The organism is Kitasatospora aureofaciens, assembly GCF_001188955.3.
Lineage (GTDB): Bacteria > Actinomycetota > Actinomycetes > Streptomycetales > Streptomycetaceae > Kitasatospora > Kitasatospora aureofaciens.
This window is the reverse complement of record NZ_JPRF03000097.1, coordinates 55,847-108,756: the sequence shown is the minus strand read 5'-3', so window position 1 is coordinate 108,756 and position 52,910 is coordinate 55,847. Positions and strand designations below refer to the sequence as shown.

General features: G+C 75.3%; 60 protein-coding genes and 2 pseudogenes (2 of these 62 running past the window's edge). 31 read left to right on the top strand and 31 right to left on the bottom strand.

All coding sequences use genetic code 11. The annotated features are described in order from the left end of the window. Positions 1-361: the 5' portion of a hemerythrin domain-containing protein gene (locus HS99_RS39370; protein WP_030289631.1), read on the bottom strand. It extends 140 nt beyond the left edge of the window; only the first 361 of its 501 coding nucleotides appear in the window; its start codon is at positions 359-361; the stop codon falls past the left edge of the window. Positions 362-572: 211 nt separating this feature from the next. Between HS99_RS39370 and HS99_RS39365 the strand changes: the two genes are divergently transcribed. Both HS99_RS39365 and HS99_RS39360 read left to right on the top strand, forming a co-directional pair. Next, positions 573-1,013 carry a DUF6098 family protein gene (locus HS99_RS39365; protein ID WP_030553809.1) on the top strand — a complete coding sequence of 147 codons (441 nt, stop codon included), beginning with the start codon at positions 573-575 and terminating at the stop codon, positions 1,011-1,013. Between the two features lie 149 nt (positions 1,014-1,162). After that, positions 1,163-1,747: a hemerythrin domain-containing protein gene (locus HS99_RS39360; RefSeq protein WP_030553808.1), complete on the top strand. Its 585-nt coding sequence runs from the start codon at positions 1,163-1,165 to the stop codon at positions 1,745-1,747. Positions 1,748-1,890: 143 nt separating this feature from the next. Here the strand turns inward: HS99_RS39360 and HS99_RS39355 are convergent, their stop codons facing one another. Beyond that, positions 1,891-2,457, bottom strand: a complete 567-nt coding sequence (locus tag HS99_RS39355; protein WP_030553807.1) for a type 1 glutamine amidotransferase domain-containing protein — start codon at positions 2,455-2,457, stop codon at positions 1,891-1,893. 167 nt (positions 2,458-2,624) lie between these two features. Here HS99_RS39355 and HS99_RS39350 point away from each other — a divergent pair, with 167 nt between their 5' ends. Continuing rightward, a complete protein-coding gene (locus HS99_RS39350) occupies positions 2,625-2,840 on the top strand; it encodes a hypothetical protein (RefSeq protein ID WP_141763907.1) in 216 nt (71 codons plus the stop codon). Between the two features lie 136 nt (positions 2,841-2,976). Here the strand turns inward: HS99_RS39350 and HS99_RS39345 are convergent, their stop codons facing one another. Beyond that, positions 2,977-3,189 (bottom strand): DUF6296 family protein, encoded by a 213-nt coding sequence (locus HS99_RS39345; RefSeq protein WP_030289635.1) that lies wholly within the window; start codon positions 3,187-3,189, stop codon positions 2,977-2,979. 40 nt (positions 3,190-3,229) lie between these two features. Then, positions 3,230-3,679 (bottom strand): hypothetical protein, encoded by a 450-nt coding sequence (locus HS99_RS39340; protein ID WP_046385985.1) that lies wholly within the window; start codon positions 3,677-3,679, stop codon positions 3,230-3,232. A gap of 114 nt (positions 3,680-3,793) precedes the next feature. Here HS99_RS39340 and HS99_RS47490 point away from each other — a divergent pair, with 114 nt between their 5' ends. After that, complete coding sequence (locus HS99_RS47490; RefSeq protein WP_063738034.1) at positions 3,794-4,666, top strand: hypothetical protein; 873 nt, start codon at positions 3,794-3,796, stop codon at positions 4,664-4,666. A gap of 78 nt (positions 4,667-4,744) precedes the next feature. Here HS99_RS47490 and HS99_RS39330 read toward each other — a convergent pair whose 3' ends face one another. Then, positions 4,745-5,206, bottom strand: coding sequence for an SRPBCC family protein (locus HS99_RS39330; protein ID WP_030289638.1), 462 nt, complete (start codon positions 5,204-5,206; stop codon positions 4,745-4,747). 130 nt (positions 5,207-5,336) lie between these two features. Between HS99_RS39330 and HS99_RS39325 the strand changes: the two genes are divergently transcribed. Further along, entirely contained in the window at positions 5,337-5,591 is a 255-nt protein-coding gene (locus HS99_RS39325; protein ID WP_030289639.1) for a hypothetical protein, read from the top strand. A gap of 28 nt (positions 5,592-5,619) precedes the next feature. Here HS99_RS39325 and HS99_RS39320 read toward each other — a convergent pair whose 3' ends face one another. Further along, a complete protein-coding gene (locus HS99_RS39320; RefSeq protein ID WP_030553804.1) occupies positions 5,620-5,844 on the bottom strand; it encodes a DUF6480 family protein in 225 nt (74 codons plus the stop codon). Between the two features lie 634 nt (positions 5,845-6,478). Between HS99_RS39320 and HS99_RS39315 the strand changes: the two genes are divergently transcribed. From HS99_RS39315 to HS99_RS39300, 4 genes are all read left to right on the top strand, one after another. After that, positions 6,479-8,107 (top strand): M48 family metalloprotease, encoded by a 1,629-nt coding sequence (locus HS99_RS39315; RefSeq protein WP_030289640.1) that lies wholly within the window; start codon positions 6,479-6,481, stop codon positions 8,105-8,107. Between the two features lie 36 nt (positions 8,108-8,143). After that, positions 8,144-9,277: a hypothetical protein gene (locus tag HS99_RS39310; RefSeq protein WP_050367085.1), complete on the top strand. Its 1,134-nt coding sequence runs from the start codon at positions 8,144-8,146 to the stop codon at positions 9,275-9,277. A gap of 116 nt (positions 9,278-9,393) precedes the next feature. Then, positions 9,394-10,281: a Rieske (2Fe-2S) protein gene (locus HS99_RS39305; RefSeq protein WP_030553802.1), complete on the top strand. Its 888-nt coding sequence runs from the start codon at positions 9,394-9,396 to the stop codon at positions 10,279-10,281. 128 nt (positions 10,282-10,409) lie between these two features. After that, positions 10,410-11,048, top strand: coding sequence for an endonuclease (locus HS99_RS39300; protein WP_030553801.1), 639 nt, complete (start codon positions 10,410-10,412; stop codon positions 11,046-11,048). Positions 11,049-11,070: 22 nt separating this feature from the next. On the opposite strand, the gene pqqB is transcribed toward HS99_RS39300, so the two are convergent. From pqqB to pqqA, 4 genes and pseudogenes are all read right to left on the bottom strand, one after another. After that, complete coding sequence (gene pqqB, locus HS99_RS39295; RefSeq protein WP_030553800.1) at positions 11,071-11,967, bottom strand: pyrroloquinoline quinone biosynthesis protein PqqB; 897 nt, start codon at positions 11,965-11,967, stop codon at positions 11,071-11,073. Positions 11,968-12,001: 34 nt separating this feature from the next. Further along, positions 12,002-13,105 (bottom strand): pyrroloquinoline quinone biosynthesis protein PqqE, encoded by a 1,104-nt coding sequence (gene pqqE, locus HS99_RS42065; RefSeq protein ID WP_046385988.1) that lies wholly within the window; start codon positions 13,103-13,105, stop codon positions 12,002-12,004. A gap of 39 nt (positions 13,106-13,144) precedes the next feature. Continuing rightward, a pseudogene (gene pqqD / locus HS99_RS48650) lies at positions 13,145-13,411 on the bottom strand (pyrroloquinoline quinone biosynthesis peptide chaperone PqqD); the annotation flags it as partial. A gap of 241 nt (positions 13,412-13,652) precedes the next feature. After that, on the bottom strand, positions 13,653-13,823 hold the full coding sequence (gene pqqA / locus HS99_RS47485; RefSeq protein WP_063738033.1) for a pyrroloquinoline quinone precursor peptide PqqA: 171 nt from the start codon (positions 13,821-13,823) through the stop codon (positions 13,653-13,655). A 370-nt stretch (positions 13,824-14,193) separates the two neighbouring features. On the opposite strand from pqqA, the gene HS99_RS39275 reads away from it, so the two are divergent. From HS99_RS39275 to HS99_RS39255, 5 genes are all read left to right on the top strand, one after another. Next, positions 14,194-14,562, top strand: coding sequence for an antibiotic biosynthesis monooxygenase family protein (locus HS99_RS39275; protein ID WP_030553795.1), 369 nt, complete (start codon positions 14,194-14,196; stop codon positions 14,560-14,562). 125 nt (positions 14,563-14,687) lie between these two features. Then, positions 14,688-14,891 (top strand): hypothetical protein, encoded by a 204-nt coding sequence (locus HS99_RS39270; protein ID WP_030553794.1) that lies wholly within the window; start codon positions 14,688-14,690, stop codon positions 14,889-14,891. A 37-nt stretch (positions 14,892-14,928) separates the two neighbouring features. After that, on the top strand, positions 14,929-16,083 hold the full coding sequence (locus HS99_RS39265) for an FAD-dependent oxidoreductase (protein WP_094742968.1): 1,155 nt from the start codon (positions 14,929-14,931) through the stop codon (positions 16,081-16,083). Positions 16,084-16,372: 289 nt separating this feature from the next. Next, on the top strand, positions 16,373-17,329 hold the full coding sequence (locus tag HS99_RS39260) for a TIGR03557 family F420-dependent LLM class oxidoreductase (protein WP_030289650.1): 957 nt from the start codon (positions 16,373-16,375) through the stop codon (positions 17,327-17,329). An 11-nt stretch (positions 17,330-17,340) separates the two neighbouring features. Continuing rightward, positions 17,341-19,092, top strand: coding sequence for a glycoside hydrolase family 15 protein (locus HS99_RS39255; RefSeq protein ID WP_063738032.1), 1,752 nt, complete (start codon positions 17,341-17,343; stop codon positions 19,090-19,092). An 8-nt stretch (positions 19,093-19,100) separates the two neighbouring features. On the opposite strand, the gene HS99_RS39250 is transcribed toward HS99_RS39255, so the two are convergent. From HS99_RS39250 to HS99_RS39215, 8 genes are all read right to left on the bottom strand, one after another. Then, entirely contained in the window at positions 19,101-19,832 is a 732-nt protein-coding gene (locus HS99_RS39250) for a metallophosphoesterase family protein (RefSeq protein ID WP_030289652.1), read from the bottom strand. Further along, positions 19,829-20,098 carry a BON domain-containing protein gene (locus HS99_RS39245; protein WP_030289653.1) on the bottom strand — a complete coding sequence of 90 codons (270 nt, stop codon included), beginning with the start codon at positions 20,096-20,098 and terminating at the stop codon, positions 19,829-19,831. Before HS99_RS39245 ends, HS99_RS39250 begins: the two co-directional genes overlap by 4 nt. Further along, positions 20,095-20,754, bottom strand: a complete 660-nt coding sequence (locus HS99_RS39240) for a nucleotidyltransferase family protein (RefSeq protein WP_030553788.1) — start codon at positions 20,752-20,754, stop codon at positions 20,095-20,097. Before HS99_RS39240 ends, HS99_RS39245 begins: the two co-directional genes overlap by 4 nt. A gap of 85 nt (positions 20,755-20,839) precedes the next feature. Then, positions 20,840-21,514: an HAD family hydrolase gene (locus HS99_RS39235; protein WP_030553787.1), complete on the bottom strand. Its 675-nt coding sequence runs from the start codon at positions 21,512-21,514 to the stop codon at positions 20,840-20,842. Between the two features lie 67 nt (positions 21,515-21,581). Continuing rightward, on the bottom strand, positions 21,582-23,906 hold the full coding sequence (locus tag HS99_RS48075) for a GMC family oxidoreductase (RefSeq protein WP_078968648.1): 2,325 nt from the start codon (positions 23,904-23,906) through the stop codon (positions 21,582-21,584). Beyond that, positions 23,899-24,357: a hypothetical protein gene (locus tag HS99_RS39225; protein WP_030289819.1), complete on the bottom strand. Its 459-nt coding sequence runs from the start codon at positions 24,355-24,357 to the stop codon at positions 23,899-23,901. Before HS99_RS39225 ends, HS99_RS48075 begins: the two co-directional genes overlap by 8 nt. Then, positions 24,344-26,149 (bottom strand): thiamine pyrophosphate-requiring protein, encoded by a 1,806-nt coding sequence (locus tag HS99_RS39220; protein WP_030553783.1) that lies wholly within the window; start codon positions 26,147-26,149, stop codon positions 24,344-24,346. Before HS99_RS39220 ends, HS99_RS39225 begins: the two co-directional genes overlap by 14 nt. An 89-nt stretch (positions 26,150-26,238) precedes the next feature. Beyond that, complete coding sequence (locus HS99_RS39215; RefSeq protein ID WP_232790747.1) at positions 26,239-27,156, bottom strand: SigB/SigF/SigG family RNA polymerase sigma factor; 918 nt, start codon at positions 27,154-27,156, stop codon at positions 26,239-26,241. Between the two features lie 273 nt (positions 27,157-27,429). Here HS99_RS39215 and HS99_RS39210 point away from each other — a divergent pair, with 273 nt between their 5' ends. Beyond that, a complete protein-coding gene (locus HS99_RS39210; protein ID WP_030289826.1) occupies positions 27,430-27,753 on the top strand; it encodes a hypothetical protein in 324 nt (107 codons plus the stop codon). A gap of 224 nt (positions 27,754-27,977) precedes the next feature. Here HS99_RS39210 and HS99_RS39205 read toward each other — a convergent pair whose 3' ends face one another. Together HS99_RS39205 and HS99_RS39200 are read right to left on the bottom strand one after the other, a co-directional pair. Then, positions 27,978-28,457 (bottom strand): ATP-binding protein, encoded by a 480-nt coding sequence (locus HS99_RS39205; RefSeq protein WP_046385808.1) that lies wholly within the window; start codon positions 28,455-28,457, stop codon positions 27,978-27,980. Between the two features lie 10 nt (positions 28,458-28,467). Further along, on the bottom strand, positions 28,468-29,100 hold the full coding sequence (locus HS99_RS39200; protein ID WP_063738031.1) for an STAS domain-containing protein: 633 nt from the start codon (positions 29,098-29,100) through the stop codon (positions 28,468-28,470). 65 nt (positions 29,101-29,165) lie between these two features. Here HS99_RS39200 and HS99_RS39195 point away from each other — a divergent pair, with 65 nt between their 5' ends. The 15 genes and pseudogenes from HS99_RS39195 to HS99_RS47470 all read left to right on the top strand — a co-directional run. Then, a complete protein-coding gene (locus tag HS99_RS39195) occupies positions 29,166-29,750 on the top strand; it encodes a DUF6328 family protein (RefSeq protein ID WP_046385810.1) in 585 nt (194 codons plus the stop codon). Between the two features lie 53 nt (positions 29,751-29,803). Continuing rightward, complete coding sequence (locus tag HS99_RS39190) at positions 29,804-30,820, top strand: SDR family oxidoreductase (protein WP_030553776.1); 1,017 nt, start codon at positions 29,804-29,806, stop codon at positions 30,818-30,820. A 27-nt stretch (positions 30,821-30,847) separates the two neighbouring features. Next, the gene (locus tag HS99_RS39185) at positions 30,848-31,849 is read left to right on the top strand and encodes a PHP domain-containing protein (RefSeq protein WP_030289836.1); all 1,002 of its coding nucleotides are present in this window, start codon (positions 30,848-30,850) and stop codon (positions 31,847-31,849) included. A 278-nt stretch (positions 31,850-32,127) separates the two neighbouring features. After that, the gene (locus tag HS99_RS39180; RefSeq protein ID WP_037831225.1) at positions 32,128-33,084 is read left to right on the top strand and encodes an SDR family NAD(P)-dependent oxidoreductase; all 957 of its coding nucleotides are present in this window, start codon (positions 32,128-32,130) and stop codon (positions 33,082-33,084) included. A gap of 123 nt (positions 33,085-33,207) precedes the next feature. After that, complete coding sequence (locus HS99_RS42060) at positions 33,208-33,381, top strand: CsbD family protein (protein ID WP_072656091.1); 174 nt, start codon at positions 33,208-33,210, stop codon at positions 33,379-33,381. A 59-nt stretch (positions 33,382-33,440) separates the two neighbouring features. Beyond that, entirely contained in the window at positions 33,441-34,625 is a 1,185-nt protein-coding gene (locus HS99_RS39175) for an alcohol dehydrogenase catalytic domain-containing protein (RefSeq protein ID WP_030553774.1), read from the top strand. A gap of 37 nt (positions 34,626-34,662) precedes the next feature. Beyond that, a complete protein-coding gene (locus HS99_RS45595) occupies positions 34,663-34,836 on the top strand; it encodes a hypothetical protein (protein WP_157881794.1) in 174 nt (57 codons plus the stop codon). A gap of 201 nt (positions 34,837-35,037) precedes the next feature. After that, positions 35,038-35,487 carry a Na+/H+ antiporter subunit E gene (locus tag HS99_RS39170; RefSeq protein WP_157881795.1) on the top strand — a complete coding sequence of 150 codons (450 nt, stop codon included), beginning with the start codon at positions 35,038-35,040 and terminating at the stop codon, positions 35,485-35,487. Next, the gene (locus tag HS99_RS43820; RefSeq protein WP_030289842.1) at positions 35,484-35,741 is read left to right on the top strand and encodes a monovalent cation/H+ antiporter complex subunit F; all 258 of its coding nucleotides are present in this window, start codon (positions 35,484-35,486) and stop codon (positions 35,739-35,741) included. The genes HS99_RS39170 and HS99_RS43820 overlap by 4 nt, the downstream gene beginning before the upstream one ends. Beyond that, the gene (locus HS99_RS43815) at positions 35,738-36,034 is read left to right on the top strand and encodes a cation:proton antiporter (RefSeq protein WP_030289843.1); all 297 of its coding nucleotides are present in this window, start codon (positions 35,738-35,740) and stop codon (positions 36,032-36,034) included. The genes HS99_RS43820 and HS99_RS43815 overlap by 4 nt, the downstream gene beginning before the upstream one ends. Continuing rightward, the gene (locus HS99_RS39160; protein ID WP_030289844.1) at positions 36,031-36,300 is read left to right on the top strand and encodes a Na(+)/H(+) antiporter subunit B; all 270 of its coding nucleotides are present in this window, start codon (positions 36,031-36,033) and stop codon (positions 36,298-36,300) included. Before HS99_RS43815 ends, HS99_RS39160 begins: the two co-directional genes overlap by 4 nt. Then, positions 36,297-37,037, top strand: a complete 741-nt coding sequence (locus tag HS99_RS39155) for an MnhB domain-containing protein (protein WP_030289845.1) — start codon at positions 36,297-36,299, stop codon at positions 37,035-37,037. Before HS99_RS39160 ends, HS99_RS39155 begins: the two co-directional genes overlap by 4 nt. A gap of 73 nt (positions 37,038-37,110) precedes the next feature. Further along, the gene (locus tag HS99_RS39150; protein ID WP_030289846.1) at positions 37,111-37,455 is read left to right on the top strand and encodes a sodium:proton antiporter; all 345 of its coding nucleotides are present in this window, start codon (positions 37,111-37,113) and stop codon (positions 37,453-37,455) included. A 7-nt stretch (positions 37,456-37,462) separates the two neighbouring features. Continuing rightward, a complete protein-coding gene (locus HS99_RS39145) occupies positions 37,463-39,307 on the top strand; it encodes a complex I subunit 5 family protein (protein ID WP_030553773.1) in 1,845 nt (614 codons plus the stop codon). Positions 39,308-39,524: 217 nt separating this feature from the next. Further along, positions 39,525-40,127: pseudogene (locus tag HS99_RS47470) on the top strand (glycosyltransferase family 2 protein); the annotation flags it as partial. On the opposite strand, the gene HS99_RS39140 reads toward HS99_RS47470, so the two are convergent. From HS99_RS39140 to HS99_RS39095, 10 genes are all read right to left on the bottom strand, one after another. Beyond that, positions 40,118-41,077 carry a glycosyltransferase family 9 protein gene (locus tag HS99_RS39140; protein WP_063738029.1) on the bottom strand — a complete coding sequence of 320 codons (960 nt, stop codon included), beginning with the start codon at positions 41,075-41,077 and terminating at the stop codon, positions 40,118-40,120. The pseudogene HS99_RS47470 and the gene HS99_RS39140 overlap by 10 nt on opposite strands. Beyond that, on the bottom strand, positions 41,074-42,456 hold the full coding sequence (gene rfaE2 / locus HS99_RS39135) for a D-glycero-beta-D-manno-heptose 1-phosphate adenylyltransferase (RefSeq protein WP_030289849.1): 1,383 nt from the start codon (positions 42,454-42,456) through the stop codon (positions 41,074-41,076). Before rfaE2 ends, HS99_RS39140 begins: the two co-directional genes overlap by 4 nt. Then, positions 42,453-43,121 carry a D-sedoheptulose-7-phosphate isomerase gene (locus tag HS99_RS39130; RefSeq protein ID WP_078867659.1) on the bottom strand — a complete coding sequence of 223 codons (669 nt, stop codon included), beginning with the start codon at positions 43,119-43,121 and terminating at the stop codon, positions 42,453-42,455. Before HS99_RS39130 ends, rfaE2 begins: the two co-directional genes overlap by 4 nt. Then, positions 43,118-44,380, bottom strand: coding sequence for a glycosyltransferase (locus HS99_RS39125; protein ID WP_046385481.1), 1,263 nt, complete (start codon positions 44,378-44,380; stop codon positions 43,118-43,120). The genes HS99_RS39130 and HS99_RS39125 overlap by 4 nt, the downstream gene beginning before the upstream one ends. Continuing rightward, a complete protein-coding gene (locus HS99_RS39120) occupies positions 44,377-45,339 on the bottom strand; it encodes a glycosyltransferase (RefSeq protein ID WP_030289852.1) in 963 nt (320 codons plus the stop codon). Before HS99_RS39120 ends, HS99_RS39125 begins: the two co-directional genes overlap by 4 nt. A 4-nt stretch (positions 45,340-45,343) precedes the next feature. Beyond that, positions 45,344-46,375 (bottom strand): glycosyltransferase family 9 protein, encoded by a 1,032-nt coding sequence (locus HS99_RS39115; protein ID WP_046385482.1) that lies wholly within the window; start codon positions 46,373-46,375, stop codon positions 45,344-45,346. After that, the gene (locus tag HS99_RS39110; RefSeq protein WP_030553767.1) at positions 46,372-46,899 is read right to left on the bottom strand and encodes a D-glycero-alpha-D-manno-heptose-1,7-bisphosphate 7-phosphatase; all 528 of its coding nucleotides are present in this window, start codon (positions 46,897-46,899) and stop codon (positions 46,372-46,374) included. The genes HS99_RS39115 and HS99_RS39110 overlap by 4 nt, the downstream gene beginning before the upstream one ends. A 113-nt stretch (positions 46,900-47,012) precedes the next feature. After that, positions 47,013-48,083 carry a glycosyltransferase family 2 protein gene (locus tag HS99_RS39105; protein ID WP_078867660.1) on the bottom strand — a complete coding sequence of 357 codons (1,071 nt, stop codon included), beginning with the start codon at positions 48,081-48,083 and terminating at the stop codon, positions 47,013-47,015. After that, the gene (locus HS99_RS47465; protein WP_030553765.1) at positions 48,080-49,753 is read right to left on the bottom strand and encodes a carbamoyltransferase family protein; all 1,674 of its coding nucleotides are present in this window, start codon (positions 49,751-49,753) and stop codon (positions 48,080-48,082) included. Before HS99_RS47465 ends, HS99_RS39105 begins: the two co-directional genes overlap by 4 nt. 59 nt (positions 49,754-49,812) lie before the next feature. Continuing rightward, a complete protein-coding gene (locus tag HS99_RS39095; protein ID WP_030553763.1) occupies positions 49,813-50,772 on the bottom strand; it encodes a UDP-glucuronic acid decarboxylase family protein in 960 nt (319 codons plus the stop codon). Between the two features lie 474 nt (positions 50,773-51,246). Here HS99_RS39095 and HS99_RS39090 point away from each other — a divergent pair, with 474 nt between their 5' ends. Then, entirely contained in the window at positions 51,247-52,638 is a 1,392-nt protein-coding gene (locus HS99_RS39090; protein ID WP_370863339.1) for an MFS transporter, read from the top strand. Between the two features lie 22 nt (positions 52,639-52,660). On the opposite strand, the gene HS99_RS42050 is transcribed toward HS99_RS39090, so the two are convergent. Then, positions 52,661-52,910, bottom strand: partial view of a fumarylacetoacetate hydrolase family protein gene (locus tag HS99_RS42050; protein WP_234344544.1) — the 3' portion only. Its footprint extends 383 nt past the window's final position; the window shows 250 of its 633 coding nt (coding positions 384-633); its start codon lies beyond the right edge, outside the window; its stop codon occupies positions 52,661-52,663.

Sequence of the window (52,910 nt, the reverse complement as noted above, 5' to 3'; positions counted from 1 at the left end):
ACACCTCGCTCTCCTCGTGTTCGATGTGCCGCTCGACGGCGTCGATCAGGACGGCGGTCTTGGCGTCGTAGCCGTTGTCGTCGGGGGACATCCCGTGGAGCTCCTCGCAGAGCAGGTCGGCGACGTGGTGCTCCTGCTCGGCGCGGTCCATCTCCTCGGCGAGGCCGGGCAGTTCCTGGCGGATCCTGGGGTAGACCAGTTCGTCCTCCAGGTAGGTGTGGACGGTCAGCTCCTCGACGATCCGTTGGACCGTCCTGCGGCGCGCCCCGTCGTCGCCGTCGGCGAGCCCCTGGTACTCGCGGAACAGGCGGCGGACCTCCTTGTGGTCCTCCCGCAGCAGGACGATGGCATCGTTCGACATCGCGGGTCTCCTCCTCGACAATCGCCCCCGACGGTCGGGCGTGTCCCCGGGCGGCCCGGGGACAAACCCGGCCCGCCGCACGACCCCCGGGAACGCCGCCTACGCCGCTGACGTCGGCAGTTTCGCCGCCGTCCGGTCCGGGCAGCCGCCAGGTACGTCCCGGCTCCGGACCGACGACCGGGACGACCGACGTCAGCGAGGCCGGCGGGAGATGCACAGCACGAGCGGCGAGGACGGCATGGGCCTGATCGACGATCTGGCCCTGCTGACCTCGCTCGCCACCGGCGACCTGGACGTCTACCTGCGGTACTCCGAGGGCCCCGACGGGGACGGCGGCGCCCTCAGCCGCGACTACGAGGCGGACGTGCCCCTGCCCGGGCTGTCGGTGACCCCGCTGCGCCCCGAGCCGTGGTGGCCGCGGCCCGCCGCTGACTGGGTCGCCCGCCGGGTGATGAAGTACGCGGAACTGGCGGAGAGTTGCCCGCAGCGCCGACCGTGGGTGCTGACCGGTCGGGTGGTCGGCGCGGGGCCGGACCACGAACCGCTGATCGCCGACCCACTGCCGCTCGCCTGGCTGGGCCGGAACGTCCTGGACGAGGCGGTGCGCCGGTATCAGGAGCGCTTCACCCCCGGTCGGGACTCCACCGGCTGAGCCGACCCGTCCCCGGCCGCCACCCCCGAGCAGCGGGATGACGACTCCCTGGCCGGTCGGGCCGCGGCGCGGTTGTCCGGGGCCCGACCGGGCAGGCGCGTTCGTTCAAGTCCGTTCAAGCACTCTCCCGCCGTCGAACGGAGGTCCCCATGAAGGCTGCCGAAGGGTTCCCGAGCGGGCTGTGCGCCCAGCACCGGGCCATCGAGGCGCTGCTGCGACAGCTGGACGGCGTCCGAACCCGCGGCGGAACCAGCGACGAGGAGGACCTGCGGCTGCTCGCCGCCCTGCGCCGCCTCCTCCTGCCCCATCTGGCGGCCGAGGAGGAGCACCTCTACCCGCTGGCGCGCCGGTATCTGCCGGTCGGACGGGCGCTCGCGGACGCCGCCGGGTGTACCCACGCGTCGATCCGCCGGCTGCTCGACCGGGCGGACGACTGCCGGCTGTCCGTCACCGGGCGGCGCCGGGCCACCGCCGTCCTGCTCCTGGTGCTCCGCACCCACCTGCGCGGTGAGGAGGAGCAGCTCTTCCCCGCCCTCCGGGCCCGGGCCCGGCCGGATGAGCTGCGTCGGTGCGAGCGCCGGCTGCGCGAGCCCCGGGCGGGTCCACCGGGCGCTACGGGTCCAGCGGGTCCGGCAGGTCCGGCAGTCCGGGGGCTTCCGCCGGGCGCCGGGGCGATCACCGCCCTGCGCGACCGTCTCACCGGGCACGACAACAGCGGGCAGCACTCGCCCTGAGCCCGAGCGGAGCCGAACCGGCCCGAACCGGCGCGGAGCGAAGGCCCGTACGGAGGCCGCCAGGTGCGGCACCGTACGGGCCTTCGCCGGTCGCGCTCCGGGCCGGGCTCCGTGACGGGCCCGGGCAGGCGTGGCCCCGGCGGTCAGGCGGTGGCCCCGGTGCGGGCGCTCAGGGCGGAGTCGATGCCCCGCAGGAAGTCGTCCAGGTCACCCGGGTTGCGGGAGGTGATCAGCCGCCAGCCGTTGGCGTCGTCGGTGACCAGCGATTCGTCGGCCCAGGTCGCGCCGGCGTTGGCGAGGTCGGTGCGCAGGGACGGGTAGGAGGTGAGCCGCTTGCCGTAGGCGACGCCCGCCTCGGCCAGCATCCACGGGCCGTGGCAGATGGCGGCGACGGGCCGGCCGGAGGTGGTGAAGGCGAGCACCAGGGCGACCGCCTCCTGGCGCAGCCGCAGGGTGTCCGCGTTGATCGTGCCACCGGGGATGAGCAGCAGGTCGTAGCCGGAGGGCTCGATCTCGCCGAGGGTGTGGGTCGGGCGCACGATCTCGCCCGGGTCCTTGTCGTTGACCAGGGTGCGGATGTCGTCCCGGTCCGGGGCGGCGATGTCGACCTGCGTGCCGTTCTCGCGCAGGTGCCGTACGGGGACGAGCAGTTCGTCCTGTTCGACGCCGTAGTTCGTCACGATCGCCAGGACCTTGGTGGTGTGCGTCATCGCTCCTCCTTGGCAGCGTTGGCCGGCCTCGGGCGCGGCGGCCGCGCCCCCGGACGTCGGCGGCTACCCGGCATCGGCGCGGCCATGCCGGATTCGTGGGTTCCGATCCGGGTAGTCGCGCGGCACCGGCGGGACGAAGACACCCGCACCGAACGGTGGAGGCAGTGGTGAGCATCAGACGACGCTCCTGGGCGGTGGCGACGCGCGGTCGTGCCGGCCACCGGCACGGCGGCCCGGAGGAGGCCGAGCGGTCCCCGGCCGACGGAAGCCGGCCGCCGCGCCCCCGTCCCCCGGACCCCGACGCACCCGCGGCGGGCCTGGAGGAGGACGAGGAGCAGCCCGACCACCCGGAGCCCCCGGCGACGGATCCGGACGCGCCGTGAGGCGCGGGCCGCCGGCGTCGCACGACCGTCGGCGCAACCGACGTCGGCCCGATAGCTGTCGGCACAGCCGTCACCGGCTGGTCCCGGGCGCGACCTCGGGATCAGCCGGCGGCTCGTCCGACCGTCGGGGCGGCGGTCAGTCCAGCGGCTCCGCGCGGACCGGCCGGCCCAGCGGGAGGGCGGTGGTGATGGTCCGCACCTCGCCGTCGCCGTCGATCTCGGCGCGGACGGCTCCGGACTCGTCCACGTACACCTGGGTGCCCTCGCTGCCCATCGCCCCGGTGGCGGTGAGCACGAACTCCCGGTACGGGTCGGCGGCGACCAGGCGGTAGCGCTTGGCGGTGCTCATGGTTCGTCATCCTCCGTGGTCGGTCGCCGTGCCGTCGGGTTCACGGCTCGTCCTCGTCCTCGTCGGCGGCCGCGGCGGCCGCGTCGTCGCCGTAGCGGGCCTGCCATTCGCGGGCGCGGGCGTTGTGCCACTCCACGCCCTGCGCCGCCTGCTGCACGGACAGCCCGCTCATCCGGGCGACCAGGCTGAGCGGGACGGCATCCTCCTGCTCGGCCAGCGCCCGGCAGACCTTGCCGGCCCACTGCTCCTCGAGGACGAAGGGGCGGTCGCGGTAGTACTCCACCAGCTCGGCCAAATGCTCCACCGTGCAGGCGGTGAGCACCCGTCTGCCGTCCAGCTCCGGATCGCTCGGGTGCAGCGCGGAGGAGTCCGGGACCAGCGCACTGAGCAGGTCCGCGGCGGCGACGACCCGGCCGCAGTGGTCGCACAGGTCGAACACTTCCCTGTCGTCGGCGGCCGAGTCGTCCGCCGGGGTTCCGAAGTCCTCCATGCCGCGCGCCTACCCCGCATCGGTCGGGCAAACCGGCCGGTACGGGCGGCGGCGGGCGGGTAGGCGCGTCATCGGGCCCCGTCGACCGGGCCGCACACGGCAGGGAGGAACACCATGAACGGATCGTCACACGAACGGCCGCTGCACGACATGGGCGGCGCGATCGGCCCGGCGGACACCGCCGGGACCGAGCCCGTTGAGGAGCGGGACGAGGGTCCGGAGCGCCGTCCGTCGCCGATCGGCAAGGGCGGGACGCCGAACGTGGCCGGGAGTGCCGAGCAGCAACCGGAGATCGCCGAGGGGCCGGTGCCCGGCGTCCAGCCGGACGAGGACTACGCGGGACCGGTGCACCAGCCGCCGACCTCGGTCGATCCGCCGCCGTCGGCCGGTGCGCCCTCCGGAACGAGCCGGACCGGCCCGGGTGGGGCCGGGGAGCCGGTGCCGGAGACGGACGAACCGCTGCCGGAGCCCGAGCGGGGCCATCACGACCCGGGCGCCGAGCCGGAGGACGAGGGGATCCCCGACCTCCAGGACGGCTCCCCGGCCCGCGAGTGGTCGGAGGACCCGCAGATCGCCGCCGTCCCCGGGGACACCCCGGTGGCCGCCGAGTCCCACGGCACGACCGGGGCCGAGCAGGCCGAGGGGGAGTCCCTGGACGCCCGGCTCGCCCAGGAGGAGCCGGAGACCGACGAGCGGACGGCCGTGGCCGACGTGCCGGAGGACGCCGCCGGCCGGCTCGGCCTCCCGGACCGGCACACCGACCTCCAGGGCGAGGCCACCGGCGACACCGCGGGCCTGTCGGCCGAGGAGGAGGCGGTGCGGATCCGCTCCGACGGCGGAGCGGACGAGCCGGAACCGGCCGACCCGGACACCCGCGCGGGGCGGACGGAGGACCGTACGGGCCGGCGGGGCATCGAGACACCGGAGTCCGTCGAAGGCGCGACCGGCGTCGAGGACGCTGAGGGCGAGCAGCCGACCGAGAGCTGACGCCCGGGGACGGCGCAGCCACGGGTGCGGCCCCGCTCCCCGGAGATCCGGGGAGCGGGGCCGCACCGACGTGTGGGGTCAGCTCGGCGTGATCCGGCCGCGCCACCCGCCCTCCGCCCGGCCGCGCTCCTCGATGAACTCCTTGAACCGCCTCAGGTCACCCTTCACCCGCCGGTCCACCACGCCCAGGACGTCGGCGGTCTTCTCGGCCATGCCCTCGGGCCGGAAGTCGATGGCCATGTTGACCCGGGTGTGGAGGTCGTCCAGCTTCTGGAAGGTGACCACGCCCTTCTGGTCCACGTCGCCGCCGTCCATGGTCCGCCAGGCGATCCGCTCGTCGGGCAGCTGGTCGACGATCTCGGTGTCGAACTCCCGGCTGACCCCTCCGATGCTGGTGCGCCAGTGGTTGTGGCGGTCGTCGAGCTGGGTGACCGCGTCGACGCCCTCCATGAAGCGGGGGAACTCCTCGAACAGCGTCCACTGGTTGTAGGCGGCGTGCAGCGGGACGTCGACGTCCACGGACTCCTTCACCATGCTCATGCTGGGGCCTCCTCGTGTCTCCCGGCCGGGTCCGTCCCGGCCGACCGCGCGTGTGCCCGCCCCGGAGCGGTGTAACCATCCCACCGGGCCCGGCCCGGTGGCCGACCCGGGTGTCCCGGGTTTGCATGGGGTGACCGAGCCCCGAGACCCGGAGGTCGCCGTGTACGAGATGTGGGCCGAGCACGACCCGGCGGTGTCGCCGCCCGCCGTGGTGTGGCACGTGGTGGCGAAGGACGACGCGACGGCGTCACTGTGCGGGCGGTTCCTCGAACCGTCCCAGCGGGTGGTTCCGGCAGCCGACGGCACCGGCGCGGAGGTGCCGGACCGGTACTGCGACCCCTGCCTGGTGACCGTCCGTGAGGCACTCGCGGCGGGCAATCGCTGACCCGGGGCCGGACGGCCCGGAGGGCACGTCAGGTCAGCACGAAGATCATCGCGACCAGCATGACGGAGACCGCCAGCGCCAGCAGCACGATCACGACGGCGGGCCAGGGCCCCCAGGCCCGCCGCACTTCCACGGGCTCCGGATGGGAGATGCCGGAGATTCCCCCTTCGGCCGGCGGCGTGTCCCCGCCGGGTAGTGCGCCGTGTTCGTCCAGCGCGGGGGTGTAGTCGGGATCAGGATCGGGTGTGGTCATGATGTCGTCCCAGGTGGCAGCGGCTCGGACACCCGGCGGCTGCCCGGGGGCGGCGGTCGGAAACACCGCCCGTCCCGGCAACCCGGCTGCCCGCCGCCACGTCGTACCCGGCGACCCGTCGGCTGAGCGCCGTCACATCGACCAGGGGCATGGGGACCCTCTGGACGCGTCCTGACCGCAACCCGATCAACGCGGGGAACCAGGCCCCTGCCGGTCAGTTCGCCGGCCTTCCGTATCGCGCCGCCGTTCGGGCGGGGCCCGGGGGTCCTGGTGGTCGCTGCGCGCCGCAGCATGATCCGCGGTATAGGTGTCCCGGGCAGAACGGGCCGGGGACGCGTCGGTCGGCGGTGCGCCCCCGGCCACCGTCGTGCGCGTGTGCGAAATCGTTACTCTCGGCTACTACGGCCGAACCCGGCAAAAGAATCCCCGCAAGCCTGCACGAATCGGAAATCACGACGAACCCGCAGGTCGGAGCCGCGCCCGGGGACCGGAAACTCCGGTGTGCGGGCGCTCCGGCGACCGCTACGATCTTCACTCGTCGTACACCTGTTCACCATGCAGACACCGCGCGCCGCCCTGCCGTCGCGCCCAGGGGGAGGACCATCGCATGGGCGCGCCCCGGCGTTCCACTGCCATGAGCACATCAGGCCGAGCCGTCACGGCCGTGGCCCTGCTCGCCGGCTTCTACCTGCTCGCCCTCGGCATCCTCGCGGGCCTGCTGGCCCTCGACGTCGCCCTGTTCCAGGAGCTGGGCCACTTCAGCCCGGGGCTGGTCAAGATCTGGGCGCTCAGCGCCGCGATCGGCTACCCCGTGGTCCGGGTCGTGTTCCTGACCCGCCGCCGCAAGGACGACGGCGAGATGCCCGGCGTGGTCCTCACCCGCGAGCGGCAGCCCGCCGTGTGGGCCGTGGTCGACCGGATCGCCGAGCGGACGGGCGTCCGCGGACCGGCCGAGATCCGGCTGGTGCCCCAGGTCAACGCGGGCGTGTTCGAGGAGACCAGGCTGCTCGGCCTGATCCCCGGCAAGCGCCACCTCGTCATCGGCGCCCCGCTGCTGCTGGGCCTCACCGAAGGCGAGCTGGAGTCCGTCCTGGCGCACGAGTTCGGCCACTACAGCAACCGGGACGTCAAGCTGGCCGCCGTCACCGTCGCCGGCCGCCGCGCCCTGCTGCACACCGTCGGCGGGCTGCACCAGCGCGCCGACCAGCACCAGGCCGAGGAGGCCGCCAAGCTCGCCGCCAAGGCCGAGAAGCGGCTCGCCAAGGGCCGCAAGCCGTCCGGCGAGCAGGCGGGCGGCGGCGTCGACCGGGCCCTCGCCAAGCTCTTCGCGCTCTACGCCAGGCTCTACTTCCGGGTCTCCGAGGCGGTCGGGCGCCGCCAGGAGTACGCGGCCGACCAGGTCGCCGCCCAGCTCGCCGGGCGGGACGCCACCGCCTCGGCACTGCGCAAGCTGCCGAGCCTGGACGCCGCCCAGGACTTCTACCTCAGCCGCTACGCCACCATCGGCTGGGACGCCGGGCTGCTCCCGCCGCCCGGCCAGGTCTACGGCGGGCTGCTCCACCTGCTGAGCGACCCCGAGCGCCGGGCGGAACTCGCCGAGCACGCGCTGGACCTGCCCGAGGAGGATCCCGACCCGTTCGACTCGCACCCGCCGATCCGCCTGCGGGTCGCCGCGATCGAGGGCCTGCCCGACGACGGGCGCGGCCCCGGCGCCGCCGGCCCCGCCCTCGCGCTGCTGCAGGACGCGGAACGGGTGCTCGCCGAGCTGGAGGTCGTCACGCTGGTCCCCGAGGCGGCCCGCAAGCAGCGGGTGGAGTGGCCCGAGCTGGTCCGCACGGCGATGCTGAGCCGGGCCCGCGAGGCGTCCGCGCCCGCCCACCGGGCGCTGGCCGGGCTCGGCCTGCCCGCCACCGTGCACGGGCTGCTCGACGCCGTCGACGCCGGCCGGGCCTGGGAGTTCACCGACCGGCTGCCGAAGAGCGAGCAGGCCGCCGCCGCGACCGGCCGGGCCGCCCGCGAGTTCGCCCGCCCGGTGCTGCGCGAGGAACTGGCGCACGCCGTCGTCACCGCACTGGCCGAGGCAGGCCTGGCCGCCTGGGAGCTCTCCTGGTCCGGGCCCGCCGAGCTCCGCCTGCCGGAGGGCTTCGAGGACGGCTTCGACACGGCCCTGAACGCCGCCTGCGCCGACACCCCGGACACCGCGCCGCTGCGCGCGCTGCTCACCGGGGCCGGCCTCCCCGCGCCCAGCGCCCCCGCCGTCTGACGGCCCGGCGGACCGAACCCCACGGAAGGAACACCCTTGATCGGCATCATCGTGCTGGCCGTCGTCGGCCTCGTCCTGCTGTTCCCGGTCGTCATGACCCGGCTCGCGAAGCGCAAGCTGGCCCAGCTGGAGCGGGCCAAGGCCACCATCGCCGGTCACGAGGCGCGGCTCGCCGCGGAGGGCCGGGCGAAGAACACCATCGTCCCGGCCGAGCACGGGCTGCTGCCCGCCGGCGACATGGTCCTGGACGGCGAGCCCGACCCCGAGGAGACCGCCGCGCTCGCCGCCGCGAAGGCCGGCGACTGGCGGCCGGCCGCCGCCTACCTCACCGCGGAGGCCACCGCCGACCTGCGCTGGCTGCGGCAGCGCGAGCTGGCCCGGCTCGCCGCCGAGGACGACGGGTGGCTGCGCGCCTGGCGCGCGGAGCGGCCGCAGGACCCCACCGCCGCCCTGCTGCACGCGGACGCCCTGGTCTACCTGGCCTGGAACATCCGCACCGGCGCCCGCGCCGACCAGGTCACCCGCGAACAGTTCGAGGCCTTCCACCGGGTCCTGCTGGAGGCCGAGGAGGCCGCGCTGGCCGCCGTCGCGCTCGCCCCCGACGACGACCCCAACCCGTGGGTCGTGCAGACCTCCATCGCGATGGGCCTCAACTGGTCCAACGACCGCTTCCGGGAGCTCTGGGCCGAACTCGTCGAGCGCGACCCGCACCACTGGTCGGCGCACAGCCGGGCGCTGCAGTACTGGTGCGACAAGTGGCACGGCAGCCACGAGCTGATGCACGGATTCATCGACGGTGCGATCGACGCCGCCCCGGCCGGCAGCCTGCTCGCCCCGATCAAGCTGGAGGCCTACTTCGAGCAGTTCGGGCAGGACGGGGAGAAGCTCACCGCCTGGAAGCGGCCGGAGGTCGGTGCCGCCCTGGACGCGGCCCGCGCCGACCTCGCGGCCGCCGACCCCGACCACCCCCGGGCCGGGTACGCCCGCGGCTGGCTCGCCTACGCCCTGACCCGGGCCGGGCGCCCGACCGAGGCGCTGGAGCAGTACCGCGCGCTCGGCCGGGTCATCCCCCAGCCGTTCACCAACTTCAAGGACGCCCGGCAGGCGTTCGTGGACCTGCGGGTCGCCGCCGTCCAGGGCGCGGTCGCGGAGGCAAGGAAGAAGGCCTGACCCGGCAGGACCCCGTGGCCCCCACTCCCGTGCGGAGTGGGGGCCGCCGTCCGTTCCGCCGCCGAGGTGCGCGTCAGGGCGGGTTTGGCCGGGCCGGGTTCGGCTAGCCGCCCGATATGGACACCTCAGCTCTGCACACCCACCGCTGGTCCCGTCGACTGCGCCGCGCCCTGGAGGCACCCGCGCACTGGGAGGTGCTGGACACCCCGGCCCAGCCGCTCGCCGACGCGTTCCAGTCCCTCCCGCTGGGCCCGTACCGCGACGCCCTGCACGGGGTCTGGCTGGGCCATCCGCTGCACCCCGCGCTGGTCCAGCTGCCGATCGGCTGCTGGACGTCGGCCGGACTGCTCGACCTGGCGCCCGGCCGGCGCCGTTCGGCCGACGTCCTGGTGGCGGCGGGCCTGCTGGCCGCCGGGCCCGCCGCGCTGGCGGGCTGGGTGGACTGGTCCCGGCTCGACGCGCCGAGGCGGCGCACCGGGCTGGTGCACGCGCTCGCCAACACCGGCGGTGTGCTGCTGTACACCGGTTCGCTACTGGCCCGCTGCCGTGGGCACCGCGGGCGCGGCCGGCTGCTCGGCTGGGCCGGGATGACCGCCGTGGCGGTCGGCGGCGTGCTCGGCGGACACCTGGCCTACCGGCAGGCCGCCGGCCCCGACCGGGCCGCCGCGGTGCCCCGGCTGGCGCCGCCGGACTGGGCCACGCTGGGCCCGGTCGAGGACTTCCCCGTCGGGCAGCCGGTCCGCCGCCGGGTCGGCGAACTCGCCGTGGTCGTGGTCCGCGACGGCGAGCGCTGCCACGTGCTCGCGGAGCGCTGCGCCCACCTCTCCGGCCCGCTCTCGGAGGGCAGCGTCGTCGACGGCTGCCTGCGCTGCCCCTGGCACGGCAGCAAGTTCCGGCTGCGGGACGGCGAGGTGGCCGGCGGCCCCGCCACCGCGCCGCAGCCGGTGCTGGAGACCCGGGTGCTCTCCGGACACCTGGAGGTACGGCTCCCCGGCGCAGGCTGACCGGCCGTCACCGCCCGGGTCTCGCCCGGGGCGCCCGCCGAGCGCCAGTGGCCGGCGAGGTGCCACCGCGGCACCCACCGGGCGCTGCTCGCCCGCTCCTGACGGACACCCACTCGCTGGAGAGCACGATGAGCGTCGACACGATCACCTCCCGGCTGCTCGCCGAACACGGCCGGACGTACGCCGAGGAGGCCGGCATCACGCTGCGGGACAAGCCCTCCCCGCTGTACCGGCTGCTGGTCATGACCGTCCTGTGCTCGATCCGGATCAGCGCCGAGACCGCCATCGGGGCCGCCCGGGAGCTGTCCGCCGCCGGGTACCGCACGCCGCGCGCGATGGCCGACTCCCGCTGGCAGGACCGGGTGGACGCGCTGGGCCGCGCCCACTACGTCCGGTACGACGAGAGCACCGCAACCGCGCTCGGCGAAGGGGCGCAGCTGGTGCTCGACCGCTGGCACGGCGACCTGCGCCGACTGGGCGACGAGGCCGACGGCGATCCGGACGCCCTGCGGGAGCTGCTCCAGGAGGTGCCCCGGATCGGCCCGGTCGGCGCGGACATCTTCTGCCGAGAGGTCCAGACAGTGTGGCCGTGGCTGCGCCCGTTCTTCGACGAGCGGGCGTGTGCGGCGGCCGCGGACCTCGGCCTGCCGCACACACCCGGCGGTCTGGGCGGCCTCGTCCCGCCCGACGAGCACGCCCGGCTCGCCGCCGCGCTGGTGCGGGTCAGCCTGTCGAAGGGCGCGACGGCGGAACTGCGGGCCGCATGAGCGGCGGGCCCGCCCGTCGCCGTCAGAGCTCGATCAGCAGGCCGTCCTCGGCGACCGCCGCGCCCGCCGCCGCCAGCTCCGCCGCCCCGGGCGGGTCGGGACGGGCGAGCGGATTGGTGTTGTTGAGGTGGGTGTAGAGGTAGCGGGGGCCGGGTCGGCGGGCGAGGTGCGGGAGCGAGTCCCGCACGGCGAGGTGGCCCATGCCGGGCGAGCGGCGGGCGCCGCCGGTCCGCTCGGCGAGTTCGTCGGCCGTGCTGAAGGTGCCGTCGAGCAGGACCACATCCGCCCCGGCCACCGCGCGCTCCACGGCCGGGGTCCAGTCGGCCAGCCCCGGGGCGTACACGACGCGGGCAGCGCCACCCTCCTCGGTGAACCGGTAGCCGGTCACCCAGTCCGTACGGTCGCCCTCCCCCTCGCCGGGCAGGTCGGCGGCGTACCGGGGGCGCTTGCCGCCGAGCGCGAAGGCTTCCGCGCGCAGGCCGCCGGCGAGCTCCACGGGCTCACCGGGGGTGACGGTGAGCCAGTCGGCCTCGGTGTAGCAGGAGAGCAGCGGGCCGACGGGGAAGGCCCGGTGGAGCGCGCGGCGCACCGGCGCGGTGGCGTACACGGCCAGCCGGGCGGCCTCGCGCAGGGTCAACAGGCCCAGGGTGTGGTCGAGTTCGCCGCTGGTGAGCAGGACGCCGCGCAGCGGGGTGTCCCGAGTGCCCGGGGCGGGGGCGAGCTCGGGTGCCGCGAGCAGCTGGGACCGCAGGTCCGGGGAGGCGTTGACCAGGTACCAGGCGCGGCCGTCGCCGCTGACCGCCAGGCAGTCCTGGCTCCGGGCGGCGCCGGTGCGGCGGGCGCAGCCGCACTCGGCGCAGCCGCAGTTCCACTGCGGCAGGCCGCCGCCCGCGGCGGTCCCGAGGACCCTGATCTTCACGGCGTGCTCCTTCTCCCGGCGCTCCGGCTCGCCTTCACCGGAAGCGCCGGGGCACCGGGGCCGCCGTCTCGGCCGGGACCGGGTCGGTGACCAGGTGGTGGTGCGGCGAGAGCCGGCACGCCGGGTCGGTCGCCGCCGGGTCGCCCGTGAACTGGTAGGCCTGGCAGCGGCAGCCGCCGTGGTCCAGCTCGCGCAGGGCGCAGCCGCGGCAGGGCTCCGGCATCCAGTCGGTGCCGCGGAACCGGTTGAACGCGGTCGAGTCGTGCCAGCTCGCCGCCAGCCCGTCGGTGACCGCGTTGGGCACCTCCAGACCGGGCAGCTGTGCGGCGGCGAGGCAGGGCAGGACGCCGCCGGTGGGGGTGACCGCCAACTGCTCCCGCCCCCAGCCGTTCATGCAGGGCTTGACCGTGCCGCCGTGCAGGTCGGCGGGGACGTACACGATCTCGGCCCGCCCTCGGTGGCGCTGTCGGGCGGCGGCGACGTCCCGTTCGGCTTGCCGGACCTGCTCCTCGCCGGGGGCGAGGTGGGCGCGGTTGCGCCGGGCCCAGCCGTAGTACTGGACGTGGGCGAGTTCGACGCGGTCGGCGCCGAGTTCGACCGCCCGGTCGGTGAGGGCGCCGAGCCGGGCCAGATTGCCCCGGTGCAGCACGGCGTTGACGGTCAGCGGCAGGCCGGCCGAGGTGAACTGCCGCGCCGCGGCGAGCTTCCGGTCGTGGGCGGCGATCCCTGCGACGGCGTCGGCGGGACGCGGCTCGGCGTCCTGGAGCGAGAGCTGCACGTGGTCCAGGCCCGCCGCGGCGAGTTCGCGGGCGCGCCCGGCGGCCAGCGGGACGCCACTGGTGATCAGGTTGGTGTAGAGGCCCGACTCGGCGGCGCGCGCGATCAGTTGCGTGACGTCGCGGCGCAGCAGCGGTTCGCCGCCGGTCAGGTGGAGCTGGAGCACGCCGAGCCCGCGGGCCTGGTCGATGACGGCCAGCCACTGGTCGGTGTCCAGCTCCGCGCGGTAGCGGGCGAGTTCGACCGGGTTGGCGCAGTAGGTGCACTGGAGCGGGCAGCGGTAGGTGAGTTCGGCGATCAGTCCGAGCGGGGCGGGTGTGCGGACGGCACCGCCGGGCGGTGCGGCGGCCGTCGCCGGCAGGACGGGGGCGCCCGTCCCGTCCAGGGTGAGCAGCCGGCGCTCGGCGAGGTCGGTGAGCAGGGCGTCGACCTGGGCGCCGTCCACCCCGTCGTACTCCTCGGCGAGCCCGGCGGTGACCGAGCGCGCGTCGCGGTGCCCGTCGCAGTGCCGTAGGACGGCGGCGGCGGTGTCGTTGAGCAGCAGCACGCCCTCGGGGTGGAGCAGCGCGGACCGGCCGCGCACCGGGTCGTGCACCAGCCGGACGCCCGGGCGGAGGCCGGGGACGGGGACGTCCGGGGCGGTCGGGACGGCCCGGGCGGTGCTCACCGGTCGGTCCCGTGGTCGACGGCGTCCGGCATGGCCCGCAGGACCTCGCACTTTAAGGCCGGCGCGTCCGCGGCGGCCTGCTGCTGGGTCCCGGTGACGCAGTGGTCCAGGACGAGTTCCGGGGTGCGGCGCCGCAGCTCCAGTGGCGTGCAGCCACCGGAGTGCGGGCGCAGGTGGGACTGGTTGGTGTCCCGGTGCCGTCCGCGCAGGTCGTGCGGCCTCGCCGCGAACCGCTCGCGGCTCAGCGGTCGGGCCACTGCGGGGCCCGTCGTCCGGCGTACGCGGTGACCTCGGCGCCGGTGCGGTGGCACTCCACCGCGGGTGCGGACCAGGCGGGCCTGGCGCCCTTCGGCCGGGCCGTGGGTGCGGCGGTGGCCTTCGGCGGCGGTGACGGGGTACGGGCGGCATCCATGGCTGCCTCCTCGGTTCGGGGTCCGGTTCGGGAGTCCGGTTCCGGTGCCCGGCTCGGGGGCCGAACCGGGGCCGGCGAGGGCTCTCGGGCCCTCGGGCGGGACGCTACGAGCCCGGGCGGCCGGGCGCCGGTCGAGAACCGCGCGGGCGGGGTCTGCGGGACCGCCGACGGCGGCCTCCGGCCGGGGCGGGCCCGGTCGGGGCCGGGTTCCGGAGGGCCTGCCGGCGGCTCACCCGGTCGGGTGACGCCCGAGCCCTTGCCGGGCGATCCCGCACCCGCTGTCCCGCCGGGCCCTGTCCCTCGTCCCCGGTGCGTCCCGTTTCGGGCGGGACGCTGGATCACCGCGCGCGGGCCGCCCTACGGTGGCGCCATGAGCGATCACCCGGAAGCACCTGCCGTGCCCGTCGAGGCCTTCGAACCTCCCTACTACGTCGCCGTGTTCACCGCGGTGCGGACTCCGGACCAGAGCGGCTACAGCGAGACCGACGCGCGCATGAAGGAGCTGGTCCGGGACATCCCCGGGTACCTGGGGATGGACTACGCGCAGTCGCCCGGCGGGCTGGCCATCACCGTCGGGTACTTCCGCGACGCCGAGGCCCTCGCCGCGTGGCGGACCGACGTGGAGCACCGCGCGGCGCAGCAGCGCGGGCGGGCCGAGTGGTACCAGCGCTACTCGCTGCACGTGGCGAAGGTGGAGCGCAGCCACGGGTTCGTCCGGACGGAGGCGCCGCAGGACTGACAGCGGTCAGGGCGCCGGAGGTGACAGCTGTCATCTCCGATCGGTGACGAAGCGTCCTGCCGCCCGGGGGCCGGGATCGGCGAAGCTGACGGTGCATCAATCGAACGCACGCACGGGAGAGCGCCATGGCGAAGCGGATCCTGGCCCTGGTCAACAAGCACCCGGAGCACGCCCAGCCGTTCCGCCTCTCCCTGCCCGGCGACTACCGGGTGCGGCACGCCCTGTCCTGGCACGACGGCGACGGGGCGCCGACGGTCCGGCACGGCTCGGCGCCGGGCTCGCTCGCGCCGTACTCGGCCGCCGTCGTCCTGCTCGACCCGCGCGACTGACACCCGAACGACGGGACGACGGGACGACGACTCCCCGATGACGAGGAACGAGGAGAAGAGCATGAAGGTGCTGGTGGCCGGGGCCGGGATCGGCGGCCTCTGTCTGGCGCAGGGACTGGTCCGGGCCGGGATCGACGTCCGGGTCTTCGAGCGCGAACCCGCCGCGGACAGCCGCTACCAGGGCTTCCGGATCGGCCTGGACGGGCCGGGGATCGCCGCGCTGCGGGAGTGCCTGCCGCCCCGGCTGCACCCCCTGCTGGAGGCCGTCACCGGCCCGCTTGCGGGCGCACGGCGGCTGGTGGACCGGCAGTTGAACGAGTTGCGGCACCTCAGCGCGACGGTCGACGGCACGGCCGCCGACCGGCACGTGCTGCGGCAGCTGCTGCTCGCCGGGCTGGGCGACCGCGTCGAGTTCGGCCGGGCCGTGACCGGCTACCGGGAGCGGGCGGACGGACGGGCCGAGGCCCGGCTCGCGGACGGCGGCAGCGCGGTGGGCGACCTCCTGGTCGGGGCGGACGGCGTGGGTTCGGCGGTCCGCCGGCAGTTGCTGCCCGGGGCCGAGGTCGTGGACGTCCCCGGCAACGCACTGCTCGGCCGCACGCCGCTGACCGAGCGCCTCGCCGCGCTGGTGCCGGGCTCCGGCACCCTGGTGCACGGCTCCGGCCTGAACCTGCTGGTCGGCCGGATGGAGTTCCGGCGCCCACCTCGGCTCGCCGCGGCCGAACTGGCACCGGAGGTGGAACTGCCGGACGCCGAGAGCTACTTGCGCTGGGTGGCGATGCTCCCCGAGCCGCTCGGCCCCGAGCCCGGGGAATGGGCGCAGGTGCGCGACCGGCTGCTCGGCCTGCTCGACGGCTGGCACCCCGACCTGGTCGAGCTCGTCCGGCAGTCCGACACCGGCAACAGCTCGCCGCTGACGATCCGCTACGCCGAGCCGGTATCCCACTGGGGCACCGGGCCGGTCACCCTGCTCGGCGACGCGATCCACGCCATGCCGCCGAGCGCCGGCCAGGGCGCCAACACGGCGTTCCGCGACGCCGCGCTGCTCTGCCGCTCACTCGCCGCCGTCCACCGCGGCGAGGCCGAACTCACCGACGCTGTCGAGGACTACGAGCTGCAGATGCTCGACCGCGGCTTCGCAGCGGTCGCCATGGGCCTGGACCGGCTCTCGGAGTTCACCCCGGCGCGCTGAAGCGGTCGCACCGCTACGCGCGGCAGCCTCCGGCCCGGGCCGGGTAGCGGACGCCCTCGGCAGGACCGCCTCGCGCGCCTCCGTGGGTGGTCACCTTCGCCGAGGTCCCCGCGCGCCCGGGGACCTCGGCGACTACCCGGTGCCGCGGGCCGCAAACGGCGGGCGCCCGGCAGGCGGACGGCCCGGCGCGTGGGGCAGCGGGCGGACGACGCCGACGTTTCACCGCGCCCGCCCGGGTTAGCCGCTCCCCGGAGGAAACCCGAGGAGCCCACCGAGGAACGAGGCCGTCATGACCACCGCGTTCGGTTACTTCCTGTCCTGCGAGGAGTTCACCCCCGCCCAGCTGGTCGAGCAGGCCGAGCTGGCCGAGCGGGCCGGCTTCACCCGGCTCGCGATCTCCGACCACTTCCACCCGTGGAACGACGCCCAGGGCAGCAGCCCGTTCGTCTGGGGCGTGATCGGCGCACTCTCCCAGGTCACCCGCCTGCCGGTGACCACCCTGGTCACCTGCCCGACCGTACGGCTCCACCCCGCGGTCACGGCCCAGGCGGCGGCCACCGCCGACGTGCAGCTGGCCGGCGGCCTGCGGCTGGGCGTGGGCACCGGGGAGGCGCTCAACGAGCACGTCCTCGGCGACCGCTGGCCGCCGTTCGACGTACGGACGGAGATGCTGGAGGAAGCCGTCTCGGTGATGCGCGAGCTGTTCACCGGCAGCCTCGTCTCGCACCGCGGCACCCACTACACCGTCGAGAACGCCCGGCTCTACACCCCGCCGAAGGAGGGCCGCCTGCCCGTGTACGTCTCGGCGTTCGGCCCCAAGGCGGCCGAGGCCGCGGCGGAGTACGCGGACGGACTGGTCACCATGTCCCCCGACACCGAGCTGATCGGGCGTTACCGGGCGGCGGGCGGCAACGGACCGGTGATCGGCGGGGTGAAGGTGTGCTGGTCGACCGACCGCGAACGGGCGGTCAAGACCGTCCACCGGCTCTGGCCGAGCGAGCTGCTGCCCGGCGAACTCGCCCAAGTGCTCCCCACTCCCCGGCACTTCGAGCAGGCGACCGAACTGGTGACGGAGGAGATGGTGGCCAAGGCGGTCACCTGCGGCGACGACCCCCAGGAGCACCTGGACCGGCTGCGCGGCTACGTCGACGCGGGCTTCGACGAGGTCTACGTCGGCCAGATCGGCCCGGACCAGGAGGGCTTCTTCGACTTCTACCGCGAACACGTCCTGCCCCGAACCGCCTGAGGGAGACTCACTTGACGGCCTTCCCGCCCCGCAGCCTGCGCGAGTACGCCCTGCTCGCCGACGGCGAACGCGGCGCCCTGGTCGGACCGTCCGGCGAGGTCGCCTGGCTCTGCGCGCCCCGCTGGGACTCCGAACCGGTCTTCGCGGGACTGGTCGGCGGCACCGGCGAGTACGCGGTGACCCCGGTCGGCCGGTTCGTCCCCGGCGGCTACTACGAGGACCGCGGGCTGGTCCGGCGCGGCCGGTGGATCACCGAGCAGGGCATGGTGGTCTGCCGGGAGGCCCTCGCCCTGCCCGCCGACCCGCACCGGCTGGTGCTGCTGCGCCGCGTCGAGGCCGACTACGGCCCGGTCCGCCTGCGGCTGCGGCTGGCGGCCGGCACCGGCTTCGGCACGGACCGCCCGCACCCTCCCCAGCGGACGGCGAACGGCTGGACGATCCGCGCCGGGCGGCTGCGGCTGCGCTGGACGGGCGCCGCGGCGGCCCGCCCCGGACCGGACGGATGCCTCGCCACGGAGGTCGCCCTCGCCCCGGGTGAGCGGCTGGACCTGGTCCTGGAGGTCTCCGACCACGGCCTGGACGGGCCGCCGCCGGACCCCGAACGGTGCTGGCGGGCCACCGAGCACGCCTGGCACGCCGCCGTGCCGGACCTGCGGCACACCTACGACGAGCGCGACGCCCGCTTCTCGTACGCCGTGCTGCTCGGCCTCACCTCCCCCGCCACCGGCGGCATGGTGGCCGCGGCCACCACCAGCCTGCCCGAACGCGCCGAGGAGGGCCGCAACTACGACTACCGCTACGTCTGGATCCGCGACCAGTGCCTGGCCGGCCAGGCCGTCGCCGCCTGCGGGCCCGACCGGCTCCTGGACGACGCCGTACGGTTCACCACCGCGCGGCTGGAGGAGGACGGGCCGCGCCTCGCCCCCGCCTACACCGTGACCGGCGGGAAGGTGCCGGACCAGCACACCGTCGACCTGCCCGGGTACCCGGGCGGCCACGACCAGGTCGGCAACCAGATCACCCGGCAGTTCCAGCTGGACGCCTTCGGCGAGGCCCTGCTGCTGTTCGCGGCCGCCGCCCGGCACGGCCGGCTCGATCCGGAGTCCCGCCGGGCGGCCCGTACGGCGACCGCGGCCATCGCCGCCCGCTGGCGCGAACCCGACGCCGGCATCTGGGAGTTGGAACCCCGCCTGTGGACCCACAGCAGGCTGATCTGCGCTGCCGGGCTGCGCGCGATCAGCCGCCCCGAGGTGGCCGGGCCAGCCGGGCTCTCGGACGGGCTCGCGGCCGAGTGGAGCGCGCTGGCCGACCGGCTGTCCGCCCGTGCCGCCCGCCGCGCCCTGCACCCGTCCGGCCGCTGGCAGCGCTCCCCCAACGACCCGGCGGCCGACATGTGCCTGCTGCTACCGCCGGTGCGCGGCTGGCCGCCCCCCGACGACCCGCGCACCGTCGCCACCCTGCGGGCCTGCCGCGAGCAGCTCACCGACGGGCACTACGCCTACCGCTTCCGGCACGACGAACGCCCGCTCGCCGAGGCCGAGGGCGCGTTCGTGCTCTGCGGCTTCCTGATGGCCCTCGCCGAGCACCAGCAGGGCGACGCCGTCGAGGCCGCCCGCTGGTTCGAGACCACCCGCGGCCTCTGCGGCTCGGCAGGCCTGTTCTCCGAGGAGTACGACATCGCCCAGCGCCAGCAGCGCGGCAACCTGCCTCAGGCGTTCGTGCACGCCATGCTGCTGGAGTCCGCGGCCCGGCTGGCCCAGTAGGGCGGGCGTCAGCCGACCGGCGGGTGCAGCCGGTAGACGGCGAAGGCACGGCCGATGACGGGCTGGGCCACGTTGCGCACCCGCACCCCGCAGGCGGTCAGGCCGCGTTCGGTGCCCAGGTGCGCGTGGCCGTGCAGGGCAAGGTCGGCGCCGGCCCCGTCGATCGCCTCGGCGAGCAGGTAGCTGCCCAGGAACGGGTGGATCTCCGTCGGCTCCCCGGCCAGGGTGTCGGGGACGGGGGCGAAGTGGGTCAGGGCGATCCGCAGGTCGCAGCCCTCGGCCGCGAGCCGGTCGAGGGCGGTGCGCAGCCCGTCGGCGCACTCGCGGCTGTGCCGGACGAAGGCCTTCATCTCGGGTTCGCCGAACTCGCCGGCGCTGCGGCCCGCGAAACCGCCGCCGAAGCCCTTGGTGCCGGCCACGCCGACCAGCGTGCCGTCCACCCGGACGGCGGTCGAGCTGCGTTCCAGCACCTGGACGCCGTGCGAGGCCAGGATCCGGGTGACCTCCTCCGGCCGGCCGGCGTCGTAGTCGTGGTTGCCGAGTACGGCGATCACCGGCACGGGCAGTCCGCCGACCTCCTCCCCCACCACCGCGGCCTCCTCGGGGGTGCCGTGCCGGGTGAGGTCACCGGCCAGCAGGAGCACGTCCGCCAGCTCGTCCAGGGTGGCGAAGGCGGGCCGCAGCAGACCCCGGCTGTCCGGGCCGAGGTGGATGTCCCCGACCGCGGCGACCCGGATCACGGCAGGTCCTCCGCCCAGGTCGGCGGCCGGTCGTCGGCCAGCACGATGTCGGTGTGCACCTTCAGTCCGTCCATGACCTCGGCGACGATGCGCTCGACGGCGGCGCGCCGCTCCTCGCTCGGCACGGTGCCGCGTACCGTGACGTGGCTGCCGTGCAGTTCGATCCGCAGGCCCAACTCGCCGACCTCGTCGTCGGCGAGGCGGTCGCGCAGATGGGCGAGCCGGTACTCGGCCTCGTCGGATCCGGTGGCGTCGGCGGCGGTCATACGGCGGCCTCCTCGGGCTCGATCACCTGGAGCCGTTCCAGGAGGTACAGGAAGGCGGCGGGCATCGGCTGCTCGCCGCGCTCCGCCCGCAGCCGCCGCCAGTCGATCTTCTCCCGCAGCGGCCGTACCACCGAGAGCGCCGCCCCGAAGTCGCAGTGGTGCTCGGAGAAGGCGGCGAGCAGGCCGCTGACCAGGTCGGTGGCGGAGAGCACCGGCATGCGCACGGAGTCCACCGGCAGCACCTCGGCGCGGTCCAGCAGCTCCGAGGTGACCGGCCGCTTGGCGAGTTCCAGGATCAGGTCGACGTCCTGGCCCAGGCAACGGGCCTTGATCAGCCAGTCCTCCGGGGGCAGGAAGACCTGGAGCCCGGCCTCGCGCAGGGTGTGGGTGACGGCCTCGGCGTCCTCGCGGCGGATGCAGAAGTCGGCGTCGTGCTGGAGCCGGACGTCGGCACCGTGGGCGTAGGCGGCCACCCCGCCCGCCAGCGCGAACGGGTGGTCCTTGGCCTTCAGCAGCGAGCCGATCCGCTTCGCCGCCTCCAGGATCGCCTGCGCCCGGTCGGGCGGCAGACGGCCCCCGGGCTCGTCCAGCGGCCAGCCGTCCGGCTCCGTCCGGGCCGTGCGAGGCAGATCGGGGTGTTCGGCGTGCCGGTCCATCGCGGCCTCCTCCGTGGGATCCGTTCGGGACGCTCCCACGGGTACCCCGCCCAGGGGAGTTCACTCCGCCCCGGTTCGGGGCGGCTCAGGCCGGTGGGCGGCCCAGCAGGCTGCGGTCGAGGTCGGCCAGCAGTTCGGCGGTGTCCCGGTGGACCTCGGCGGCGCCCGCGCCGAGGAGTTCCCGGGTGTCGAAGCCGCCGCTCTCCACCGCGACGCACGGGACCCGGGCGCGGCCGGCCGCGGTCACGTCCCACACCGTGTCGCCGATGAAGACGGCGTGCTCGGGCTCGGCACCCGCACGGTCGAGGGCGGCGCGCACCAGGTCGGGGGCGGGCTTGGTGGCCTCCACGTCGTCGGCGGAGGTGACCGCGGTGATCGCCTCGTCGGCGTCGAGCGCGCGGCGCAGCACCGCGAGTTCCCGCTCGGACGCGGAGCTGGCGAGGACGACCGCCCAGCCGCGGTCGGCGCAGGCGCGCAACAGGTCGGCGGCGCCCGGCAGTGGCTGGATGTGGGGCCAGAACCGGGCGTAGAGGGCGGCGTGGGCGGCGGTGATGCCCTCGTCGTCGCCGTGGTCCCGCTCGGTGCCGAGCAGGTGGTCGAGGAGTTGGTCGGAGCCCATGCCGATGGCCCGGTGCACCCGGGCGACGGGCAGGGTGCGGTCGTACTGCCACAGGGCCTCCCACCAGGCGAGGGCGTGGAAGTACGTGGTGTCGAGCAGGGTGCCGTCGACGTCGAAGAGCGCCGCCGCGGTGGTCGTCATGGTCTTCAGTCCTTTCCCTTGCGCCGGAGCCGGAGCGGAAGCCGGGGCCGGAGCCGGCGCCGGGGCATCACGAAGGTGCCCGCAGTCCGGAGCGTTCGCCCGCCGCCAGCAGCCCGGCGGCCCGGTCGACCAGGGCCATGATGGTCAGCGCCGGGTTGGCGCTGCCCTGGGTGGGCAGCACGCTGCCGTCGGTGATCAGCAGGTTGGGCACGGCGAAGGTGCGCAGCCGGTGGTCGACGACCCCGGCGCGCGGGTTGTCCGCCATCCGGCAGCCGCCGACCAGGTGGGCGTAGCGGTCGATGGTGATGACCTCGCTGGCGCCGGCGGCGCGCAGGATGGACTCCATCACCCCGCGGGCGGCCTTGATCAGCATCCGGTCGTTGTCGCACTGGGAGAAGGCGAAGTTGGCGACCGGCAGTCCGTAGCGGTCGGTCTGCTCGGCGAGGGTGATCCGGTTGTCCGGCTGGGGCAGCAGTTCGGCCATGGCGCCGAGGGTGGCCCAGTGGACGTAGTCGGAGAGGTACCTGCGCAGGTCGGCGCCCCAGTGGCCCTGGGCGACGACGTGCTCGGCCCAGGTGATGGGCAGCGGGGAGATGTTCTGGATGGTGAAGCCGCGCTTGTACGGCTTGTCGGGGTCGGTCTCGTAGTACTGCTCGGTGGAGACCTCGGGCGGCGGGGCCTTGTGGGCGCGGATCTCCTCCTCGAAGCGGCCGGAGGTCTGCGGGGCGCCCTGCACCATGACGTAGCGGCCGACCAGGTCGTGGTCGTTGCACAGGCCGTCGGGGAAGCGCGGGCAGGCGGAGTTGAGCAGCAGCCGCGGGGTCTCGATGGCGTAGCCGGCGACGGCGACGGTACGGGCGAGCTGGAGGTGCTCGCGACCGTTGTGGAAGTAGCGGACGCCGCGGGCGAGTCCGTCGGGGCCGAGTTCGACGGCGGCGGCCATGCAGTCGGCGCGGATCTCGGCGCCGTGGGCGAGGGCGTCGGGGACGTGGGTGATCAGCGGGGAGGCCTTGGCGTTGACCTTGCAGCCCTGGAGGCAGAAGCCCCGGTAGATGCAGTGCGGGCGGCGGCCGAAGCGGCCGTTGGTGATGGCGACCGGGCCGACCCGGGCCTGGATGCCGAGGGCGGCGGCGCCGCGCAGGAAGATCTCGCCGTTGCCGCCGACGGGGTGTGGCGGGTGCGGGTAGGGGTGGGGGTCGCCCCAGGGCCAGTACTGGCCGGCGACGGGGAGTTCGTACTCGACGCGGCGGTAGGAGTCGCGCAGGTCGTCGTAGTCGACCGGCCAGTCGGCGCCGACGCCGTCGAGGCTGTGGGTGCGGAAGTCGGAGGGGTGGAAGCGGGGCGCGTAGCCGGCGAAGTGGACCATCGAACCGCCCACGCCGCGGCCTGAGTTGTTGGAGCCGAGCGGTACCGGGTCGCTGCCCGAGATGAGTCGGGGCTCGGTCCAGTACAGGTGGTGGGAGGCGGCCTCGTCGCTGACCCAGTCGGTGAGCGGGTCCCAGAACGGGCCGGCCTCCAGCACCACGACGCTCCAGCCCCGGCGGGCCATCCGCTGGGCCAGCGTGGAGCCGCCCGCGCCGCAGCCGACGATCAGCAGGTCGACCTCGTCGGAGTCCGCGTAGCGCCGCATGTCGCGCCGCAGGGTGTGGTCGAAGCCCTGGCCGTCCTCGGGCAGCAGCCAGGCGGAGGCGTTGGTGCGGCGGACCTCGCGCTGGGCGGCGGCGTTGGCCCGTACGGTTCCCGCGGCGGCACGCAGCCGGGAGTGCCGACCGGGGTCGGTGGCGGGGGGCACGGGGTGGGGCGGCTCGTCGTCGGGGGGCCGGGGCGGGCTGGAGTGGGCGTCGGCGACCTCCCAGGGTTCGCGCTGGTCCGTGCCGAGGCGCAGGTAGCCGCGCGGGTGGGCGGGGCCGCCGAAGCCGATCTCGTTCCAGGCGGTGGGGTGGGAGTAGTACGCGGTGCAGGCGTACCTGGTCCACAGGCTCCAGACGTGCTTGGCGGGCATGCCGTGCCAGTGCTCGCCGGTGAGTTCCTGGACCCGCCCGATCAGGGCCCGCTGCTGGACCTCGCTGAGCGCGGCGAAGGGGCCGTCGGCCTCCTCGTCGAGGGCGTGCAGTGAGCGGCGCCAGGCCTCGTCGTCCATCGGCATGTCGGCGTAGTGCCAGCCGTCGGTCTCCAGTTCGGCGAGCCGGGCGTCGATCGCCGGCAGCAGCGGGACGTCGGGGTGGTCGAGCAGCTGGTCGAGCAGGGCGCGGGCGGTGGCCTCCTCGGCGGGGGTGAAGAACCTGAGCGGTGGCTGGGGGCCGGTGCGGGCGACCACGACGGCCGTCGTCTCGCGGTCCCAGTACCGGGCCTGGGAGAGCACGTCGAAACCGGGGAAGCGGGGCTCAGGCATCGGGCGACTCCCGGCGCAGTACGGCGGCCACCAGGCCCATCCCTCCGACGAAGCTCATCAGCAGCGGCGCGAACAGCGGCGGGCCCATCTCGACGTTGTAGCGGGCCATTTCCCAGCCGCCGGGCTTCTCGGCGATGCCGCGCACGTGCAGCCAGGTGCCCTGCAGGCCGTTGGCGACTATGGACGCGGAGGCGACCGGCAGCAGGGTGCGCGCGGCCCGGGGGCTGAGCGCCCCGGCCACCCCGGCGACGGCGCCGACCGGGCCGAGCCAGACCGGCCACCACATGACGCGGTTGCCGAAGCCGGCCCGGTCGTGCTCCAGGTAGATCTCGGCGGCGGTGATCACCGAGCCGACGCCGGTCGCGAGGGCGAGCGAGCGCTGGAAGCGCCCGGTGCGGACGTTGCGCAGCACCAGGCCGGTGCCCCGGCGGAGCGGGTCAGTGATGGCCATGCCGGCCTCCGAAGGACGGCAGCAGCTCCTGGAGCTTCGCCTTGAACCCCTGGCGGACCATCGCCGTGCGGTCGGCGTCGCCGCGCAGCACGGACGCCGCGGCGGCCTGGATCTGGTCCCAGGTGGCGTGCGGCGGGATCGGCGGGACGGCCGGGTCGGTGCGCAGTTCCAGGACGAACGGGCGGTCCGCGGTGAGCGCGTGCTGCCAGCCGCTGGGGACGTCGCCCGGCGAGAGGGCGCGTTCGGCGCCCAGGCCGAGGGTACGCGCGAAGCCCGCGTAGTCGATGTCGGGCAGCTGCTGGGAGGGCAGGAAGCTCGGGGCGCCCTCCATGGCCCGCATCTCCCAGGTGACCTGGTTGAGGTCGCGGTTGTTGAGCACCGCCACCACCAGCCGCGGGTCCTCCCACTGCTGCCAGTACTTGGCGATGGTGATCAGCTCGGCGAGGCCGTTCATCTGCATCGCGCCGTCGCCGACGATGGCGATGGCGGGCCGGTCGGGGTGGGCGAACTTGGCGCCGATCGCGTACGGGACACCGGGGCCCATGGTGGCCAGGGTGCCGGACAGCGAGCCGCGCATCCGGCCGCGGAAGCGCAGGTGGCGGGCGTACCAGTTGGCGGCGGAGCCGGAGTCGGCGCTGACCATGACGTCGTCGGGCAGCAGGTGGTCGAGGGCGTGGATCGCGTACTCGGGGTTGATCGGGTCGGCCTCGACCCCGGCGCGCCGCTCCATCACCTCCCACCAGCGCTCGGTGTTGTCGCAGATGGTGCGGTACCAGTCCCGGTCCTCCTTGCGGACCAACAGCGGCAGCAGCCGGTCCAGCGTGCGGGCGGCGTCGCCGACCAGGTTGACCTCGTACGGGTAGCGCATCCCGACCATGAACGGGTCGAGGTCGATCTGCACGGCCCTGGCCTGCCCGAACTCGGGCAGGAACTGGCTGTACGGGAAGGACGAGCCGATGGTCAGCAGGGTGTCGCAGTCGCGCATCAGCTCGTACGAGGGGCGGGTGCCGAGCAGGCCGATCGACCCGGTGACGTAGGGCAGCGTGTCGGGCAGCACGTCCTTGCCTAGCAGCGCCTTGGCGACCCCGGCGCCGAGCAGTTCGGCCGTCTGCTGGACCTGCCGGCGGGCGCTGCGGGCGCCCTGGCCGACCAGGATGGCGACCTTGCTGCCGGCGTTGAGCACGTCGGCGGCCCGGCGCAGCTCGTCGTCCTCGGGGACGACCGTCCACTGCGGGGAGCCCAGGCTGGAGGGCACCATCTTGAAGGCGTGCTCCGGCGGACTGTAGTCCAGCTCCTGGACGTCGGCGGGCACGATCACGGCGGTGACGGTGCGGCGGGCGGCGGCGGTGCGCATCGCCCGGTCGAGCACGTTGGGCAGCTGCTCGGGGACGGTCACCATCTGGCAGTACTCGGCGGCGACGTCCTTGTACAGGCTCAGCAGGTCGACCTCCTGCTGGTAGGAGCCGCCCATCGCGCTGCGGTTGGTCTGCCCGACCAGGGCCACCACCGGCACGTGGTCCAGCTTGGCGTCGTACAGCCCGTTGAGCAGGTGGATCGCGCCCGGGCCCGAGGTGGCCACGCACACTCCGGTGCGGCCGGAGAACTTGGCATAGCCAACGGCCTCGAAGGCGGCCATCTCCTCGTGCCGGGCCTGGACGAAGACGGGCTTGTTGTCGGCGCGGCCCCAGGCCGCGAGCAGTCCGTTGATGCCGTCGCCGGGATAGCCGAAGACGTACTGGACGTCCCAGGCGCGCAGTCGTTCCAGGATGTGGTCGGAAACCTTCGGGGACACGGTGCTCCTCCTTCAGCCCTTCACACGACAACCCCCCGCAGCGCGAGTAACCGCTGCGGGGGGTCGGAAACACCCGGCGCGGGGAAAGGTCATTCCTCCTCGGCCGTCTGGTCTGCCCAGCCCGGCGCGTCCCGGTCCTCGAGCTGCTCGCGCAGCCGGGTCAGCGTGGCCGAGAGCAGCCGGGAGACGTGCATCTGGGAGACGCCGATCCGCGCGGCGATCTCGGACTGGGTCCGGCCCTCCCAGAAGCGCAGCTTGAGCACCGTCTGCTCGCGCTCGGGCAGTTCGGCGAGCAGGGGGCGCACGGCGGTGCGGAAGTCGGCGAGTTCGATGCCGGGGTCGCAGCCGCCGAGGCGGTCCAGCATCGCGCTGCCGCTCTCGTCGGTGTCCTGGTCCCGCAGCGCGTCCAGCGAGCTGGGGCGGTAGACCCGGCCCGCGACCAGGCCCTCGGTGGCCTGCTCGACGCTCAGGTGGAGATCCTGGGCGATCTCCTCCGGCTGCGGGAGGCGGCCGAGCTGCTGTTCGAGCCGGTCCGAGCCGCGGGCCACCGTCAGGTACAGCTCCTGCATGCTGCGCGGCACCCGGACCGGCCAGGAGGTGTCCCGGAAGAAGCGCTTCATCTCGCCGGCGATGGTGGGGATGGCATAGGTGACGAACTCGACGCCGCGCTGCGGGTCGTAGCCGTCGACGGCCTTGATCAGGCCGATCGTGCCCACCTGGAGGATGTCGTCCATGTCCTCGGCCCGGTGCCGGAAGCGGGCCGCGATGAACCGCACCAGCGGCATGTTCAGTTCGATGATCGTGCCGCGGACATAGCTGTACGCGGCGCTCTCCCGAGCCAGCCCGGACAGCCGCTCGAACAGTGCGTCGCTGATTTCCCGCGCCTCGGTCTTGCCCATCGCGCGGAGTTCGGTCTTGGTGGGTCTCGGCGGCAGGTCGGGCGGGGTGCCCGAGGACAGGACGGTTTCCTGCCCGCCGTGCGGAGCTGTTTCCAGAGGGGTGGACACGTGTCCTCCTCGACCTCGGGACGAACGCCCGACGACGCCCACGGGCTCTCGCCCGTACGTCGGGGGGCTCTTTCCCAGGACCCGGGCCCGGTTTCGAGGGGCGAGGTCCCGATGGCACCCGGTCCGGGTGCCGGGCGGCGTTCGTCCGGCGAACCGCCGCACGGTTGTTCTACCCGACATACGACATGGAATTCGCGTTTTAGGAAGGTTTCTTCCGATTCATCCGGGTAACGAGCTCAGGCAACGACCCGACCACGGAGAGGAGGGGCCGCCATGCCCCGAGGATCCAGCCCCAAGCGGGAACGCCAGTACGAGCACATCAAGGACAGTGCGCTCGACCGGGGCGAGAGCGAGAAGCGGGCCGAGGAGATCGCCGCCCGGACGGTCAACAAGGAACGCGCCCGGCACGGCGAGTCCAAGACGGCGAGCCGCACCTCGACCCACGACATGTCGTCCGGGCGGCGCGGCGGCCTGCGCTCCCACAAGGGCGCCGGCGGTCCGACCTACGACCAGCTCTACAACGAGGCCAAGCACCGCAACATCAAGGGCCGTTCGAAGATGAACAAGGGCGAACTGGCCCACGCGCTCGGCCGCTGAGGTGCGAAATGACCGTTCCCACGCCCCCTGATCCGGACACCCAGCCGATCCCCCACCCCAACCCGGCGCCCCGGCCGGGCGAGGGCCCCGACCCGGTGCCTCCGCCCATCCCGCCGTTCCCGGACCCGTCCCCCTACCCGGACCCCGACCCGGCACCGCCGCCGCTACCGCACCCCGGTCAGCGGTAGCGTCTTCCGCCCGCGGCTCCATCCCGCTCGACGGCTTCAACCCCCCCGGTTGAAGCCGTCGAGCCGTACGTGCCGGTCCAGCGGCGACCCGACCTCCAGCCAGACCAGCTTGCCCCCGTCGTCGGGCGCCGCGCCCCAGGCGCGGGCCAGCCGGTCGACCACCCGCAGGCCGTGCCCGCCCGGGCGACTCGGATCAGCGGCCCTGGCCAGCCGCGGCAGCACGGGGCTGGCGTCCACGACCTCCACCCGCAGGCGCACGCCGTCCCAGTCCAGGCGCAGCTCGCGCGGGCCGCCGGGGGCGTGCAGACAGGCGTTGGTGACCAGCTCCGAGACCATCAGCAGGACGTCCTCCGCCCTGGCCCGCTGCTCCTCGTCGTCGGCGGGCAGCCAGTGCCAGGACCGCAGCGCCGCCCGGCTGAACTCACGGCTGCGCTGCACCGCGCCCGCGCTGCCCTCGAAGGCGAGCCGCCTGGTCTCCCCGGCGGCCGCCGCCCGCCCTCGCCCGGTGGGATCCATGCCGGGCCTCCTAGACCGGGCCCGGCGGAGCGCCCGGTCGCGCCGACGACACTTCCCCCGACGGCTGTTCGGGCTCGGGCCACTGCTCGCGTTCCGACTGCGGTTCGGACGCCGACGGCGCATCGGACGCCGCCGCCGGCACGCGACCGGGCGCGGCCAGCGCCGCCCCGAGATCGGGATGGATGCGTAGCACGGTGTCGGCCCCGGTGACCGCGAACAGCCGCGCCACGGCCGGACGCAGGCCCGCGAGTTCCAGGCGCAGCCCGACGGCCTCGGCGTCGAGGCGGGCGTGCAGCAGGATGTTGAGCCCGGTCGAGTCGCAGAACCCCAACTCCCCCAGATCGAGCACGATCCGCTCGATGCCGTCCTCGACCGGACGGACCAGCGCGCCGCACAGCCCGTCCGCCGAGTCGTGGTCCAGTTCCCCCGCGACGTGGACGATCCGCACCGGCCCGTCGCGGTCAACCGCGACCCAAAGGCCCCCGGCTGCGGGCCACCCCGCGGCTCCGGCCGGACCGTCGGCCCGGCGCGCCGGTCGGGACGGCGGCGAGCCGCCCCGACCACCGTGCCGCGCGCGGCGGGCGGTCGAGTACTCCGGGGCCGTGCCGGGTGCGGCCGGGCAGGCCACCCGCTCCTCGTCCATGCGCAGCGTTTGCCCCGCCCGGTCGCGGCTACACGCGCCGACGGGAGGAGGTGGAGGCGATCACCATGGCGGCGACGAACACCGGCCCCGACGGCCACGGTCCCCGGCCCCGCGTCGGCCGCCACGAGTCGCCCGAGGAGCGGGCCGACCGGCGCTGGACAGACCTGCTCCAGGAGGTCAGGGTCGCCCAGACCGGCTCGCAGATCCTCTTCGGCTTCCTGCTGAGTGTCGTCTTCATGCCGCGCTTCTCCCAACTCGGCGGTTTCGACCGGGGCCTGTACGTGGCCACGGTCGTCCTGGGGGCGCTCGCCACCGGCTCGCTGACCTCCCCCGTCGCCTACCACCGGATCTTCGCCGGGCGTCGCCTGAAACCCCAACTGGTCGACGCCGTCGCCAGGTTGGTCGCCGTCGGCCTGGTGCTGCTGGCCCTGACCATCAGCTCGGCCCTGCTGCTCCTGCTGCGGGTGGCGACCAACTCGTCGGTCTCCGCCTGGATCACCGCGGGCGTCATGCTGTGGTTCGCGTCCTGCTGGCTGGTGCTGCCCGTCTGGCACCTCTACTGGCACGACGGCCGCAGCCCCCGGGCCCCGGACGATCCGGACGATCCGGACTGCGACGACCATTCCCACCCGCGACGCGACCACCCGTGACACGGCCACCCGCCCCGACGTTTCGGTGCCGGAGGCCTGGCAAGACGCCCGCCATGAGGACCCGTACGCATTCCGAGCCCCGAACCGTTGTCATCACCGGCGCCACCGCCGGAGTCGGCCGGGCCTGCGTCCGGGCGTTCGCCACCGACGGCAACCGGCTGGTGCTGGTCGCCCGTGGCGTCGCCGGGCTGCGCGCGGCTTCCGCCGAGGCCCAGGTCGCCGGATCACCGGTGCGCACCATCCTGGCGGACGTCTCCGACCCCGAGGCCTGCGAGGCCGCAGCCGCCCGCGCCGAAGCGGAGTTCGGGCCGATCGACGTCTGGGTGAACGACGCCTTCGTCTCGGTGTTCGCTCCGTTCACGGAGATCAGTCCCGAGGAGTACCGCCGGGTCACCGAGGTCACCTACCTCGGCTACGTCAACGCCACCCGGGCCGCGCTGAAGCGGATGCTGCCGCGCGACCACGGCACGATCGTGCAGGTCGGCTCCGCGATCGCCTACCGCGGCATCCCGCTCCAGACCGCCTACAGCGGCGCCAAGCACGCCATCCAGGGCTGGCACGAGGCACTGCGCTGCGAACTGCTGGCCAGCAGGACGGGCGTGCGGGTGACCATGGTCCAGCTGCCGGCGGTCAACACCCCGCAGTTCGACTGGGTGCTCAACCGGCTGCGCGGCCAAACCAGGCCCGTCGCGCCCGTGGCCCAGCCCGAGGTGGCCGCCCGCGCCGTCCGCTACGCCGCCGACCACCCCCGGCGCCGCGAGTACTGGGTGGGCGGCAGCACCGCGGCCACCCTGATCGCCAACGCCGTCGCCCCCGGCCTGCTCGACCGCTACCTGGCCCGCACCGGCATCGACGCCCAGCAGGACCAGGGTCGGCGGAATCCGGAGGACCACGCCAACCTCTGGGCCCCGAGCGACGCCTCCCACGACCACGGCGCGCACGGCCGCTTCGACGAGGAGTCCCACGAACGCAGCGCCCAGCTCTGGGCCTCCCAGCACCACGGCCTGCTCGCCACCGGCGGCGCGGTCCTGGTCGGCGCCGCCGTCCGCGCACTCGCGCGGAAGCGGTGACCGGCGGCGGTGCGCCGACCGGCCGCCATGGACCCGGCGACGGCACTGCGGCGGATCGCCTTCCTGCTGGAGTGGAACGACGCCTCGCCCTACCGAGTACGGGCCTTCCACACCGCGGCCGACGCGGTCCGGGCGCTGCCGCCCGGGCCGGTGGACGCCGCCCGGGCCCGCCGGCTGCCGGGCGTCGGGCCGGTCACCGCCGAGGTGATCGCCCAGGCCGCCGCCGGCGTCACCCCGACCTACCTCACCCGGCTGGAGAGCGCCGCCGGACCGGCCGCCCGGGCCGGGTGGGAGCTGGCCTCGGCCGCGGCGGGCGACTGCCACCTGCACTCCGACTGGTCCGACGGCGGCCACCCGATCGAGGAGATGGCCGAGGCCGCCCGCGCGCTCGGCCACCGCTGGGCCGTCCTCACCGACCACTCGCCCCGGCTCACCATCGCCCACGGCCTCAGCCCGGAACGGCTGCGGCGCCAACTCGACGCGGTCGCGGCCCTCAACGCCGAGGACGGTTCGTTCAGGCTGCTCACCGGCATCGAGTGCGACATCCTGGAGGACGGCTCGCTCGACCAGGAGCCCGAACTGCTCGGCCGGCTCGACGTGGTGGTGGCCTCCGTGCACTCCAAACTGCGCTCGGACCCGGAGCCCATGACGGCCAGGATGCTCACCGCGGTCAGCAACCCGCGCACCAACGTGCTCGGCCACTGCACCGGCCGGATCGTCACCGGCCGGGGCCGACCGCCCTCCCGGTTCGACGCCGAGGCCGTCTTCGCCGCCTGCGCCGCGGCCGGGACGGCCGTGGAGATCAACTGCCGCCCCGAGCGCCGCGATCCACCCGACGATCTGCTCCGACTGGCCGTGGACGCGGGCTGCCTCTTCGCCGTCGACACCGACGCCCACGCCCCGGAGCAGCTCCACTGGCTCACCTCCGGCTACGCCCGGGCGGCCCGCTTCGGCCTCGGCGCCGAACGGCTGGTCACCACCTGGCCGCGCGAGCGGCTGCTCGCCTGGGCGAACCCGGCCGCCGGCTGATCACCCCGCCACGTCGGACGACTCGACGCCGCGGGTCACCCGGACGCGCCGCCCCGCACCCGCCGCCGGCCAGGGCCGTGCGGGTCGCTACTGGGTCAGGCCGGTCCGTCCGGTGGGGCTCGTCACGCTACGGCGGGTGCCCGGGCTGGCCCGTCCACACCCCGGGGTTTGCGGGCGGGGTGGTCGGACACACGCGCCGGCGTCGGACTACCCGGAGCGGGGAGTCGGGCTTCCCGAACGAGGAGTCGGACCTACCGGAGCGAGGAAGGGTGCGGGCGATGGGTGTGCTGGCCGGACGGACGGCGCTGGTGACCGGCTCCTCCCGCGGGCTGGGGCTGCTGATCGCGGGTGAGCTGGCGCAGCGGGGCTGCAGGGTGATGCTCTGCGGCCGGGACGAGCTGGGCCTGGAGCGGGCGCTGCGGCAGTTGGGCGGCCTGCCGGGCGAGGTGGCCGCCACGGCCTGTGACCTGATGGACCCGCAGGCGCCGGAGCAGTTGCTCGCGGCCGTGCGGGAGCGCTTCGGGGCCGACGTGGACCTGCTGGTCAACAACGCCGGTCTGATCCAGGTCGGCCCGTTCTCCGCCGTGCAGGAGCAGGACTTCCGGCGGGCGCACGAGTTGATGACGATGGCACCGCTGCGACTGGTCCAGGCCGTGCTGCCGCAGATGCGGGCCCGCGGCTCGGGCTCGATCGTGATGATCAGCTCGATCGGCGGCCGGATCCCGGCGCCGCACCTGCTGCCGTACGTCGCCGCCAAGTTCGCGCTCACGGGCCTCTCGGAGGGGCTGGCGGCGGAGCTGGCGCCGTACGGCATCCGGGTGACCACCGTGCTGCCGGGGCTGATGCGCACCGGCTCGCACACGGCCGCCGAGTTCGCCGGGCAGGCGGGCAGCGAGTACGCCTGGTTCGCGACCGCCGCCTCCATACCGCTGGTGTCGATGGACGCCCGGCGGGCGGCCCGGCGGATCGTCCGGGCCGTCGAGGGCGGGCGGCGCGAGCTGGTGCTGACACCGCTCGCCAAGGCCGCCGTGCTCGCCCACGGCGTCGCTCCCGCCACCACGAACCGGCTGCTCGCCCTGACCGCGCGGCTGCTGCCGTCGGCCGGCGCCGCACCGGAGCACGGCGTACCGGGCGTGCGGGCCGCCTCCCGGCACCGGCCGGGTGGCCCGGTCCACCGGCTGACCACCCTCGGCCGGCGGGCGGGGCGGGCCCACAACGAGCCCACCGCGTCCTGAGGCGGATCGGGGGGTGTGGAAGTGCGCTGCGCGGGCACACGCGGCCCGAGGGGCCACGACCCGCCCCGCCGTCGGAAGCAGCGGTCGGAACGAGCCGTCGGAACCACGAGAGGAGCACTCCCCATGGGTACCGAGGACAAAGCGCGCAACGTCGCGGAGAAGGCCCACGGCAAGGTCAAGGAGGCCGCCGGAAAGGTCATGGGCGACCCGGTCGTCGAGGCCGAGGGCAAGGGCAAGCAGATGAAGAGCGACCTCAAGCAGGCCGGCGAGAAGGTCAAGGACGTCGGGAAGGACTGACCCCGACGCCGGCGGCCGCCCCGCGCGGCCGCCGGCCCGTCCGGAGGGAGAGAGCCACCATGAAGGCCGTCACCTGGCACGGGCGCCGCGACGTCCGCGTCGACTCCGTCCCCGACCCGGTGATCCGGGAGCCCACCGACGTCCTGGTGGAGGTGACCACCACCGGGCTGTGCGGATCCGACCTGCACCTGTACGAGGTCCTGGGCGCCTTCCTGGACGAGGGCGACATCCTGGGCCACGAGGCGATGGGCGTGGTCCGCGAGACGGGCCCCGCGGTGCACGCCGTCGATCCGGGCGACCGCGTGGTCGTCCCGTTCAACGTCTCCTGCGGCACCTGCCCCACCTGTGTGCAGGGCCTGCAGTCCCAGTGCGAGACCACCCAGGTGCACGCCTACGGCATGGGCGCCGCGCTGTTCGGCTACACCAAGCTCTACGGTCAGGTACCGGGCGGACAGGCGGAGTTGCTGAGGGTCCCGTTCGGCAACACGCTGCCGGTGCCCGTACCGCACGGGCCGCCGGACGACCGCTACGTGCTGCTGTCCGACGTGCTGCCCACCGCCTGGCAGGCCGTCGACTACGCGAACATCCCACCGGGCGGCAGCGTCGCGGTGCTCGGGCTGGGCCCGATCGGGGACATGTGCACCCGGATCGCCCGCCACCGCGGGGCCGGCACCGTGATCGGCGTCGACCTGGTGCCCGAGCGGCTGGAACGCGCCGCGGAGAACGGCGTCGAGGCGCTGGACCTGGCCCGGCTCGGCTCCCGGATCGTCGACACCGTCCGGGACCTCACCGAGGGCCGCGGCCCGCACGCCGTGATCGACGCCGTCGGGATGGAGGCGCACGGCTCCCCCGCCGCGACCGCCGCCCAGCGGATGACCTCGCTGCTGCCGGACGCGCTGGCCGCCAGGCTGATGACCCGGGTCGGCCTCGACCGGCTGCACGCCCTGCACCTGGCGGTGGACCTGGTCCGGCGCGGCGGCACGATATCGCTGTCCGGCGTGTACGGCGGGATGACCGACCCGCTGCCGATGCTGACCATGTTCGACAAGCAACTGCAGCTGCGGATGGGGCAGGCCAACGTCCTGCGCTGGATGGACGACCTGCTGCCGCTGCTCGGCGACGACGACCCGCTGGGGGTGGAGGGCTTCGCCACCCACCACGTGCCGCTGGCCGAGGCCCCGGACGCGTACGACATGTTCCAACGCAAGCAGGACGGCGTCGTCAAGGTGCTGTTCCAGCCCTGACCGGCCCGCCCGCTCCCACTCAGAGGAGGCGAACGCGATGAGCACCATGAGGAACCCGGTACCCAAGGACCCGCCGGAGCAGGTCGAGACCCCGGAGTCCCGGATGACCGGCGAGGGCAGCCCACCGCCGGAGCACGAGGAGGAGAAGGGACCGCAGGACGGCCCGGAGTTCGAGGTGACGGACCCGGGCGGCGAGGACCGGAAGCAGTAGCCGCACGTCGAAGCGGTACGACCGCACGGGCCGGGCCGATCATCGGAGCTTTCCGGCCCGTCGTCCGGCGAACGGGTGGTCCGGTGCGGTGATCACGCGCGCCGCGGCGTTGCGCGCGGGACGCGTGCGCCGACCGGACGGTACACCTGGGGGCCGCCCGCCGCGGTGGCGGGCGGCCGGAGGTCCGACATGGGGGTGGAAATGCGAACGATGCTCGAACTCCTGCTCTGGTGGGGGGTTTTGCTGTTGCTCAACACCGTGTTCATCAGCTCGGTGTCCCCGCTGGAGATGGCGGTGGGCGGCGGCGTGGCGCTCCTCGGGGCCCTGGGCGCGGTGGCCGTGCGGCGCGCGTCCGGGGCGACTCCCGGCGGACCGGCCCGGCTGGCCCGGGCGCTCTGGGCATTCCCGTGGACCCTGCTGGCCGACACCGGCCGGCTCGCGCTCGCCGTCGCCTCCCCCGCCCACCGGCGCGGCGGGTTCCGCACCGTACGGCTCGCCCCCGGCACCGGGGCGGCCTGGGGCGCGGCGCTGCTGTCCTCGACGCCCGGCGCGTACGCGGTGGAGAGCCGGGACGGCGGCGAACTGACCGTCCACGCGATGGAAGACCAACTGTCCTCTCTGGAGCGGGCCTTGACGGGGGCCGGGGAGTGAACGCCTGGCTGATCGCGGCGGCTGTGCTGGCCGCCTGCGGCGTGGGCCCGTGCCTGCTGCTCGGCCTGCGCGGCTCGCCCGAGCAGCGCCTGGCCGGGCTCAACCTCGCCGCGACGATCACCTCCGTCGTCCTGCTGCTGCTCGCCCAGGGGTTCAGCCGCACCTCGTACACCGACCTGGCACTGGACCTCGCGGTGCTGGCGCCCGCCGGGACGCTGGTGTTCACCCGCTTCCTGGCCGGGAGGCAGCAGTGACGCCCCGACACACCCTGGCACTGGTGCTGCTGGTGGCCGGCGCCGCCGCGCTGCTGCTCGCCGCCCTCGCCCTCGCGGTGCTGCCCGGGCCGTACCTGCGGCTGCACGCCCTCTCCCCCGCCGCCGCCCTCGGTGCGCCGCTGGTCGCGCTCGCCCTCGCCGTGGACACCGGGCCGGGGCGGGCCGCCGTCAAGCTGCTGGTGATCGGCCTGCTGCTGGCCATCGGCGGCACCGTCACCACCATGGCCGTCGCGCGCACCACCGTGCGCGCCGAACGGAAGGCTCAGCAGTGACCAATGCGTTGACCGTGATCGCCCTGCTGCTCACCGCCGTCACCGCGACCACCGCCGCGCTCACCCGCGAGCCGGTCCGGCAGGCCGTCGTCCTCGCGTTCCTCGGGCTCTGCCTCGCGCTGCTGTTCACCGTGCTCCAGGCGCCCGACGTCGCGCTCTCCCAACTGGGCGTCGGCAGCGCGATCACCCCGCTGCTGATCCTGCTGACCGTCCGCCGGGTGCGCCGCCAGGAGCAGGCGGACGAACACCCGGACCGCACCGAGTGAGCCGCACCGCCCGGCTGCGGCTGTTCCTCGCCGCCGCAGCCGTCCTCGCCGCCGCCCTGATCACCGCCGCCACCGAGCTGCCGGGCTTCGGCGGCCACCACCACCCGTACGGCGAACGGGCGGTGGCGGCCGGGCTGGCCCGGCAGACGGCCAACATCATCTCCTCCGTCAACTTCGACCAGCGGGCCTTCGACACCCTCGGCGAGGAGTCCATCCTGTTCGGCTCGGTGCTCGGCGCCGCCATACTGCTGCGGCTCGCCCGGGACGAGGGCAAGCGCCGCGCCGCCGCCGAACCCGTGCTGCCCACCACCCGGCTGTTCGGCGCGACGCTGCTGCCGGTCACCCTGCTGGTCGGCGGATACCTCGTCGCCCACGGCCAGTTGAGCCCCGGCGGCGGCTTCCAGGGCGGCGTCGCGCTGGCCACCGCCCTGCACCTGGCCTACGTCGCCGCCGACTACCGGGTGCTCAAGCGGATCCGCCCGCTGGCCGCCCTGGACGTGGCGGACGCGCTCGCGGCCGGCACCTACGCCGCGCTCGGCCTGATCGGCCTCGCCCAGGGCGCCGGCTACCTCGCCAACACCCTGCCGCTCGGCACCTTCAACCAGATGTCCTCCAGCGGGCTGGTGGCGGTGATCAACGCCGCCGTCGGTGTCGAGGTCGCCTCCGGCGTGGTGGTCCTGCTGGCGCACTTCCTGGACCAGGCGGTCGAGATCGTCCACAACGGGGAGAACCGGTGAACGAGCGGAGCGAGCGAGTCATCCAGAGGTGCGGGTTTCGCGGAGCGACCGCCGAGCGAAGCGAGGTGGACGAATGAGCGTTTTCCCCTACCTCGTGGCCGGGTGGATCCTGCTCGCCGGGCTGTACGGCCTGGTGACCAGCCGCAACCTGGTGCAGGCGGTCGGCTGCCTGGCCGTCGCGCAGTCCTCCACCTACGTGCTGCTGCTCGCGGTCGGCTACCGCAGCGGCGCCACCGCGCCGGTCTTCTCCGACCTGCCGACCGACGCCCCGGTGGTCGACCCGGTGGTCCAGGCACTCGTCCTGACCGACATCGTGGTCGGGGCGACCGTCACCGCCCTGCTCCTTTCCCTGGTGATCCAACTACGCAAGCGGCACGGCACGGTGGACCCCGAGGAACTCACCGGGCTGCGCGGGTGAGCGGCCGGTGAACACTGCTGACCTGCTGCCGCTGGCCGTCGCCGTCCCGCTGCTCGGCGCCGCCGTCCTGGCCGTGACCGGACGCCGGCTGCCCCGCCCGGGGCGCGACGCGCTGGCCACCGCCTGGGCCGCCGCCGACGTGGCCTGCCTGACCCTGCTGTGGGCCCGGACCGCGCCGGACGGCCGGGCGGTCTCCTGGCTCGGCGGCTGGAGCCCGCGCGGCGGCCACAGCGTCGGCGTCGTGCTGGTCGCCGACCGCCTCGGTGCCGGCCTCGCCCTGCTCGCGGCCGTCCTCGTCCTCGCGGTGGTCTGCTACGCCTGGCGGTACTTCGACGAGCCCTCCGGCGAGCACGGCGGGGTGTTCCCCGCCCTGCTGCTGCTCTTCGAGGCCGGGATGGTCGGCTTCGCGCTCACCGGGGACCTCTTCGACGCCTTCGTGTTCTTCGAGCTGATGGGCGCCGTCGCCTACGCGCTGACCGGCTACCGGATCGAGGACGAACGCCCGCTGCAGGGCGCCCTCGCCTTCGGACTGGTCAACTCGGCCGCCGCGTACCTCTCCCTGCTCGGCATCGGCCTGCTCTACGCCCGCACCGGCGAACTCGGCCTCGCCCAGATCGGCGCCGCACTGGACCAGCACGCCGCCGCCGGGCACGGCCGGGACGCCCTGGTGGTCGTCGCCTTCGTGCTGGTGCTGGCCGGCCCGCTGGTCAAGGCCGCGACCGCGCCCTTCCACTTCTGGCTGCCGGACGCCCACGCGGTGGCACCGAGCCCGGTGTGCATGCTGCTCTCCGGGGTGATGGTCGAACTCGGCGTCTACGGGGTGGCGCGCATCCACCGGGTGGTTTTCGCCGGGGCGGGCGGCCTGCCGGACGACGCGGTCCGCGACACCCTGCTCGCCGCGGGCGTGCTGACGGCGCTGGTCGGCGCCGTGATGTGCTGGCCGCAGCGGCACCTCAAGCGGATGCTCGCCTTCTCCACCGTCGGACACATCGGGCTGTTCCTGATCGGCGCGGCGCTGCTCGACCCGGCCGGACTGGCCGGCTCGGCCGTGTACGTGGCCGGCCACGCGGGCGCCAAGGCGGCGCTGTTCGGCCTCACCGGCGTGCTGCTGGACCGGTACGGCTCGGTAGACGAGCACGGACTGCACGGCCGGGCCCGCGAACTGCGCCTCACCGGGTTGCTGTTCGTCATCGGCGCGCTCGCCCTGGCCGGGCTGCCGCCGTTCGGCACCGGGCTCGGCAAGGCCGTCGCCGAGGAGGCCGCCGGGCACTGGGGCGGCTGGCTGCCCGCGGTGTTCGTGCTGGTCTCCGCGCTCACCGGCGGCGCGGTGCTGCGCGCCGGGCTGCGGGTCTTCGGCGGGCTGGGCGCGCGGCCGGCCGAGGACCCGGAGGCCGCGGCGACCACCGGCGAGGGCGAGGAGCCCGAGATCCGCGAGCCGGGCCGCCGGCCGCCGGTGCCGATGCTCCTCGTCCCGGCCCTACTGCTGGCCGGCTGTCTGGCCGTCGGCGTGCTGCCGGGCGTGGGGCGCGCGCTCGCGGCGGGAGCGGCCGCCTTCACCGACCGCGACGGGTACCTCGCCCAGACCCTCGGTGGCGCCCCGGCCCCCGCGGGCGCCGCGCCCGAGGCCTGGTGGACGGTGCCCGGCGTGCTGCTCGGCCTGCTCTCCACGCTGCTGGCCGTCGGCCTCGCCACCGCCGCCGTCCGCCGCGCCCCCGGGCGGGACACCAGCGGGCTGTTCCGGGTCACCGTCCTGCCGCTGCGCCGACTGCACTCCGGACTGCTCGGGGACTACATCGCCTGGCTGACCGTGGGGCTGGCAGCGATGCTGGCCGCCCTCACGGCGCAGCTCTGAGGGCGGGCCCGGCACGACGCAGGGCGGCCCGGCACGGCGCAGCTCCGGGGGCGGGCCCGGCGCCCGCCACGCCACCCGGACGGCCGCGGGCCACACTGGAGGGGCGACGGAGGCAGCGGGGCAGCAGCCCCGCGGACCCTCGCCGTTCGCCGCGCTCCCCGCCACCGACCGGATTCCCTGGGGGCCCACGATGCGTCCTGCCGGCCTGGGCGTGGTCCTGATCGCGCACCCGCCGGTGGCGGCGGTCACCGCGCGGATCCTGGTCCACGACCCCGACCACCCGCAGGAGCCGCCGCGCGAGGACCCGATTGTCGAGGAGCTTCGCAACTCATCGGTCCCCGCGCCCGGTTGGCTGCCCGGGCCGGCTCTCGGCTCCTTCCTCGCCGGGGCGACGGTGCTGCGCACCGACCTGTTCCGGGCCGTCGGCGGCTTCTCACCGCGGCTCTGGCTGGGCGGCGAGGAGGAGTTGCTGGCCGCCGACCTCGCGGCCGCCGGCCACTGGCTGGTGTACGCCGAGGACCTGACGGTCCACCACCGGCCGTCCCCGGCCCGCGACGCGACGCTGCGGCGGCGGCACGGGATCCGCAACACCCTCTGGTTCACCTGGCTGCGCCGGCCGCTGTGGCCCGCGGTGCGCCGCACCGCCTTCCTGGCCCGCACCGTGCCGCGGGACGCGGTGTCCCTCCGGGCCTTCGCCGAGGCGGCGGCGGGGCTGCCGTGGGTGGTGCATGACCGGCGCAGCGTGCCGTCCCGGGTCGAACGGGTGCTGCGGAGCCTGGACGGGGCTCAGCGGGCCTCCCGGGCCCGCCGTTACGTCGGCCGAACCGGTGCCCCGCACCCCGGCAGTGGTACCGGTGGCGGGAGCGACAGCTCCGCGAGGGCGGCCAGCACGTCGGCCGGGCGGATGCGCAGCAGCCGGGGATCGGGCCGGGGGCCGTGGGCGTCGCCGGGCCGGGTCTCCTCGCCGTGGTGCCGCCACAGGGCGAGGTGGCGGGGCACGGCCGGCGGTCCCCACAGCACCGGCGAGACCGGGCCGAACAGGGTCACCGAGGGCGTGCCGAGCGCGGTCGCCAGGTGGGCGATGCCGGTGTCCCCGCAGACCACGGCCCGGGCCTCGGCCACCAGTGCCGCCAGCAGGGGGAAGGGCAGGTCCGTAGCGCCGCCGAGGACGTCCCCCGACGGCAGTCCGGCCTCGCACGCGACGCCTTCGGCGAGGGCGCGCTCGCCCCGGCCGGCGGTGACCACCACCCGGTGGCCGAGCGGCCACTGGCGGGCGGCCGCGTCGGCTCCGGGGTGGATGAGCACGGCCCCGGGTGCGGGCGACGGGACGGCGGGCCGGGCGATGAGCAGGTCACCGGCGTCCGCTCCGATGCCGTGGTGGCGCAGCAGGCGGCACCACCGTTCGCGTTCGTGCTCGTCGTCCCGCCAGCGCGGGGCGCCGGCGTCCGCGTAGGCGATCAGGCGGGCGGGCCGCAGTCGCGCCAGGGCGTCGCGGCTGGCCGGGCCGTTGCCGTGCAGGTCCACCGCGAGGTCGGGCGGCGGGCCGTCCCAGGGCAGGCGGTGGGGCACCTCGCGCCCGGGGGCGTCGGTGGCCAGCAGCCGGTCCGCCGTGCCGGTGGCGGCGAGGGCGGGTGCCAGCCGGGCCGGGGCGGCCAGGACCAGTTCGTGGCCGGGGTGGTGGCGCCGCAGGGCGCGCAGGGCGGGTACGCCGGTGAGCAGGTCGCCGAGGCCGAGCGCGCGCAGGACCAGGAGGGTGGGCCGCTCGGTCACGGGCGGGCCCGGACGGCGGCCCGCTCGGCGAGCGCCGTGGTGGAACGACCGTCCAGGTAGGGCAGGACGAGCACCTGGCCGCCCCATTCGGCCAGCACCGACGCCTCGGGGAGGGATTCAAACCGGTAGTCGCCGCCCTTGACCCAGACGTCGGGGCGCAGGGTGCGCAGGACCCGTTCGGGGGTGTCCTCCTCGAACACCTGGATGGCGTCCACGCAGCCGAGGCCGGTGAGGATCCGGGCGCGGTCGCCGACCGGGTTGAGCGGGCGGCCCGGGCCCTTGAGCCGGCGCACCGAGTCGTCGGAGTTCAGGCAGACGATCAGGCAGTCGCCCAGCCGGGCGGCGGACTCCAGGAGGGAGACGTGGCCGGCGTGCAGCAGGTCGAAGCAGCCGCCGGCCGCCACGACCGTGCCGCCACGGGCCCGGGTGGCCTCGGCGATGCGCAGGGCGTCCGGCGGCGCGGTGGCCGGGCCGGAGGCCCGGTCCCACAGGTCCGGGTTCCCGGCGCCGCCGCGGGCCACGAAGTCCGCCGCCGCGGTGACCCCGGTGTGGACCGCCTCCTCGGGGATGGCGCCGGCCGCCAGGGCCGCGGTGACGGCCGCCGCGAAGCAGTCCCCGGCTCCGCACGGGTCGCCGGTGGCCTCGTAGGGGGCGGGGAGCAGGATGGGGCTCTCGGTGCCCCGGCTGAGGAGCGCGCCCCGTCGCCCGAGGGTGACGGCCACCGAGGCGGCGCGCCACCGCCCGGCCAGCAGGGCTCCCCGGGCGGTGTGGTCGGGGAGCCCGTCGCCGGTCGGGGCGTCCGGGTCGAGGGCGGCGGCACAGGCCTTGGCCTCGGCGGCGTTGGGGGTGACCAGCCGCGCACCGGGGACCGGCGGCCCGCCGCGCGGGTGCGGGTCCCAGACGAGCGGGACGTGCGCGGCGCAGGCCGTCAGCGGGGGGCGCAGCCGGTCGGCGAGCCCCCGGCCGTAGTCGGCCACCAGGACGGCCGAGGCGCGGGCCAGCACCTGCGCGGCCCGGCGGTCGGGGGGCCCGACGGTTCCGCCGCCGCGGTCGATGCGCAGCAGGGCGCGGCCGTCGACCCGTACCCGGGTCTTGACCGGGAGGTCACCGACCAGCGGTAGCTCCACGAGTCGCACGCGCCCGGTGAGGTGGCGGCGCAGGGTGCGGGCCGCCGGTCCGTCGCCCAGGGCCGTGACCAGGACGACCTCGCGGTCGGTCCGCGCCGTCAGGCACGCGGCGAGGGCGGCGCCGCCGGGGCGGCTGCGCTCGGCCGACACGTCGACCACGGGCACCGGGGCGTCCGGGGCCAGGCGGTCGGCGCGGCCGTCGACGTCGATGTCGAGCAGGCTGTCGCCGACCACGACCAGCGGGCCGTTCACCGGGTCCCCCCGGGCAGGCGGGGTAGGTCGTGGTCGGGCGCGGCGACCGGGTCGTCAGCGTCCTGGCGGCGGTCGAGCGCGGCGTCGAAGGCCTCGCAGACCATGTGCAGGGCGGCGAGGTGGACCTCCTGCACGGTGGCGCTCTCCGGTGCCTCCACCGCCAGTGCCTCGTCCGCGCGCTCCGCCAGCGGGTTGGGGGCGGGGCCCGTCATCGCCCACACGCCCAGGCCCAGGGAGCGGGCGGTGTCGGCGGCCGCCAGCAGGTTGGGGCTGCGGCCGGAGGTGGACAGCAGGACCAGGACGTCACCGGCGCTGCCGTGGGCCTCGACCTGGCGGGCGAAGACCTCCTCGAAGCCGTAGTCGTTGCCGATGGCGGTGAGGCTGGAGGTCTCGGCGTGCAGGGAGATCGCCGAGTACGCGGCGCGCTCGCCCCGGTAGCGGCCCACCAGTTCCGCCGTCAGGTGCTGGGCCTGGGCGGCGCTGCCGCCGTTGCCGGCGGCGAGCAGGCGGCAGCCCGCGGGCAGCAGGCCGGCCAGTGCCTCGCCCCATCCGGTGAGCAGGGGCAGGTGGTGGGCGCGGAGAGCGCCGATGGCGGTCTCCAGGGCCCGGCAGTGCCGCGCGGCCTGCTCCAGGTCGTCGGCGGCGTCGAAGAAGCCGGCGGTCATCGGGGGCCTCCTGTCGTGACCCGCGGAACCCGGGGGGCGTCGGCCGTCCGGGCCGGCGGGTCGGTGCGGTCCAGCACTTCGTCGTACACCTTCGCCGTGCAGGTGGCGACGGTCTGCCAGGTGTAGAAGGAGAGGACGCGGCGGCGCCCGGCCTCCCCGTAGGCCTGACGGGTCTTCGGGTCGGCCAGCAGGGCGTGCGCGGCGGTTGCCAGGGCCTCCGCGGAGGCGGGCGGCACGAGGGTGCCCGTCCGCCCGTCCGCGATGGTGTCGAGGTGGCCGCCGACGGCCGTGGCGACGACCGGCACGCCGCAGGCCATCGCCTCCAGCGGGACGATGCCGAAGGGCTCGTAGTGGGCGGGGCAGATCACCAGGTCGCTGCTGCGCATCAGGGCGGGCATGGCGTCGGCGGCCACCGCGCCCAGCAGGACGAGCCGGTCGGCCACGCCGAGCCGGGCCGCGAGCGCGCGCAGGCGCCGCGCGTACGGGTCGTCGTCCAGCTGGTCGGCGGGCGGTCCGCCGGCCACCAGGAGTTCGGTCCTGGGCAGCCGGACCAGCGCCTCGACGGCGGTCTCCGCGCCCTTGCGGGGGACCATCCGGCCCACCGTGAGCAGTCGTCGGCGCCCGCCGCGCGGCACGCTCGGTCCGGCCGGGGTGAAGCGGACCGGGTCGACGCCGCAGGGCACGACCCTGATCCGGTCGGCGGGAGCCCCGATCGCCAGGAGTTCGGCGACCTCGTCGCTGCAGGTGGCCACCACGCGGTGGGCCGAGCGGGCGATGGCGGTCTCGATGCCCAGTCGGCCGGGCGGGCTGGTGTCGGCCGCCCCCTGGTGGCGGCGCTTGACCACGCCCAGTGCGTGGTAGGTGTGCACGACCGGGATGGCCAGGTGCCGGGCGCCGCGCAGTGCGGCCAGTCCGGACATCCAGAAGTGGGCGTGCACGATGTCGGGCGGACGGGTCCGCCAGTACCGTGCCAGCTCGTCCCCGAAGGCCGGCATGTACGGCAGCAGCTGGTCCTTGAGGAGCTGGCGCGCCGGGCCGGCCGGTACGTGGTGGACCAGGACGCCCGGGCGCAGCGGCACGTGCTCGGCGAGGTCGGCCCGGTCCCGCCGGGTGTGGACGACGACGCGGTGGCCGAGGTCGGCGAGGGCGCCGGCGAGTGCCGCGACGTGGACGTTCTGCCCGCCGGCGTCGACTCCGCCGAGGACGGCGAGGGGGCTGGCGTGTTCGGAGACCAGGTCGATGCTCAGGGGCGCGTTCAACGGGTCACCTCTTCCATCAGGCGGTCCCAGTCGGCGAGGAACCTCTTCAGGCCGTACCGCTCCAGGGCGGCCTGGCGGGCGCGCAGCCCGTCCTGGGTGGCCGCCGCCGGGTCGGCCAGGTAGTGGCGCACCGCGTCCGCGAGTTCCCGGACGTCGGTGGAGAGCACGCCCGTTCCGGGGGGCACGGCGCGGACGGCCTCGGTGGTGGCCAGGGCCACCACGGGCATGCCGAGGTGCATCGCCTCCAGCAGCGACAGGCCGAGGGAGGTCCACCGAACGGGGTGCAGGTAGAGCCGGCGCCGGGGCAGTTCGGTGTGCAGGGCCGCCTGGGGCAGTTCGGCCGTCCGGCAGCGGTCCGGTGGGAGGCCGAGGTGGGCGGCGAGCCCGCCCGTCGCCATGCCGAAGACGTGGAGCGGGCCCTGCCGCGCGAACAGCGGCAGCAGGTCGGTCCCGGTCGTGCGGCCGCGGCGGACCGGCTCGTTGACCACGACGGCCGAGGCGGCCAGCTCTCCCGTGTAGCGGTACCCGGGGTCGACCACGCCGTGCTCGATGACGGTGGTCCGGGTGCTGCCGCAGTCCCAGAACAGGTCGTTGAAGTCGGTGACGTGGACGACGGTCAGGTCGTCCCGGTCGGCCATCGGGTGGCGGGTGTCCGGGATGTCGCCGTGCGGGCTGTTGTGCTCCAGGTAGACGGCCGGCAGGTCGACGCCGGGCCGCCGGCCGAGCCACCGTTCGGCGAGCGCGGCTTCGTGGGGCCGTTGGAGCACCACCAGGTCGATGTCGGTCCCGCGCAGGCGTTCCGGCGGCAGTTCCACCACGGTGTGCGGCCAGTCGAAGGTCCGGGCACGTCCGAGGCCGTCCGGTCCGCGGTCCTCCGTGACCGGGAGGAGGTAGGTGTGCGGTCCCTGGACGAACGCGGTCGTCCAGGAGCCGTGCACGTGCCACAGCAGGATGTTCATCGGGTCACCTCCGGGGCGGCCGCTCGGTTGTGGTCGGCGGATTCCGCAGGAGGTCGACCGCCGTGACGATCTCCTCCGCGGTGAGCGAGTCCAGGCACGGGTGGCCCGGGACCGGGCAGGTCCGGGCCCTGGTCCCCGCGCACGGGGCGTCCTGGCGTCCCAGCAGCACGTGCGGCACGCCGTACGGCCGCCAGCGGTGGGCCGGCACGACGGGCGCGAACAGACAGGCCACGGGGGTGCCGACGGCGGCGGCCAGGTGGGCCGGGCCGGTGTTCCCGGCGACGACGACGTCGGCGCCCGCGAGGACGCCCGACAGTTCGGCGAGGCCGGTGCGCCCGCCGAGGTCGAGGGCGTCGGCGCCGGCCACTTCGGCCGTCAGCTCCTTCTCGGCCCGTCCGCCGGTCACCACCACCCGGTGGCCCGCGGCGGCCAGTGCCCGTACCGCGGCCGCGGCCAGGCGCGCACCGGGCGCCCGGGCGGGCACGGCGGCTCCCGGGTGCAGCACGACGTAGCGGCCGGGGCCGGTGAGGTGCTGTTGGCCGGGCGGCGGCAGGACGGCCAGCCGGCCGTCGTCGCCGGGCGGCAGGGGGAAGCCCGCGGCCGCGGCCAGGTCGAGGGCCGCCTCCGCTTCGTGGCGCCCCTCGCCGCGCTGGTGGCGCAGGTCCAGGAGCGAGCCCGGGTAGTCCACGCTGTCCGCGGCGATGTGGGCCACGCCCGCCATCCGCAGCAGGAGCGCGGTCGGCAGGGCGCTCTGGTGGAAGGACGTCAGGACGAGCGCCCGTTCGATCGTCCTGGAGGCGAGCGAGGACACCAGGTCCATGACGCCCCGGGCCGTCGCGGGGGGCGGGTCGAACCCCGTCCAGGGCGAGTCCCAGACCACGACCTCGTCCACTCCGGGCAGGAGCCGGGCGGCGGGGGCGCCCTGCGGTCCGCAGAGCATCACCACCCGCCGGGAGTGGTGGGCGGCGGCCCGGACGGCCGGGCCGGCGAGCAGGACGTCGCCGGCGCTGTCGAGTCTGACCACGAGCGTCGTCATGCGCCCTCCCGGTCGGTACCGGGCCGGGCGCCCAGGACCAGCCGGACGGCGGCGGTGAGGTCGGCCGCGACGGTGTCGGCGTCCGTGATCTCCTCCGGCCGGGTGGCGGGGGTCGGTACGAGGATCGCCCGCGCGCCCGCCGCGCGGGCCGCTCCGACGTCCGCGCCGATGTCCCCGATGACGACCGTCCGGGCCGGCGGCACGCCCAGGCCGCGGCAGGCGGCCAGGACGAGGCCGGGCGCGGGCTTGCGGCACCGGCAGCCCTCGGACGGTCCGTGCGGGCAGACCGCCCAGATCCCGAACGGGCCGATCAGGTCGTCGATCCGGCGCTGCACGGCCTCCACCTGCCGCCGGGTCAGCAGACCGCGGGCCACGCCCGACTGGTTGCTGACGACGCCCAGCACCAGGCCCGCGGCCCGCAGCTCGGCCACCGCCCGTACGGCGCCGGGCACCGGCCGCACCAGGTCCGGGTCCCCGTTGTAGGGCACGTCCTCCACCAGCGTCCCGTCCCGGTCGAAGAGCACGGCACCCGCCGCCCGGCCCGGTCGGGGGCACCCGGGAAAGATCCAGGGCCCGGCTGGCCGTGTCCGGCCGTGCGGCGGACGCACGCCCGACGGGGCCCGTCCGGTGGCGGAGGTCATGAGGACTCCTCCCGTTCCACCGGCCGGACGTACCGCGCCACCGGCGGTTCGACGGGGGTCACGACGAAGTCCGGCGCGTACCAGGGCGGCGCCGCGCGGTGGAGCAGCAGGCCCCGGAGGCGGTGCCGGCAGGCGGCCGGCGGGATGAGCACGCTGGTCAGCAGCATCGTGACGACCTCCTCCCTGGTGCGCGGGCCGGGCAGGACGCGGGCGGCGGCGAACTGCGCCGTGCCGGCCAGCCACACCGCGGCGAGGGCCGCGGCGGCGCGCGGTCGGCCGGCGGCGGCTGCCGCGAGTGCGGTGACCGCCGCGGCGGTCACCGCCACGTGGGCGGGGAAGCGTCCCCGGGGCGCCTGGGCCCGCTCCCACCAGCGCGGTCCGTGCAGCCGGTTCATCAGGACGTCGTCGGCGTTGCCCGCCTGCTGGCGCAGCGAGACCCAGCGGTCCGCCGGTCGCACCGGGTGGGTGGTGCGGCGGTTGCCCGGCTCCAGCCGCCAGCCGGCGTCCAGCACCCGAAGGGCCAGGTCGGCGTCCTCCCGGAAGGCCCGACGGAAGCGTTCGTCGAAACCGCCGACCTCTTCCAGTGCCGCCCTCCGGTAGGCCATGTCGGCGGTGATCCACCGGGAGCGGGCCAGACCGGCCGTGCCGCGCTCCCAGTCGGTGGGCCGTCGCCCGACGGGCAGGGGCACCTCGATGCGCCCCTGGACGCCGCCGGTCGTGGGGTGGGCGGCGGCGAGGTCGGCCGCGAGGTCCCGCGGCCAGGTCGGGCCCGGCACGGTGTCGTCGTCCAGGAAGGCGACCCAGGGCTGGGAGACGCTGCGCCACCCGGTGTTGCGGGCCGCCGCCGGGCCGTTGCCGCCGCCGGGCAGGACCGTCAGCCGGTCCCGCAGCGCCGGCGGCACCTCGACGGCGAGCGGCTCGCAGTCGGTCAGCGGGCGGTCGTCGACCAGCACGACCTGTTCCGGCGGCGGCCCCTGGCCGTCCGCGAGTGCCCGCAGGCAGGTGGTCAGGCTGGGCCGGCCGAGCGTCGGGACGACCACCGCGTAGGCGGTCGGGCCGCCGCTCACCGCGATCCCTCCCCGGGCCGGGCGGGGTCGGCGAACATCCGGCCGCGCCGGACCACGAACGGGCCCAGGGCCAGCAGGTCGACCGGGGAGGAGCCGAAGCACTCCAGGGCGTCGCGCACGTCGTCGACCATCGGCCGGCCGGCCGTGTTGAGGCTGGTGTTCACCACCACCGGCAGTCCGGTGAGCAGTTCGAACTCCTCCAGCATCCGGGCCGTGAGCGGGTCGGCGGCCCGGTCGACGGTCTGGATCCGCGCGGTGCCGTCCACGTGGACGACCGCGGGGATCTTCTCGCGCCATTCGGCGGTGACCCGGTGCACGAACAGCATGTACGGGCTGGGCAGCGGCCCCTCGAAGATCTTGGCGGCCCGGTCGGCGAGCACCATCGGGGCGACGGGCCGGAACTGCTCGCGCCCCTTCACGTCGTTGAGCCGCTCCAGGTTGGCCGACCGTCCCGGGTGGGCGAGCAGCGACCGGTGGCCCAGTGCGCGGGGGCCGAACTCGGAGCGGCCCTGGAACCACGCCACGATCCCGTCGTCGGCCAGCGCCGCGGCCACCTCGGCCGCCACGTCGGCCGGCCGCTCGTACGGGACGTGGGCGCGGCGCAGCCACGCCTCGACCTCCGCGTCCGACCAGCCCCGGCCGAGGTCGACGCCGGGCATCGGGAGCGGCTGGTCACCGCCCGCGGCGGCCAGGTGGAGGGCCGCGCCCAGGGCGGTGCCCGCGTCCCCGGCGGCGGGCTGCACCCAGACCCGGTCGAAGGGGCCCTCGGCCGCGATCCTGGAGTTGGCCACGCAGTTCAGCGCCACGCCGCCGGCCAGCGTCAGCAGGCGGTCCCCGGTGCGGCCGTGCAGCCAGCGGGCGAGGTCGAGCATGACCTCCTCCAGCACGTGCTGTGTGGAGGCGGCGAGGTCGGCGTGCGTCTGGGTCCACTCCTGGCCCGGGGCGAGCGCGGGGGCGAGTTCCGTCCACGGCACGGCGGTCGCGTGGAAGCCGCCGTCACCCGTCGGGTACACGTGGCGGCGCAGCACGTCGGCCATCCTCGGGGTCCCGTACGAGGCCATCGCCATGACCTTGTACTCGTCCGAGGAGCGCAGGAAGCCCAGGTGCTGGGTGAGTTCCTCGTACACCAGCCCCATCGAGTGGGGCAGCTGCTGTCCGGCCAGCGGTTCCAGGCGGGTGCCGACCCGCCGGGCCGCGAGGTGGGAGGTGGCCTCTCCCCGGCCGTCCAGGACCAGGACGGAACAGGGGTCGGTGGCGCCGTCGGCGGCGTAGGCGGCGGAGGCGGCGTGGGCGACGTGGTGCGGGACGAAGCGGACCTTGGCCGGGTCCAGGCCCGGCAGCGTCTCGGCGAGGAAGCCGGGCGCCTCCTGCGCGTACCGCAGCCGCAGGTGGTCCCAGGGGTCGTCCAGGCCCATGGCGTCGGCCGGGCGGGCCAGCGCGGGGTCGAAGGAGTAGCCGACGAGGTCGAGGTCGGCGGGCGTCAGCCCGGCGTGCGCCAGGCACCAGCGGGCGGCCTGGACCGGCAGTTCCCAGGCCGAGAAGGGCAGCGGGCGCTTGCCGTGCTTGCGGCGGCTGAACCGTTCCTCCTCGGCGGCGGCCACCGTCCGGCCGTCGATGACCAGAGCGGCTGCCGGGTCGTGGAACAGGGCGTTGATTCCGAGCACGCGCATGGCGCGTGACCTCCTCGTTTCGGCCGGTGACGGGACACCGTTCACCGGGAGCGTCGGTGTCAGGCCTCGGGGTGGACGCGGAACCACTCGATGGTGGCCGCCAGTCCCTCGTGGGCCTGTGTCGTCGGCTCCCAGCGGAGCTTGTCGCGGGCCATCGCGATGTCGGGGCGCCGTACCGCGGGGTCGTCGGTCGGCCGGGCCACGAACTGCACGGTGGAGGGCGAGTCCGTGAGCTCGATGATCAGGTGCGCGAGTTCCAGCATGGTGAACTCGACGTCGTTGCCGATGTTCACCGGACCGGCCAGGTCGGAACGGGCCATCGCCAGGATGCCGTTGACGGTGTCGGTGACGTAGGTGAGCGATCTGGTCTGGGTGCCGTCGCCGGTGACGGTCAGCGGCTCCCCCGCCAGCGCCTGGCGGATGAAGGTGGGCACCGCCCGTCCGTCGTGGGAGCGCATCCGCGGTCCGTAGGTGTTGAACAGCCGGACGATCGCGGTGTCCACGCCGATGGCGCCGGCCTCGGCGGTGGTGAGCGCCTCGGCGAACCGTTTCGCCTCGTCGTACACGCTGCGCGGGCCGACCGGGTTGACGTTGCCCCAGTAGCTCTCCGGCTGGGGGTGCTGGAGGGGATCGCCGTACACCTCCGAGGTGGAGGTGAGCAGGAACCTGGCACCGTCCCGGCGGGCGAGCTCCAGGGCGTTGCGGGTGCCCAGGCTGCCCGCGTCCAGCGTGTGCAGCGGCAGGCGCAGGTAGTCGGCGGGTGAGGCGGGCGAAGCCAGGTGGAACACGTAGTCGACGTGCCCTTCGACGTCCAGTCCCTCTCCGACGTCGGCCTCCCGCAGCTCGAAGCCGGGCCTGCCCGCCAGGTGGGCCACGTTGGCCGAGGACCCGGTGCAGAAGTCGTCGATGCAGGTGACCCGGTACCCGTGCGCGACCAGGGCGGTGCACAGGTGGGAGCCGACGAAACCTGCCCCGCCGGTGACCACGGCGTGAAGGCGTTCTCCAGGACGGGAAGTCATCCGATCCTCCTCGGTGCTCGGCCGGTGCGGCGGCGCTCCGCCCAGCCTCACCGCCGCCGGTGGGCCCCGCGACAGATGGGCCGCCCCCCGGAGGGCCGCTGCCGCGCGGGCGGGGCCGTCGATTCCACTGGTGCGACGGGGCCCGGCGCGGTCGGTTAACCCGAACGGACCGGTTCACCCGTTCGAAGGCCATAGGCCGTTCGAGGGCCGTCCGCACGGTTCCGCCCCGGCCACGAACCGCCGAGTCGGTGTGAGCAACCCCACCGCCGCGAGGAAACCGCAGGTCAGCGTGCTTACGCCCGGGCCGTGGCGGGCGATGTGAGCCAGCCGACGTTTGCGATCGCGCTCCGCCCGTCGAGCATGGACCTACCGCCCGGCGCACGGTCGCTCCGGCGGCACCGGCTCACGTACGGGCGACGCCTGCCCCGGATCGAGCCCGGCCCTTCCCGCGTCCCACCCGATCCGGTTGTGAAAGTGCTGCCCAGAATCACCGCACCCTCGCGCGCCCGGCGCGTCCTCGTCCCCTCGCCACGCAAGGGCTCCGTCCTGCCTGCGGCGCGTTCGGCGGAGACCGCACCGGAAGGCTCCCGTGCGCCCTGGCGTTCGCTGCGCCACCGGAGCATGCGCTGGTGGTCGCTGGCCAACCTCGTCTCCAACGCCGGCGCCTGGATGCAGCTGACCGTCCAGAACCTCCTGGTCCTCCAGTTGACCGGATCGGCCGCGATCACCGGACTGTCGCTCGCGCTCCAGGTCGCACCCGGTCTGCTGCTGGGACTGGCGGGCGGAGCGGCGGTCGACCGGTGGCCCCGCAAGACCACCGCCGCCGTCAGCCAGGCGGCACTGGCGGTGATCGCGCTCGGCACGGCGGCGCTGGTGGCGCTGGGCGCGCTCAGCGTTCCCGTCCTCATGGTGCTGGCGGTGCTCACCGGGCTGATCGCCACCATCGAGTCCCCGGCCTGCGCACTGCTCGGCAACGACCTCGTCCCCCGTGAGGACGTGCCCTCGGCGATCGCGGTGGGCTCGGTGGTGCACAGCGTCGGACGGCTGGCGGGCACCGCCCTGGCCGGGGTCGCGGTCGGCCTGTTCGGGATGGCGAGCGCCTACCTGGCCAACGGCCTGTCCTTCGTCCTGGTGGCGCTGGTCATTCCGTTCCTGCGGCCGGCGGCGGGCGCGGCACCGGCCGCCGGACCCGAGCCGGAAGCCGACCGCCAGGGCGTCCGGGCCGGCGTCACTTTCTTCTGCGGCCGGCGCCGCCTGGTCGCGGTGGCCTGCCTCACCGGCCTCGGCTCGGTGCTCGGCCGCAACTACGGCCTCACCCTCGCCGCCCTGGTCAGCGGGGCACTGCACGGCGGGGCGCGGGAGTACGGGCTGATCGCCACAGTGCTGGCCGTCGGCGGAACGGTCGGCGCGGTGATCGCGGGCCGGCTGCGCAACCCCTCGGTGCGGCTGGTGGCGGTGCTGACGGCGGCCGGCGGGCTCCTCCAGTGCCTCGCGGCGCTCTCGCCCACCCTTCTCATCCTCGCCCTGCTGGTCGTGCCCATGGCCGTCCTCGAGTCGCTCAGCGACACGGCCGTGACCACGATCCTCCAGACCGACCCGCCCGCCCACCTGCGCGGACGGGTCCTGGGGGCCTGGCGCAGCGTGAGCACGCTCTGGGGCCTGGCCGGCCCGCCGCTACTGGGCGCCTCGATCCAGCTGCTCGGTGCGCGGGGCGCCCTGCTGGCCGGGGGGCTGCTGGTCAGCGGCGCGGTGGGCGGGGGCTCTCTGGTGAGCCGCCGCTCCACCGCCGGGTCGCCCGCCGGTCCGGCCGTCGAAGGGGTCAGCGGCGCGGTCGGCGGCCCGGAACAACTCGTCGCGGCGGCGTGATCCGCGCGGCCGCGGACCGGCCTCAGTCCAGGGCGGTGATCCGGTTGCTGAGCGTTCCGAGCCCCTCGACCGAGCACTCCACGACGTCGCCCGGCGCCAGGTAGCTCGGCGGGTCGGCGGCGAAACCCGTACCGGCCGGGGTGCCGGTGAGGATGAGGTCGCCGGGCTCCAGCGGGACGATCCGGGAGATCGCGGCGATGGTCTCCGGGATCGAGAACACCATCTGGTCGGTCCTGGAGACCTGGCGGAGCACGCCGTTGACGCTGAGCGTG

Bases quoted from the DNA above. Each gene is read 5' to 3' on its own strand.
- HS99_RS39130 (WP_078867659.1), bottom strand. From the start codon at position 43,121: ATGACCGCCGGCTTCTTCGACGCCGCCGACGACCTGGAGCAGGCCGCG.
- HS99_RS39270 (WP_030553794.1), top strand. From the start codon at position 14,688: ATGGCGAAGCGGATCCTGGCCCTGGTCAACAAGCACCCGGAGCACGCC.
- HS99_RS45595 (WP_157881794.1), top strand. From the start codon at position 34,663: ATGAGCACCATGAGGAACCCGGTACCCAAGGACCCGCCGGAGCAGGTC.
- HS99_RS39340 (WP_046385985.1), bottom strand. From the start codon at position 3,679: ATGGAGGACTTCGGAACCCCGGCGGACGACTCGGCCGCCGACGACAGG.
- HS99_RS39300 (WP_030553801.1), top strand. From the start codon at position 10,410: ATGAGCGTCGACACGATCACCTCCCGGCTGCTCGCCGAACACGGCCGG.
- HS99_RS39200 (WP_063738031.1), bottom strand. From the start codon at position 29,100: ATGGACGAGGAGCGGGTGGCCTGCCCGGCCGCACCCGGCACGGCCCCG.
- HS99_RS39225 (WP_030289819.1), bottom strand. From the start codon at position 24,357: ATGGCCATCACTGACCCGCTCCGCCGGGGCACCGGCCTGGTGCTGCGC.
- HS99_RS39240 (WP_030553788.1), bottom strand. From the start codon at position 20,754: ATGGACCGGCACGCCGAACACCCCGATCTGCCTCGCACGGCCCGGACG.
- HS99_RS39275 (WP_030553795.1), top strand. From the start codon at position 14,194: ATGAGCGATCACCCGGAAGCACCTGCCGTGCCCGTCGAGGCCTTCGAA.
- HS99_RS39305 (WP_030553802.1), top strand. From the start codon at position 9,394: ATGGACACCTCAGCTCTGCACACCCACCGCTGGTCCCGTCGACTGCGC.
- HS99_RS39170 (WP_157881795.1), top strand. From the start codon at position 35,038: ATGCGAACGATGCTCGAACTCCTGCTCTGGTGGGGGGTTTTGCTGTTG.
- HS99_RS48075 (WP_078968648.1), bottom strand. From the start codon at position 23,906: ATGCCTGAGCCCCGCTTCCCCGGTTTCGACGTGCTCTCCCAGGCCCGG.
- HS99_RS42060 (WP_072656091.1), top strand. From the start codon at position 33,208: ATGGGTACCGAGGACAAAGCGCGCAACGTCGCGGAGAAGGCCCACGGC.
- HS99_RS39120 (WP_030289852.1), bottom strand. From the start codon at position 45,339: ATGAACATCCTGCTGTGGCACGTGCACGGCTCCTGGACGACCGCGTTC.
- HS99_RS47490 (WP_063738034.1), top strand. From the start codon at position 3,794: ATGAACGGATCGTCACACGAACGGCCGCTGCACGACATGGGCGGCGCG.
- HS99_RS47465 (WP_030553765.1), bottom strand. From the start codon at position 49,753: ATGCGCGTGCTCGGAATCAACGCCCTGTTCCACGACCCGGCAGCCGCT.
- HS99_RS39320 (WP_030553804.1), bottom strand. From the start codon at position 5,844: ATGACCACACCCGATCCTGATCCCGACTACACCCCCGCGCTGGACGAA.
- HS99_RS39175 (WP_030553774.1), top strand. From the start codon at position 33,441: ATGAAGGCCGTCACCTGGCACGGGCGCCGCGACGTCCGCGTCGACTCC.
- HS99_RS39190 (WP_030553776.1), top strand. From the start codon at position 29,804: ATGAGGACCCGTACGCATTCCGAGCCCCGAACCGTTGTCATCACCGGC.
- HS99_RS39245 (WP_030289653.1), bottom strand. From the start codon at position 20,098: ATGACCGCCGCCGACGCCACCGGATCCGACGAGGCCGAGTACCGGCTC.
- HS99_RS39180 (WP_037831225.1), top strand. From the start codon at position 32,128: ATGGGTGTGCTGGCCGGACGGACGGCGCTGGTGACCGGCTCCTCCCGC.
- HS99_RS39360 (WP_030553808.1), top strand. From the start codon at position 1,163: ATGAAGGCTGCCGAAGGGTTCCCGAGCGGGCTGTGCGCCCAGCACCGG.
- pqqA (WP_063738033.1), bottom strand. From the start codon at position 13,823: ATGGATGCCGCCCGTACCCCGTCACCGCCGCCGAAGGCCACCGCCGCA.
- HS99_RS39235 (WP_030553787.1), bottom strand. From the start codon at position 21,514: ATGACGACCACCGCGGCGGCGCTCTTCGACGTCGACGGCACCCTGCTC.
- HS99_RS39345 (WP_030289635.1), bottom strand. From the start codon at position 3,189: ATGAGCACCGCCAAGCGCTACCGCCTGGTCGCCGCCGACCCGTACCGG.
- HS99_RS39260 (WP_030289650.1), top strand. From the start codon at position 16,373: ATGACCACCGCGTTCGGTTACTTCCTGTCCTGCGAGGAGTTCACCCCC.
- HS99_RS39365 (WP_030553809.1), top strand. From the start codon at position 573: ATGCACAGCACGAGCGGCGAGGACGGCATGGGCCTGATCGACGATCTG.
- HS99_RS39330 (WP_030289638.1), bottom strand. From the start codon at position 5,206: ATGAGCATGGTGAAGGAGTCCGTGGACGTCGACGTCCCGCTGCACGCC.
- HS99_RS39315 (WP_030289640.1), top strand. From the start codon at position 6,479: ATGAGCACATCAGGCCGAGCCGTCACGGCCGTGGCCCTGCTCGCCGGC.
- HS99_RS39095 (WP_030553763.1), bottom strand. From the start codon at position 50,772: ATGACTTCCCGTCCTGGAGAACGCCTTCACGCCGTGGTCACCGGCGGG.
- HS99_RS39265 (WP_094742968.1), top strand. From the start codon at position 14,929: ATGACGAGGAACGAGGAGAAGAGCATGAAGGTGCTGGTGGCCGGGGCC.
- HS99_RS39115 (WP_046385482.1), bottom strand. From the start codon at position 46,375: ATGACGACGCTCGTGGTCAGACTCGACAGCGCCGGCGACGTCCTGCTC.
- HS99_RS39195 (WP_046385810.1), top strand. From the start codon at position 29,166: ATGGCGGCGACGAACACCGGCCCCGACGGCCACGGTCCCCGGCCCCGC.
- HS99_RS39205 (WP_046385808.1), bottom strand. From the start codon at position 28,457: ATGGATCCCACCGGGCGAGGGCGGGCGGCGGCCGCCGGGGAGACCAGG.
- HS99_RS39150 (WP_030289846.1), top strand. From the start codon at position 37,111: ATGAGCGTTTTCCCCTACCTCGTGGCCGGGTGGATCCTGCTCGCCGGG.
- HS99_RS39210 (WP_030289826.1), top strand. From the start codon at position 27,430: ATGCCCCGAGGATCCAGCCCCAAGCGGGAACGCCAGTACGAGCACATC.
- HS99_RS39355 (WP_030553807.1), bottom strand. From the start codon at position 2,457: ATGACGCACACCACCAAGGTCCTGGCGATCGTGACGAACTACGGCGTC.
- HS99_RS39185 (WP_030289836.1), top strand. From the start codon at position 30,848: ATGGACCCGGCGACGGCACTGCGGCGGATCGCCTTCCTGCTGGAGTGG.